Annotated in this window: 43 protein-coding genes and 1 other RNA gene; 16 read left to right on the top strand and 28 right to left on the bottom strand. The window is 47.8% G+C overall.

Annotation, left to right across the window (positions count from 1 at the left end; translation table 11 throughout):
- Positions 1 to 475 (top strand): ferritin-like domain-containing protein (locus ACTHMC_RS12175; RefSeq protein ID WP_440413398.1); only part of this gene is annotated, 475 nt, incomplete at its 5' end.
- Between the two features lie 43 nt (positions 476 to 518).
- On the opposite strand, the gene ACTHMC_RS12180 is transcribed toward ACTHMC_RS12175, so the two are convergent.
- From ACTHMC_RS12180 to ACTHMC_RS12200, 5 genes are all read right to left on the bottom strand, one after another.
- On the bottom strand, positions 519 to 2,048 hold the full coding sequence (locus tag ACTHMC_RS12180; protein ID WP_440413399.1) for an MFS transporter: 1,530 nt from the start codon (positions 2,046 to 2,048) through the stop codon (positions 519 to 521).
- 26 nt (positions 2,049 to 2,074) lie between these two features.
- A complete protein-coding gene (locus ACTHMC_RS12185; protein WP_440413400.1) occupies positions 2,075 to 3,121 on the bottom strand; it encodes a glycosyltransferase family 9 protein in 1,047 nt (348 codons plus the stop codon).
- A gap of 66 nt (positions 3,122 to 3,187) precedes the next feature.
- On the bottom strand, positions 3,188 to 3,742 hold the full coding sequence (locus ACTHMC_RS12190) for a D-glycero-alpha-D-manno-heptose-1,7-bisphosphate 7-phosphatase (RefSeq protein ID WP_440413401.1): 555 nt from the start codon (positions 3,740 to 3,742) through the stop codon (positions 3,188 to 3,190).
- Positions 3,678 to 5,003, bottom strand: coding sequence for a glycosyltransferase family 4 protein (locus tag ACTHMC_RS12195; RefSeq protein WP_440413402.1), 1,326 nt, complete (start codon positions 5,001 to 5,003; stop codon positions 3,678 to 3,680). The genes ACTHMC_RS12190 and ACTHMC_RS12195 overlap by 65 nt, the downstream gene beginning before the upstream one ends.
- The gene (locus ACTHMC_RS12200; RefSeq protein ID WP_440413403.1) at positions 4,978 to 5,979 is read right to left on the bottom strand and encodes a glycosyltransferase family 4 protein; all 1,002 of its coding nucleotides are present in this window, start codon (positions 5,977 to 5,979) and stop codon (positions 4,978 to 4,980) included. The genes ACTHMC_RS12195 and ACTHMC_RS12200 overlap by 26 nt, the downstream gene beginning before the upstream one ends.
- A gap of 185 nt (positions 5,980 to 6,164) precedes the next feature.
- Here ACTHMC_RS12200 and ACTHMC_RS12205 point away from each other — a divergent pair, with 185 nt between their 5' ends.
- Genes ACTHMC_RS12205 through ACTHMC_RS12215 form a run of 3 tightly spaced genes read left to right on the top strand, consistent with a single transcriptional unit; the run spans position 6,165 to position 9,816 of the window.
- On the top strand, positions 6,165 to 7,850 hold the full coding sequence (locus ACTHMC_RS12205; RefSeq protein WP_440413404.1) for a carbamoyltransferase family protein: 1,686 nt from the start codon (positions 6,165 to 6,167) through the stop codon (positions 7,848 to 7,850).
- The gene (locus ACTHMC_RS12210) at positions 7,847 to 8,827 is read left to right on the top strand and encodes a glycosyltransferase family 2 protein (RefSeq protein WP_440413405.1); all 981 of its coding nucleotides are present in this window, start codon (positions 7,847 to 7,849) and stop codon (positions 8,825 to 8,827) included. Before ACTHMC_RS12205 ends, ACTHMC_RS12210 begins: the two co-directional genes overlap by 4 nt.
- The gene (locus ACTHMC_RS12215; protein ID WP_440413406.1) at positions 8,824 to 9,816 is read left to right on the top strand and encodes a glycosyltransferase family 9 protein; all 993 of its coding nucleotides are present in this window, start codon (positions 8,824 to 8,826) and stop codon (positions 9,814 to 9,816) included. Before ACTHMC_RS12210 ends, ACTHMC_RS12215 begins: the two co-directional genes overlap by 4 nt.
- Here ACTHMC_RS12215 and ACTHMC_RS12220 read toward each other — a convergent pair.
- From ACTHMC_RS12220 to ACTHMC_RS12245, 6 genes are all read right to left on the bottom strand, one after another.
- Complete coding sequence (locus ACTHMC_RS12220; RefSeq protein WP_440413407.1) at positions 9,811 to 10,281, bottom strand: hypothetical protein; 471 nt, start codon at positions 10,279 to 10,281, stop codon at positions 9,811 to 9,813. The two genes, ACTHMC_RS12215 and ACTHMC_RS12220, sit on opposite strands and share 6 nt — an antisense overlap.
- A gap of 155 nt (positions 10,282 to 10,436) precedes the next feature.
- Entirely contained in the window at positions 10,437 to 11,024 is a 588-nt protein-coding gene (locus tag ACTHMC_RS12225; RefSeq protein ID WP_440413408.1) for a diheme cytochrome c-553, read from the bottom strand.
- Positions 11,025 to 11,057: 33 nt separating this feature from the next.
- The gene (locus tag ACTHMC_RS12230) at positions 11,058 to 11,207 is read right to left on the bottom strand and encodes a hypothetical protein (protein ID WP_440413409.1); all 150 of its coding nucleotides are present in this window, start codon (positions 11,205 to 11,207) and stop codon (positions 11,058 to 11,060) included.
- A gap of 151 nt (positions 11,208 to 11,358) precedes the next feature.
- Complete coding sequence (locus ACTHMC_RS12235) at positions 11,359 to 12,384, bottom strand: PmoA family protein (protein WP_440413410.1); 1,026 nt, start codon at positions 12,382 to 12,384, stop codon at positions 11,359 to 11,361.
- A 17-nt stretch (positions 12,385 to 12,401) separates the two neighbouring features.
- Entirely contained in the window at positions 12,402 to 13,757 is a 1,356-nt protein-coding gene (locus tag ACTHMC_RS12240; RefSeq protein ID WP_440413411.1) for a Gfo/Idh/MocA family protein, read from the bottom strand.
- Positions 13,758 to 14,370: 613 nt separating this feature from the next.
- Positions 14,371 to 14,496, bottom strand: a complete 126-nt coding sequence (locus tag ACTHMC_RS12245) for a hypothetical protein (protein ID WP_440413412.1) — start codon at positions 14,494 to 14,496, stop codon at positions 14,371 to 14,373.
- A 44-nt stretch (positions 14,497 to 14,540) separates the two neighbouring features.
- Between ACTHMC_RS12245 and ACTHMC_RS12250 the strand changes: the two genes are divergently transcribed.
- Complete coding sequence (locus ACTHMC_RS12250) at positions 14,541 to 15,008, top strand: helix-turn-helix domain-containing protein (protein ID WP_440413413.1); 468 nt, start codon at positions 14,541 to 14,543, stop codon at positions 15,006 to 15,008.
- Between the two features lie 439 nt (positions 15,009 to 15,447).
- On the opposite strand, the gene ACTHMC_RS12255 is transcribed toward ACTHMC_RS12250, so the two are convergent.
- Positions 15,448 to 16,785 (bottom strand): OmpA family protein, encoded by a 1,338-nt coding sequence (locus tag ACTHMC_RS12255; protein WP_440413414.1) that lies wholly within the window; start codon positions 16,783 to 16,785, stop codon positions 15,448 to 15,450.
- A 705-nt stretch (positions 16,786 to 17,490) separates the two neighbouring features.
- On the opposite strand from ACTHMC_RS12255, the gene ACTHMC_RS12260 reads away from it, so the two are divergent.
- Positions 17,491 to 18,132, top strand: a complete 642-nt coding sequence (locus ACTHMC_RS12260; RefSeq protein WP_440413415.1) for a response regulator — start codon at positions 17,491 to 17,493, stop codon at positions 18,130 to 18,132.
- A 4-nt stretch (positions 18,133 to 18,136) separates the two neighbouring features.
- Here ACTHMC_RS12260 and ACTHMC_RS12265 read toward each other — a convergent pair whose 3' ends face one another.
- A complete protein-coding gene (locus ACTHMC_RS12265) occupies positions 18,137 to 21,199 on the bottom strand; it encodes a sensor histidine kinase (protein WP_440413416.1) in 3,063 nt (1,020 codons plus the stop codon).
- 178 nt (positions 21,200 to 21,377) lie between these two features.
- Between ACTHMC_RS12265 and ACTHMC_RS12270 the strand changes: the two genes are divergently transcribed.
- A complete protein-coding gene (locus ACTHMC_RS12270; RefSeq protein WP_440413417.1) occupies positions 21,378 to 22,271 on the top strand; it encodes a serine hydrolase in 894 nt (297 codons plus the stop codon).
- Here ACTHMC_RS12270 and ACTHMC_RS12275 read toward each other — a convergent pair.
- Entirely contained in the window at positions 22,253 to 22,636 is a 384-nt protein-coding gene (locus tag ACTHMC_RS12275) for a hypothetical protein (RefSeq protein ID WP_440413418.1), read from the bottom strand. The genes ACTHMC_RS12270 and ACTHMC_RS12275 overlap by 19 nt on opposite strands.
- Before the next feature lie 198 nt (positions 22,637 to 22,834).
- Here ACTHMC_RS12275 and ACTHMC_RS12280 point away from each other — a divergent pair, with 198 nt between their 5' ends.
- The 3 genes from ACTHMC_RS12280 to ACTHMC_RS12290 all read left to right on the top strand — a co-directional run bounded on the left by ACTHMC_RS12280 (position 22,835) and on the right by ACTHMC_RS12290 (position 27,806).
- Positions 22,835 to 23,710: an AraC family transcriptional regulator gene (locus ACTHMC_RS12280; RefSeq protein ID WP_440413419.1), complete on the top strand. Its 876-nt coding sequence runs from the start codon at positions 22,835 to 22,837 to the stop codon at positions 23,708 to 23,710.
- Positions 23,711 to 23,906: 196 nt separating this feature from the next.
- Positions 23,907 to 26,930: a hypothetical protein gene (locus ACTHMC_RS12285; RefSeq protein WP_440413420.1), complete on the top strand. Its 3,024-nt coding sequence runs from the start codon at positions 23,907 to 23,909 to the stop codon at positions 26,928 to 26,930.
- Positions 26,931 to 27,101: 171 nt separating this feature from the next.
- Complete coding sequence (locus tag ACTHMC_RS12290; protein WP_440413421.1) at positions 27,102 to 27,806, top strand: hypothetical protein; 705 nt, start codon at positions 27,102 to 27,104, stop codon at positions 27,804 to 27,806.
- Positions 27,807 to 27,893: 87 nt separating this feature from the next.
- Here ACTHMC_RS12290 and ACTHMC_RS12295 read toward each other — a convergent pair whose 3' ends face one another.
- The 8 genes from ACTHMC_RS12295 to ACTHMC_RS12330 all read right to left on the bottom strand — a co-directional run bounded on the left by ACTHMC_RS12295 (position 27,894) and on the right by ACTHMC_RS12330 (position 44,994).
- On the bottom strand, positions 27,894 to 29,444 hold the full coding sequence (locus ACTHMC_RS12295) for a hypothetical protein (RefSeq protein ID WP_440413422.1): 1,551 nt from the start codon (positions 29,442 to 29,444) through the stop codon (positions 27,894 to 27,896).
- Positions 29,445 to 29,601: 157 nt separating this feature from the next.
- Positions 29,602 to 33,039 carry an FAD-dependent oxidoreductase gene (locus ACTHMC_RS12300; protein WP_440413423.1) on the bottom strand — a complete coding sequence of 1,146 codons (3,438 nt, stop codon included), beginning with the start codon at positions 33,037 to 33,039 and terminating at the stop codon, positions 29,602 to 29,604.
- 10 nt (positions 33,040 to 33,049) lie between these two features.
- Positions 33,050 to 35,203 carry an alpha/beta hydrolase family protein gene (locus ACTHMC_RS12305; protein ID WP_440413424.1) on the bottom strand — a complete coding sequence of 718 codons (2,154 nt, stop codon included), beginning with the start codon at positions 35,201 to 35,203 and terminating at the stop codon, positions 33,050 to 33,052.
- 6 nt (positions 35,204 to 35,209) lie between these two features.
- Complete coding sequence (locus tag ACTHMC_RS12310) at positions 35,210 to 37,609, bottom strand: DUF4838 domain-containing protein (RefSeq protein ID WP_440413425.1); 2,400 nt, start codon at positions 37,607 to 37,609, stop codon at positions 35,210 to 35,212.
- Positions 37,610 to 37,624: 15 nt separating this feature from the next.
- Positions 37,625 to 39,616, bottom strand: a complete 1,992-nt coding sequence (locus tag ACTHMC_RS12315; protein ID WP_440413426.1) for a RagB/SusD family nutrient uptake outer membrane protein — start codon at positions 39,614 to 39,616, stop codon at positions 37,625 to 37,627.
- 10 nt (positions 39,617 to 39,626) lie between these two features.
- Positions 39,627 to 42,992, bottom strand: a complete 3,366-nt coding sequence (locus tag ACTHMC_RS12320; protein ID WP_440413427.1) for a SusC/RagA family TonB-linked outer membrane protein — start codon at positions 42,990 to 42,992, stop codon at positions 39,627 to 39,629.
- Between the two features lie 260 nt (positions 42,993 to 43,252).
- The gene (locus ACTHMC_RS12325) at positions 43,253 to 44,317 is read right to left on the bottom strand and encodes a FecR family protein (RefSeq protein WP_440413428.1); all 1,065 of its coding nucleotides are present in this window, start codon (positions 44,315 to 44,317) and stop codon (positions 43,253 to 43,255) included.
- A gap of 134 nt (positions 44,318 to 44,451) precedes the next feature.
- Entirely contained in the window at positions 44,452 to 44,994 is a 543-nt protein-coding gene (locus tag ACTHMC_RS12330) for an RNA polymerase sigma-70 factor (RefSeq protein WP_440413429.1), read from the bottom strand.
- 168 nt (positions 44,995 to 45,162) lie between these two features.
- On the opposite strand from ACTHMC_RS12330, the gene ACTHMC_RS12335 reads away from it, so the two are divergent.
- From ACTHMC_RS12335 to ACTHMC_RS12360, 6 genes are all read left to right on the top strand, one after another.
- Positions 45,163 to 48,474, top strand: coding sequence for a DUF4838 domain-containing protein (locus tag ACTHMC_RS12335; protein WP_440413430.1), 3,312 nt, complete (start codon positions 45,163 to 45,165; stop codon positions 48,472 to 48,474).
- 187 nt (positions 48,475 to 48,661) lie between these two features.
- Positions 48,662 to 49,060: a transfer-messenger RNA gene (gene ssrA, locus ACTHMC_RS12340) on the top strand.
- A 149-nt stretch (positions 49,061 to 49,209) separates the two neighbouring features.
- Positions 49,210 to 50,445, top strand: a complete 1,236-nt coding sequence (locus ACTHMC_RS12345) for a tyrosine-type recombinase/integrase (protein WP_440413431.1) — start codon at positions 49,210 to 49,212, stop codon at positions 50,443 to 50,445.
- Positions 50,446 to 50,457: 12 nt separating this feature from the next.
- A complete protein-coding gene (locus ACTHMC_RS12350; protein WP_440413432.1) occupies positions 50,458 to 50,754 on the top strand; it encodes a hypothetical protein in 297 nt (98 codons plus the stop codon).
- A 340-nt stretch (positions 50,755 to 51,094) separates the two neighbouring features.
- The gene (locus tag ACTHMC_RS12355; protein WP_440413433.1) at positions 51,095 to 51,334 is read left to right on the top strand and encodes a helix-turn-helix domain-containing protein; all 240 of its coding nucleotides are present in this window, start codon (positions 51,095 to 51,097) and stop codon (positions 51,332 to 51,334) included.
- Between the two features lie 368 nt (positions 51,335 to 51,702).
- A complete protein-coding gene (locus tag ACTHMC_RS12360) occupies positions 51,703 to 52,479 on the top strand; it encodes a BRO-N domain-containing protein (RefSeq protein WP_440413434.1) in 777 nt (258 codons plus the stop codon).
- Between the two features lie 90 nt (positions 52,480 to 52,569).
- Here ACTHMC_RS12360 and ACTHMC_RS12365 read toward each other — a convergent pair whose 3' ends face one another.
- From ACTHMC_RS12365 to ACTHMC_RS12390, 6 genes are all read right to left on the bottom strand, one after another.
- Positions 52,570 to 52,824, bottom strand: a complete 255-nt coding sequence (locus ACTHMC_RS12365) for a hypothetical protein (RefSeq protein WP_440413435.1) — start codon at positions 52,822 to 52,824, stop codon at positions 52,570 to 52,572.
- Between the two features lie 90 nt (positions 52,825 to 52,914).
- On the bottom strand, positions 52,915 to 53,508 hold the full coding sequence (locus tag ACTHMC_RS12370) for a glycoside hydrolase family 19 protein (protein ID WP_440413436.1): 594 nt from the start codon (positions 53,506 to 53,508) through the stop codon (positions 52,915 to 52,917).
- A gap of 28 nt (positions 53,509 to 53,536) precedes the next feature.
- Positions 53,537 to 54,166, bottom strand: coding sequence for a hypothetical protein (locus tag ACTHMC_RS12375; RefSeq protein ID WP_440413437.1), 630 nt, complete (start codon positions 54,164 to 54,166; stop codon positions 53,537 to 53,539).
- 2 nt (positions 54,167 to 54,168) lie between these two features.
- Positions 54,169 to 54,570, bottom strand: a complete 402-nt coding sequence (locus ACTHMC_RS12380) for a hypothetical protein (RefSeq protein WP_440413438.1) — start codon at positions 54,568 to 54,570, stop codon at positions 54,169 to 54,171.
- The gene (locus ACTHMC_RS12385) at positions 54,567 to 54,818 is read right to left on the bottom strand and encodes a hypothetical protein (RefSeq protein ID WP_440413439.1); all 252 of its coding nucleotides are present in this window, start codon (positions 54,816 to 54,818) and stop codon (positions 54,567 to 54,569) included. The genes ACTHMC_RS12380 and ACTHMC_RS12385 overlap by 4 nt, the downstream gene beginning before the upstream one ends.
- A gap of 82 nt (positions 54,819 to 54,900) precedes the next feature.
- Positions 54,901 to 56,052 (bottom strand): hypothetical protein (locus ACTHMC_RS12390; protein ID WP_440413440.1); only part of this gene is annotated, 1,152 nt, incomplete at its 5' end.

The raw sequence follows: 56,052 nt of genomic DNA on the forward strand, positions 1-56,052 counted from the left end.
GAAAGGACTTGAGCTGATGAAAAAATCATCCACAACAGAAGAGTTGGAGGATGCTTTTGAACAACACCGGAAACAAACGGAGCGGCATATAACCCGCCTGGAGAAAGTCTTCCGCGTGATCGGCAAAAATCCGGAAGGCAAAAAATGTGAAGCCATGGAAGGATTGCTCAAAGAAGCCAAAAGCATCATCGAGGAAACAACCGAAGGTTCCCTCACCCGTGATGCTGCGCTCATCATTGCCGCCCAGAAAATAGAACACTATGAAATAGCCACCTATGGCGGACTTGTTCAGCTGGCCATTACCATGGACCTCGACAGAGCCGCCAGCATCCTGGAAAAAACACTGAACGAAGAGGAGGAAACAGATCAGTTACTCACTGATATTGCAGAATCCTACGTTAATGTGAATGCAGAACAGGAAGGTGGGTACTCATGGGAAAAGGAAACCAGTTTATCCATTGGAAATTCCTTCTGATACATGTTCTGCAATAATCATTGATCCGCCGGGTATCATTTCATTAGGAATTATCCGGCGGATCATTATTTTCAACAACAGTGGCAGCCCTTTTTTTCCTGTTATTCTTTTCAGGATACAGCGTTTTTCTGAATACACCCCATAGCTGCTCCTGCCAGCCGATCAACTGACCAATAAGGAAATAGTCTTTCAGGTTATTCCGGATACTGCTCCGCATCACTCGCATCACCTCATCCTTCTCCACTTCGCCTGTTTCCTTCACCCGAACCAAAAACTCAAGGGAAATGAATGCCAGCACAGCTCCGATCAAAAAAAGGAAATTCCATTCGTGGAGACTGACCAGGTGCAATACCTTGTTCAGCTTTGGTCCGGAATATTCAATATTGATCACAATTTTTCTGCTGGTAAAATAATCAGCCAGCAACCCGCCCACCAGTGGCGCCAGGGACGAGAATACAGAAGTAATGATATTCTTGGCAGAAAGGTATACGATGGATTCATTACGCGAAGCCAGCTTTAACCCGATATTGGTGAGAGAAAGATTGATACCTGCATTGGCAATTCCACTTGCTATATGAATAACCATCAGCAGGGCCAGATTGGCATAAAAGCGGGAGTAGATACCTACAAAACACCAGCCGATCAGTACCAGGATATATAAGGGCACACAAATAGCCAGGATGGTTTTATTACTGTACCTGTCTGAAAAAACGCCCCACATCCGAACTGTAAGGATACTGCTCAACTGACTGAGAATAGTGAGCCCGATGATCCACGACAGGGAAAGCCCAATCGTTTTCATCATAAACACATTGAAGAAAGGAGTAGCAAGATTGAATGCGAAGATCCATGCAGAGTTGAAGAGCAGCAGCTTTCTGAAATTTGCGTCTTTCAAAGGCTTGGCCAGCAAGCGGAAAATATTTTCGTTGGTAAGGGTAGACATGGGTTCAGGCGCTTTGGAAAGAACAATGGCTCCAATCAGCCCGGCAGTTCCTGCAGCAACGAACATTACCGAATATGCATTCAGTTCATAAGCGGGAAAATGATCTTTCACATAATCGATGAGCAAAGCCAGGGTCAGGCTCAGTAACACATTCAGCAATTGCATATTCCTTGCCCTTCTTGCGAAGTACGATCCTAACAGGTTTTCAGGCACCAGGTCTTTCATCCAGGCATTCCAGCTGGGACCTGCGATGGAACCAAAGAGATAATAAAAGAAGAGGAAAAAGATGACAGGTTCTATACTGGTATTGTTGCTGAAAAAAGGAAGGCAGCCTATCACTATCAGCGGTGTTCTTGCCAGGAATGAACAGATCACACTGATGGCCCTCCGGTTATTGTACCGGCGAACCAGCCAGATGGAAATCAGCTGAAAAACATTCACCAGGGTTGGAAGTGCTGCCAGCAACCCGATCTCAAAGTTGTTGGCGCCGAGCAGCAAAGCAAACGCCACCATGAAAGCGCCTCCCGTAAGTGTGGTCATCGCCTCCGTTGCCAATCCATCCCCTATCACATACTTCAACCCTGCCTTTACTTCCTGTTCTGTTAATGTTGCCTGTGGTCTCAGCCTCATAACAATATTTTACTGTTTCAGCTTTATTAACAATGTTCGTGCCTGTTAACAGGCTCTCTGTCAAATAGCTCATAAACCATTGTTACAACCTCTGAAGCATCCGGAAAAGGTACAAAATCCCGGTATAACAGCTTATCTACCCACACAATTATTTCATTTTTACTTTTGCTGTTTTCCGGCACGGAGAAGGGCAGCACCCTGCAGGGCACCCTCCAGGGAGTATGCTGGGGATTGGTATTGGCATACAGAACTACCACAGGTGTCTGACAGGCCGCAGCAATATGCACGGTTCCTGTATTCACACTTACTGCCAGGGCAGCCATTTCAACCAGGGCAATGAATTCACCAAGAGAAAACTGTCCTGCCATATCGATAGCATCGATGCCGATCCCCCGGGCTATCCCCTTCGTAAGCGCCTGTTCTCCGGCAGTGCCGGTTACCAGTATCCGGGAACCTTTTTCTGCCACAACTTTTTTTCCGGCTGCAATCCAGTAAGAGGAAGGATACATTCTTTTTGCTTCGCTCACACCCGGATGAAAAATGAGGAAGGGCCGGGCCAGGTCGATTCCCGCATTGCGGAGTTTTAACATCACAGCACGCTTGTCCTCATTACGAACCTGCAGGAACAACTGTTCCTGATCCGTAGTTGCGCCGATGCTGCCGACAAGCTGGAGATCGCGTAACACCTGGTGCTGAATAGTATGATAGGGCTCCCTGTCCGGTACCCAATGGGTAAGTAAGCTGTATGGATTTTCGCGGCTGAATGCAAGTCTGTGCGGAATTCCTGCCATCAGGCAGAGCAATGCTGCGGGCAGGCTGCTCTGGCTGTATACTGAAAAAATAATCACACCGTCGAAATTCCGTTGCCTGATCTCATTGACCAGTTGCTGAAGCACCTGTTCATCATAAAGATCCGTTTTGATCCAGGGAAGATCTGCAACCATCACTTCATCTATTACAGGCAAAAAAGGCGTCACCGGTTTACCCATTGAAGAGGTAAGTACGGTTATGCGGCAACTGAAACTTTCTTTCAATGCGCGGAGGGCTGGTCCGGTCATAATGAGATCGCCCATATTATCGGCACGGATGCAAAGCAGGTTGCTGCATCGGGGCCAAGACTGTTTTTCCTGCATACAATGTCAGCAATTTGAAGAAATGAATTGCGCAACGCCGGACCAGTGATGGCAGATATGTAAAGGCTCCCGTTTTTTACCGGGCAGCCATTCTGTTTCATTGCCCTGGTCCAGCAGAATGGTACGGCACCCGGCTTTGTTGCCTGCCTCCGTATCGTTAAGGATATCGCCTACCATCCAGCTTTGCCGGAGGTTAATATTCCAATCTGCGGCGGCTCTGATAAGCATACCGGGAGAGGGTTTGCGGCACAGGCAGAAGCTGCCGTAGATACCGGTACCAAGGGGATGATGCGGACAATAATACATCCCGTTCAGTGTGACCTGCTGTTTACGCAGCAGCCTGCTAAGGTGAAGGTACTGGTTATGTAATGCTACCTCGCAGGTCAGCCCCAATGCAATGCCCGGCTGATTGGTAATAACCAGCAGAAGGTATCCGCACCGCTGCAATATATTGAGCGCATTTGCCGCTCCATCCAATAGTGTAGTTAAACGCGGATCAGCGTTGAAAGGAATATTCCTGATCAGCGTTCCGTCTTTGTCTATAAACACTGCTTTCTTCATATATACCGCCTGAAGGGTCAGACGTTACCTGCCTGTTGGCCACCTTCTCATAAACTGTATGAATGGATTCCGCCACCTTACTCCAGGTAAACATCTTATTCACCCGTTGAATACCATTTTTACGCATGTAATTATGCATGAATCTATCTTCCAGCAATTGCCATATCATGCGGGCGGTATTCACCGGGTCTTTAGGCTGTACCAGAAAGCCTGTAAGCCTGTCCACCACACTATACTTGATCCCACCTACATTGGAGCCAACCACTGGGGTGCCGCAGGCCATTGCTTCGAGCGGTGTAATGCCGAATGGCTCATACCAGGGAACGGAGACAAACACATCGGCTGCAGAATAATAATACTTGAGTATGTCTCTGTCTTTCCTGCCTGCAAACTGCACGCATTGTTCCGTTCTGCATTCTTTTGATACCTGCATCAGCCTGCGGATCTCCGGGGTTGCTGCCGGATCAGGCAGATCGGCCTCTCCACCTACTATTATAAGCTTCAGTTTTTTAACCTGTCCCTGTAAAGCTCCCACAGCACGTATCACATCATCCACCCCTTTCCGGGGCACCATTCTTCCCAATTGCAAAACCACTTTCTCCGATCTCCTCAAACCCAGGCGTTCTCTTGCTTCCTGCTTATCCACCGGATAGAATTCCGTGGGATTGAAGCCGCAGGGCACCACATGGATCTTTTCTATAGCCGCCCTGTAATGAGTGATGAGATCCTGCCTGTCTTGCGGACATTCAGCAACAATCGCATCAGCATCCCGAACAAGGAATGATTCCACCGGAATTCTCTCCGCAGGAAACCTGTCAGCCTCCTGCTGATGCAGGCGCCTCACCTTACCCAGCGCATGAAAGGTAACCAGGTAAGGTATCTGTAACTCTTTTTTAAGTTCGGCAGCTACCATGGCTGACATAAAGAAATGTGCGTGGATCAGCTTATACAGTATCTTATTGCTTTTTATGAACTGCTTCATCCTGTCGGCAAACTGACCCATATAATCCATCAACTGCTCCTTGGGAATATACAGCGTTGGACCGGCAGCAATATGGATCACCCGGATACCAGGTTTCCAGTTGATGATCTCCGGGAGGTCTTCCCTGTCTTTCCTGGTGAAAATATCTATTTCGTAACCCATCGATGACAGCTGCGTGCTCAATTCTGCAACATATACATTCTGTCCTCCGTTATCTACCCCTCCCAGCGTTGCAAGTGGTGATGCATGTTCACTAATGAATGCTACTCTCTGTTTCATGCGTTTGGATTTGAAAGCTGGCAACAGACCGGATAAGATGCTCCCAGTCCTTTGCAAACCTTGTTATATTGTATTTGTGTTTTGCGGTGCGTTGTGCATGCCTGCCCATTACTGCGGCCAGGTCCCTGTTCTCCAGCAGCAACTGCATGCCTTCGATCAGTTCGGAAATATTCGTATGTACAAAACCGGTATACCCGTTCCTGATAACGGTGGCATATTCCGTTGTAGCCAGCGCCACAACAGGAAGCCCACCCATCATGGCTTCCAGGAAAGACAGGCCCAGGCTGGTATGCCTTATAGGGTTCAGAAAGAACCTGTACCTGCTGAGGAATTGCGGAAGCTGTGGATGCAGAATCTCTCCCAGCCCGCCATATATCTCTGTTCCCATGCCAGCCAGGTCCAGCGGTATTACCTCTTTCAACTGCTCATAAATATCCCATCCGGTATCCCTGCCCCGCTCCCTGATATGATTGATCACAACAATTCCTTTTTCCAGTTCTCCTGTGTAGGGCCAGGGAGACTCGATAATACCATGTTCTATCACTCTTACATCAGGGACAGTCTGATCCCACATCAGCTTGTTATAATGTGTAACATGAACCAGTGTGACGAAGGGATCATTCATGGGATGAACAGAAGAAGCTGCAGCACCATTAGGTGCGTTGTGCTCCAGATAGATCTTTGGAATTGCACGCTGCGCTTCTGACAATATTTCATATTGATCCCGGAGAAAGTTATGGGGCGACTGAAACAGGATGCAATCGAAATCAAGTTCCTTCACCTGTTCAACAGGCACCTCCTTTACATTGCTACCGAATGGGAATGTTTGTCCCCTGCCATAATAACCCTCCCGCACAGGATGAGCCAATGGTACATAGATATCGATGTCTGCCTGCGAAAGATAATAGAGGTAACTTCCGTGGATATGCCAGGTGAATACTGCCGGTCGTTTTTCTGTTGATTGCGATGCTTGCATATTATCAGGAGTGAGCTAATTGAGGAATCGTAAAAAATTGTACATATAATTTTCTACTAATCCGATGCCGTTCGCTTTTGAGCAACAGAATGCCCGCAGGAAGCGCTTCTGAAATTCAAAAACCCGGCAGATGATGCAACACATCTACACTTCCCACTGGGCATGTGTTTGTTGCAAGCTGGTGCATGTATACACTCGGCATCAACTCAGCATTTCATGATTCAGCAGCAGCACTGGTGAAGAACGGTCAACTGATAGCAGCAGCAGAGGAAGAAAGGTTCACACATATAAAACATGGAAAGCGCCCCATTCCTTTCGCTGCCTGGGAGCTTCCCTTTCATGCAATAGATTACTGCCTGAAAGAGGCCGGTATATCGCTCAACCAGGTTGACCATATCGCTTATTCCTTCGATCCCCAGTTGTTCAATAATATACCGGAAGGCGGCAAAGGCCCGGAAAAGTTCTATGCAGACTGGGACCCCTTGTTTCATACTTACCTCAACAGCGCACCGGAGCAACTGAAAGATGGTTATCCTCATCACCTTCAGCACCGCCTCGCAAACGCCGGCGACCTCCGTTCTAAATGGCATTATGTTGAACATCATGCGGCCCACGCCGCAAGTGCCTTTTATCCATCTCCTTTCAGGGAGGCAGCTGTTATGACCATCGATGGCAGAGGAGAAAATGCCACAACAAGCTATTTCAAGGGAGATGGTAACGCACTCGAAAAGATAGGAGAAGTATGTATGCCCCATTCACTGGGCATGCTGTATGAGATCATCACAACGCACCTTGGCTTTTTACACTCTTCGGATGAATATAAGGTAATGGCGCTGGCTTCTTACGGTCAACCAAAGTACCTGGAGCAATTCCGTTCCCTGATCCATGTGAAAGAAAATGGCGGGTATACGATCGATGCTTTCGATCCTGAAATGCTCTTTGGCCCCAGGCGTAGTAAGGGAGCTCTTCTCCTCCAACAACATTTTGACATAGCCCATTCATTACAGAAAGTACTGGAAGAAACAGTGTTAAGCCTCGCCTGGTGGCTGCATGAACAAACGGGTAAGGATAATTGCTGCCTGGCAGGAGGTGTTGCACTCAACTGTGTGCTCAATGCCGGGCTGAGAGATAAAGGTCCCTTCAGCAATATCTGGGTACAACCTGCTGCCGGTGATGCCGGCACAGCACCCGGAGCGGCATGGTATGTAGACAGGCAGTTCAATGCCTATTATCCTGTACCTCCCATGAACAATGTTTACCTGGGCCCGGGATATACCGATGAAGAGGTGGAGCAGTTGTTGAAATGGATGAAACTTCCTTACCGGAAGCTGGATAATGTAGCGGCGGAGACCGCCCGGATCCTTGCTTCAGGAAAGATCATCGGCTGGTTCCAGGGAAGGATGGAATTCGGTCCCCGTGCGCTGGGCAGCCGCTCTATTCTTGCATCACCCTTAGAAGCCGAAATGCAGCAAAAACTCAATGAAATAAAGGACAGGGAAGACTTCCGTCCTGTTGCTCCAGTAGTACTGGAAGAAGAAGCGGCACAATGGTTTGAAAATGCCTCCACCTCCCCTTTCATGCTTTTTGTTTATCCGGTAAAGAAAGAGGCTGAGCAAAGGATCCCTGCTGTTACCCATGTGGATGGTACAGCACGCATCCAAACCATCAACAGGCAGCAGCATCCGCTGTATTATGACCTGCTCCAGGAATTCTATACTATCACTGGTGTTCCCGTGCTGATCAATACTTCCTTCAATACAAGAGGTGAGCCGATAGTCTGTTCACCCAAAGATGCCATCAGTTGTTTTTATACCTCGCCTTTTGATGCATTGGTGATCAATTCATTCCTCGTAGAAAAACAATCCTCATGAGCATCGTTGCCTCCATTGTAATTCCCACTTTCAAAAGGCCGGGCCTGCTGATAAAATGCCTGCAGGCATTGGTGGATCAGTCCGTCAGTCATAAAGCATATGAGATCATAGTGATCACTGACGGACCTGATGCAGAAACCTTCAGTTCTGTAAACAAGCTGAAAATGGCATACAGCCACACTCCGCAAATCACAGTATTGACGCTCCCTGAGCACAGGGGGCCAGCAGCAGCACGCAATGCAGGCTGGAAAGCGGCGGAAGGGAGGCTGGTGATCTTCACGGATGACGACTGTCATCCTTCTCATGGTTTTGTGGAAGCCTACCTGAAATATTTCAGGCAGCAGGCAAGGGAACATATTGCATTCACCGGGAAACTGCTGGTGCCTGTTCCGCAACAGCCTACCGATTATCAGAAAAATATTGCACAACTGCAGCAGGCTAGTTTTGTTACCGCCAACTGTGCCATCAGCAGGTCTGCACTGGAGAAGACAGGAGGCTTTGATGAAGATTTCACAATGGCCTGGCGGGAAGACAGCGCCATGGAGTTCGAACTGTTGAAACAGGCTATCCCGGTGCGCTATGTACCGGAAGCGCTGGTAGTGCATCCTGTAAGGAAAGTGTCATGGGGCGTTAGCCTGAAGATAGAAAAGAAAAATATGTTCAATGCATTACTGTATCGTAAGCATTGCACCATGTACAAAGAGAAAATCAGATCGAGACCTCCGCTGATCTATTACTGCAGCCTTATTTCGGCCTCCGGTCTGCTGGCAGCCGCGGCTTTGCCAGCCTCGCTTTTTTATGCAAGCCTGTTCATGTGGACCGGCACTACAGGCATACTGGCGGGCAAAAGGCTGCGAGGCACCTCCAAAAAACCGTCACATGTATTTGAAATGATCATCACTTCCATGTTCATACCGGCTTTATCGGTATTCTGGAATACGTATGGTTGTATACGTTATAAACGATTACTGTTATGATCCCACTGATAAATCCGCATCCAAGGATTGCCATTCTCCGTGCACTTCAGCTTGGAGACCTTCTTTGTTCCATCCCTGCCATCCGCGCATTGCGGCAGGCATATCCTTATGCAGAGATCACGCTGCTTGGACTGCCCTGGTCGGCTTCCCTGCTGAAGCGTTTTCCAAAATACTTTGACAGGCATATCCATTTTCCGGGTTATCCCGGTCTTCCCGAGCAGCCGTTCAATGAATTTGAATGGAATGATTTTGTATCGGCTATGCAGCAACAATCTTTCGATCTGATCATTCAGATGCAAGGCAACGGTTCCATAGTAAATGAACTGCTGCCTGAACTGGGAGCCAGCAATATAGCAGGTTTTAAACAACCCGGATTACCTTCTCCCTGGCCACATTTCATGAATTATCCAACACAGCTGAATGAAGTGCTTCGCCATATGGCCCTGATGAACTTCCTGGATATTCCGGCCAATGATCCTGCAATGGAATTTCCTGTAACAGAAAAGGAAAAGATACAACTGAAAGAAGTTTTTCCTTTCACCGGCAAGCCTTATGTATGTGTTCATCCGGGATCACGTGCAGGATGGAGACAATGGCCTCCCGCGCATTTTGCCATGCTGGGTGATTTCTGTGCAGATGCAGGCTACCAGGTAGTGTTCACGGGAACGAAAGAAGAACAGCCCATTATTGCAGAAGTACAGAAATGGATGAAGCAGAACAGTATTGACCTTTCAGGGAAAACAGATCTGGGAACAGTAGCTGCGCTGATAGATGATGCAGCATTGCTGATTGCCAACTGTACCGGTGTATCACATATTGCTGCGGCCACTCATACGCCCAGCCTGATAATAAGTATGGATGGGGAGCCCAACCGATGGGGACCGTTAGACCGGAACCGGCATACCGTGATCGATTGGCTCACACATCCATCGCTCAGAACTGTATACGAAACATTGATCAACAAACTGGAACCGGTAACAGCATTATAAGCTGTCGCGGTTATTTCTTCTCTGACTTCCCTGCGATTTCATATAATCGCTGTAAGACTTTTCCGTTTTCAGTTTCCTGTTTCCATCGATGATGAAAAGTCCGTTATCGCTGACACGGATGCGGGTGGTGTCCACTCCCCACACGCCTGAATTATCACGCGTCATATAACTGTTCAGGATGTACTGGCCACGGCCGAAAACCGTATCGCCTGTGGTATGGTTGATATACATATTCACTGGTTCGCCGGTAGCTGAATTGTAAGTCATTTTCTTTTGGCGGTCGTACCGCAGATTGATGTTTTGTCCAGTGCGGATATCCCTGTACTCGTATTGCTGCGCCTGGTGTGGTTGTGACTGTGTACGGTTGTTTCTGCGCATGGTACTGTCCTGCGCGCTGCTATGCAAAGAAATAATTGTAAGTCCGGCCAGCAGCAATGCCGGCAGGAAGAAGGATTGTTTTTTCATGGCTGTACTTTTACTAACCGGCACAATTATCATACCCTCTGTACAGTGATCAGCCTTAAACATTCAGTGTAGAAGATAAGCCCCCTGCGGGTTTCAGGTATGGGCAAAAAAAATCCCCTGTGCATGCACATGGGATTTCAAATATTTCGGCTGCATTATTTTCCCAGCTCTGTGGGAGGGATTGCTGTAGGCACCACGTTATTAACGGGCTTCGTAGATTTAAGATAGAGATACATGCTCTTCAGATCGAGATCACTTGCATTCACAAAATTCTGCCAGGGCATGGGAGGCAATAAAGGCCTGCTGGTGGCCAGTCCTTTGTATTTACCCTCCTTCATGGCGCGGAAGAACTGTTCTTCGGTCCAGGAACCGATACCAGTGGAATCACCGGTGATGTTTGCCGCAAAGGAAGCGCCCCACGGGCCTACGAAAGCAGTCTGGCTGTGGTTGAACAGAACCCAGTTCTGCAGTTCAGCAGGGTTCACCTTTGGCAGCGGCAGGTTTGCCGGATGGCCGGAAAGAACACGTTCCGGATCGATCATCGGGCCCTGAGGTCCCATCATTTTGGGAGAGTGGCAATCCCCGCACCCCATTACGTTTACGAGGTATTCGCCGCGCTTCACCAGGCTGTCTTTACTGATAGCCGCGTCAGCCAGGGGTTGCTGCGCCTGCTGCTCGCCACAGGCTGCGTAGATGATGGCGCCCATGACCAGTACGCCTCCCAGGAGAAATTTCTTTTTCATAAATAGACTTGTTAATTGAATATGGGTTGATGATTATAGAAGTCCGGGCAACAAATCCAGCAGAGGATGCAATTCTGTAATAGCGGGAAGTTTTTCCTGTTCCGCCGGTATTGGAGCTTCCTGGGCTTCCACCCATAATAGCAGGGTGCAGAGAATGGCTCCGAAATAATGTGGAATGATCATGGCTTGTAGACTTGTTATAAGATGGCAAAACTATAACAAATCAAAAGGCCTCACAGTAACACAAACATGTGATTTTTGGCTACCAATCCCCCTAAAAATCCAACCGCCCGGCATTTACAGCCAGGCGGTTTAATATATATCAAATCCATTTTTATTTTCCGAAAGCAGCGGCTTGCCGGTTCAGTTCCTCAGTACCGGGAGTGCTGCTGCCATTTGTGATGAGCACTCTGTACCGGAAGGTGATCCTGTCCCCAGCTTTCAGGGTCAGGTTCGTGGATGACTTACCGTTAGTGAATACGGCTTCTCCCAGTGGATTGGCTGCAAAGAGACCATAACCACGCGCATGCCACCAGGTGGGGTAATTTACATTTTTGGGATGGTCAAAGATGGTGACACTCACAGAATCATTGTCCATCTTACCAAAGAGCGTACACCAGCCTGCTCTGCTACCCCAGGCGTCATTACCCTTCTTGCCTTCACTGGTGAGGTAATTCCCGTTGGCGATACTGTCAACCGCTCCCTTCACCACAGTTACCACTCCATGTTCATCTTTATATTCTTTGTCTTTCAGCTCCGGGATCTGCAAGGCATGCGCCATTCTGAAACCGAGCATGCCATCCTTCACATCCTTGAACACCACGGCTGTTTTAGCCGTTAGCACGGTGGTACGGTCGATGATACGCTGGCCGTCACTGCCGCTGAACTGCAACGTAGTGGCTTCTTCCAGCAATACATCATTTTCCTGGTTGGTCCAGTTTGAACGGTAACTCAGTGTACTGCCTTTAGTGACCGGTTCCTGAACGGTTCTGATCCATCCGTATTTGGGTTTGCGTGCCGGGGGAATGGCATAGGAATTATTCCAGAAATCAAGCCCGTTCACGCTTTCATAGTTGAACCAAAGCCCGATATGATGCGGGTGATCGGTAGGATCTCCAGGCTGCGGGATAAGGGGAAAGCCTCTGGTCACCATCGTTCCGTTAGCGGTATTGACGGGAAACAACACAGGCTTCTCCAGTGTATCAGGATATAAAAAAGAAGTGAAGAGTTGATTGCCGATCAGCACATCGATCTTTTTATCGGTTTTACTCTTTACAAATTTCACCTGCTGTGCAGAAGCAGTAACAGCTATACCCATGCTGAGCACGGCAGTTCCGGCAAATCTGGTTAAGGTTTTCATACAAGAGATTTTGCGGATCAGTATTTGAAGATTTTTCCACCGGCCATCACTTCCTGTTTCTTTGTATCGAAAGTGGCTTTCTCTCCTGTGCGTGCTGCCGCGGTGGTCATGATGGTTGCGATGCTATGGCTGTAACCCGCTTCCACCGGTGCATTGGGCTGTTTGCGGCTGCGCACGCAGTCCATCCAGTTTCGTACGTGGTTGCTGGTGAGTACATCACCGCCGGTATTGGCGGAAGCAACGGCAGCAACGGAGGCACTGAGACTTTCTTCCGGCAGCAGGTTGGGCTGCATGTTCATGGCCTTTGCATGATTCTCCGTGAGGCCACCTTTGGGAGAAACCTTATTGGTGTTGAGATTGAGTTCACCGCCATTGGAATAATAAATTTCTGTAGGGCGCTCATCGCCGTTATGCATCCTGGAACCGAAGGTCACCTGGAAGCCTTTGCTGAGATCATCCAGCGGACCGTAATCGAAAGCGGCCATCAGGGTATCCCAGTTTTTCCTTCCATCTTTCCATTGATAGATGCCGCCGTTAGCCACCACGCTGCGCGGATGAGGCAGGCCTGTGAACCAGTGTACCGTATCGATCTGATGGCTCATCCACTGGCCGGGCAGTCCGGATGAATAAGGCCAGAACAAACGGTACTCCAGGTATAAACGGGGATCGAAGGCTTCATATGGCCTGTTGAGCAGGTAACGTTTCCAGTCCGTATCCGCTTCCGTGATCTGGTTGAGCAGGGCTGGTCTTCTCCAGCGGCCGGGCTGGTTTACATTCCAGGTAAGTTCCACCATTGTGATGGGACCGAGTTTTCCGCTGCGGATAAAATCATTGGCCGCATGATAATTGGTGCCGCTCCTGCGCTGGGAACCGATCTGTACGATCTTTCCGGTTTCCTTCACGGCTTTGAGGGCAGCGCGGTTGTCTTCCATGGTTTCCGCGAAAGGCTTTTCCACGTATGCATCACAGCCTGCTTTTACAGCTTCGATAGTATGGAGGGCATGCTGAAAATCGGCCGTGCTGATAAACACGGCATCCACCAGTTTCTTTGCATACATTTCATCATTGTTACGGCAGGAGATCACCTCCCTGCCCATTTTTTCCTGCCAGGCTTTGGAGCCTTCCTCTCTTCTTTTGTTCCAGATATCTGACACGGCCACTATTTCAAAATTGAGTTCCTTGTAATGGTTCATGAAACAGGGCATATGGCTTTGCTTGTGGCGGTCGGAATACCCTACCACGCCAACGCGCACGCGATCATTGGCTCCCAGGATGCGGCGGTAATGAAGGGCGCTGATACCGGATTGCGCTGCCAGGAGACCAGCTCCGGCAAGGGTAGTATTCTTGAGAAAAGATCTGCGGGACTTTTTCATATCAGGGACATTTGTGTGAATATAAGGTTGTGAAGCATAGTGATTGTCAGTGATTTTGGCTATCCCCTGCCGTTAATTGGCTTGCGGGAGCAAAAAAATACTAAAAAAACTGGAAAAGTTGGACAGATAAAAAAATTAGCAATTCATCCTTCAGGGAGGTAAAGGCCATTGAAAAATTCACAAAAAAGAAGCTGGGGATAAAAATTCACTATCTTCGGAGAGACATTAAAACCATCCAGGGCCAATTTGCACCAGGCCCTTTGCACCATTCAAGGCCAGCCTACCGGCTGATCTGATTTTTAACTGACATTAAAATTGCGGAGTAAGTCCAGTCACGGCAGCAGTTTCGTGCCTGGCAACAGTATTCATCCTGACCATACGGGCGAAGTACCGGTGTGGTAATGCGTTCGCAGAACTAAAAAAAAGTGATGCGGATAGCAACAGGGTAATCTATGCATTCAACTGAAATTCCGGTTACACGATACCGGTAGTAAACAATATTTCATCACTAAAAGCGGAGGTAATATGACCTGATCAGCAAGTTCCAGGGAGAGTGGCGGAGATACAGACTGATTGCCTTAAGCAATGACCTGTATCTCCAAAGAAACCTGCACTATGCGGAGCTGTTGGCTCCGGTTACCTGGAAAGTAAAAGTGAATGGGTTCTCTCCACCCCCCGGAATGGCATGCATTCCGGGGTTTACATTCTTCAGGATGATCGCGTGGTAAAATTCAACCATTTGATCCAACTGATTAAATTATTCATCAATAAACTCCCAAAAACATGACCTCAGTCAAGTTTCACAAGGATATCAGACTTCCTCTCTGCCCTCCTAACGACATCCCGCATATTGTTCAGATGCTTGCCCAGGTATTGAACCAGCGCGAAATGAATGTGCGCAAATTCGCCATCGCAGAAGGTCTCAGCCCTTCCAAAGTCTACAACTGGTTTTCCGGGAAAGCGCAGCCAAAGAAAGATTCCATTGAAGCCATCATGCGCTTCTTCAAAAAGATCCATTTCAAATACAAACCGGAAATCCCCATTACGGATGAAGGCGTGGTACAGGACATGCCCGCCATTTACAAGGTGAATAAAAAACTGCATTCTCCACAGGCTCTGGACAGCCAGGATATGAAAATAGTGATCAAGGATATCCATCTGGCTTTGAGGATCCAAACGGAACAGCTGGAATTTATCAGGCACCACCTGCTTCGTTTATCCGATAAAGTGAATACTGTAATGCCTAAGTAGAGGTATACTGAATGCAGGTACTATAAATAGAAAAAGGAAATGTAGATACATTTCCTTAGTGACTTAAACGGGGTTGTCACACCAGTTTCCTGCGATTTGAAACCAGATAGACTTCTCGCAGAAAACCAGCTTCAAACTGTACATGAGAAAAAACCAGGTGCCTTGCGACACGGTTTATTCAAAGTAACAGTAACTCTTATATATTTAAGGAGATAGTACACAAAACCCCTTTTTTGCACGGTAAAACGGCATATTTCTAACGCGAACAGCAGAAATACCATATTACCACTTGTTAGTTTTTACATAAAAAAACCACTCTTTCCTGAGCCCCGTGAAAACGGGGCCAGGACAAGAATGGAACCTTTACAAGAAACCCTGGGTGCCGTTTGAATATACCTTGGAACAGCACCCGATTTTGAACCATGATCCAAGAACTATCTTAATAGCTAAGTTTAAGCTCTACACGTCTGTTAAGTGTTCTGCCTTTGGCAGTTTTGTTATCTGCGATGGGCTTGTCGGCTCCAAAGCCAGCAGCATTGATCCTGCTTTCATCGATACCCTTGCTCTTCAGGTAAGCCAGTACGGCCTGTGCGCGTTTTTCGCTGAGGGGCTGGTTAACTTTGGGAGAGCCGGTATTGTCGGTATGCCCTTCCACACTCAGTTTCAGGTCTGCATCCTTCTTCATTTCAGCAACCACCAGATCCAGAGATTTGTTGGATTTGGCCAGCAGTTTGGCAGTGCCGGTGCTGAAGAAGATATTTCCTGCCGCAACATTCACTTTCTTCACCACTTCTTCCTTCACTACAGGGCAGCCATTGTTCTCCTTGGTGCCGGGGAGGTTAGGGCATTTATCTTCTTCATCATTCACGCCATCTTTATCAGTATCGGGGATGGGGCAACCATTGTAGCGGGCTACGCCGGCAACGGTTGGACATTTATCTTCTTCATCATTCACACCGTCTCCGTCTGTATCAGGGATGGGGCAGCCATTGTAACGCTCCAGTCCCTTTACATTGGGACATTTGTCGTCCTTATCAGGAATACCATCACCGTCGGTATCCGGGCAACCCTGAAACTGGGGAAGGCCTTTCACATCAGGACAGGCATCCAGGCTATCCACCACGCCGTCGTTATCAGTGTCTTTAGGCGCTTCGATAACGGGGATGGGCACTACCTTAACGGGTTCCTGCTTTTTGGGCTTGCTGATATTTTCTGTGAAGCCGATTGACCAGAAGAGGTTATCGTCGTGTTTTTTCTGATTCAGGGCCAGGCGGTAATTAGCCTGAACAAAAATGTAAGTGAGACCGGCGAGGTTCACCTGTGCACCGATACCGAGAGGTGCATACGGGCTCCACCTGTTGCCATAATCACCAATGCCCACGCCTGCAGTGAGGAAAGGATTTACGGTGTAATTATCAGGGAACGCACGCGCATGAAGCGATGCTTCAAACTCGTTTGAATAGGTATTCTTCTTGCTTCCATTGAAAGTGTAATCAGTGAAAACACCATTATAACGTCCGCTGAAGTCGATCCTTTTGGTAAGCCCCTGCCAGTACATGAGGGAGAAACCAAGATCCTGTTTGGAGGGATCAGACCAGTCGCCGTGCTTCCAGGTATCTTTGAAACTGGTGGCCTTGATCTGGTTGGGAGTTTTAAAATCGGTAGCATTTACGCTGAACCCAATGAGCTTTCCTTTCTTTTTGGCAACTTCCTGGGCTGTAGCAACATGAGCACACAACACGGCTAATGCCGCGAGGGGTAGTAGTCTTCTTATCATTAATTTAGGTTTAGTCCGGGTAAGCTTTTCACAAAGCAGTGAGAGTCCGGGTGTTGATACTGCAAAAGTACCAGAAGGGCAACATGTAGCGGGTAATAGATTTACGATTGTTTTGTAGTAATAATTCTATACGGATACAATTAATACGGTGTTCAAAAAATAATGGCTCCGGGGAACCGGAGCCATGTGTCATTAGTTATACAGGTCAACTTAGCTTGCTCTTACAAAAAGACCGGAGGCATAGAAATGCCGCCAGGCAAGCACGTGCCTTCCAAACGATAATGGATACAGAGACTGCCGCAATAAAAATTGCGCAGTGGATTTACATAGGGTTGGCGATTGGTATAGAGAATACTATTAAAATCATTAATTAATCGATAACCGGGAACGGCAGGACTGCCGTCAGAAAAAAGTGTAGCTGCTAATCAGAGTGTGTGAACCAGGATGATCAATCCTCCCTCAACCATGATTGATCTGCGTGTGTTGAGAACCGGTATATTACCGATGCTTAAACAAAGATAATTTAACATTTAATATGGAAGTGTAGGTGCAGTTCCAAATGCTTGTAGTAAAACTTCGATTTTGTGGAACGATCATATGTGTAGGAATATTATTGTATCTTGGCTCCGTTTTTATAGCACCTGGTTATAACGGGTAACCCGGTTTGGCAACTCTCCAGTTCTGAAAACCATTGAAAAATACTCTATGCCGAACATTCTGATTGCGGATGATCACGCGATCGTACGCTATGGAACTACCCTTATCATTAAAGACCTTATGCCCGGTGTTCAGGTTTCTGAAGCTGAAAATTTCAGCCAGGTGCTCAAATTACTGAACCAGCAAAGGTTCGATCTCCTCATTCTCGACATCAATATTCCCGGTGGCAACAATCTCCAGATGATAGATGTGGCAAGGCTTCATCAGCCCCAGATACGGATCCTGATCTTCTCCGGATATGATGAACAACTCTTTGCCCTGCGTTACCTCCAGGCCGGCGTTGACGGCTACCTGGTAAAGCATTCCCCCGAGGAAGAGCTCAAAACCGCGATCCGCACCATCCTCAATAACGAGAAGTACATCAGTTCCACCGTCCGACAGCACCTGCTGAACGGCCTCAATACAAAAACAGATATTTCCAAAAACCCATTACAATCACTTTCCAACAGGGAAATGGAAGTGATGCAACTGCTGATCAAAGGATCAAGTGTGGCCGATATCGGCAGCATGCTGAGCCTGCAGATATCTACTGTAAGTACATATAAAGCGAGAATATTCGATAAGCTGGATGTAGCCAATGTGATTGACCTGGCAGAGAAAGTAAGGCTCTACGGCGGGCAGGCATCCTGATCGCTTACTGTTGCTTCCTGAAGATCAGCTCCACCACTGTTCCCCCATCCTCAGCATCGCTGACATGGATACGGCCCTTCATCTGGGTCACCAGGTCCTTTACAATGATGAGGCCCAGGCCCGTCCTGCTGGTGAACCCTTTTTCAGCAGCACCGTAAACATTTTCTTCATTACACCAATGCTGCATTTCCCTGTTCATACCAAATCCGTTATCCTCCATAAGGATACTGAGTTCTGCATCGTTCTCCCTGGCGGAAATAGTGATCACCCCATTAAAAGTAGCTTTCACGGCATTGTCTATGAGATTATGGATCACAATACCGAGCAGGTGCCGGTTACTTCGAATATAGGTTCCCGGTAGTATATTGCTGAGGATCTTTGTATTCTGTTCCGCCGCAATCTCGTTGAAGATCTGCAGCCTGTTCTCCACCAGCTCGTTCAGACAGAAATTATCCATCACGATATCGATACCGGAAGAGTTGAGCTTGATGTACTGCAACAGGTTGTCCGTTAGATGGTACATCCTGTAACCCGATTCGTAGATCAGGTGGGCAGTGCGCTTTCCTTCGTCCCCCCGCTCCCCTTCCGTTTTGTCGTACAGCCTGCGGGCCGCACTGGTCAGGTATTTCAGCGGCGTTTTGATATCATGGGTGATAGCGGTGATCAGTCTCTGCTGCATGCGCGTCTGGCGGCGGAGAATATCCTCGGATTGCTGCAGCTCCGTGAGCGTGGCCTTCAGCGCCTGCGTGCGCTCATCGATCTTTTGCTCCAGCTGCGTATTCTTTTTGCGGATGTACCGGAACTTGATACGCATGTACAGGAAGAAACCGGCAATGATGCAGAAGATCACCAGTGCACGGAACCAGGCCGTTTCATAAAATGCCAGTGGCACCACCACCAGCAGGCTTTTCACCATCCGGTTATTACCCCCGAATCCATTGGCCTTGCGGAAACGGATCTCGTATGTACCCGAGGCCAACGCAGAAAGTTTGATACTGCCATCCGCATCCAGCGGCAGCCAGGTGGCGGCATTGTCATCTTTAATCAGTGCAAAATCAAGCTGCCTGTTGTATGGATTCCCGAAATAGGGCGTGGTGATAAAGATGCGGATGAAGTCGAAACTTTTGTCGAAAAACAAAGTGTCGGCATGCGCCATGGTTTCACCATCCACTTCTATCCTGTCTATGAAAAGGCGCGCATCCGGTACTTCCGGAACAAAATCCAGCGGATTTCCCACCACCAGGCCGTTCAGGGATGGTAAAGAGAAATATCCATTATCCAATTTTACAGCACAGGGCTGGCAGCCGCCATTGAATTCATTGGTGAGAAAGCCGGTGTATTTATCATAATAGAGATAATACGGATTCGGTAGTTTGCCATCGGCATAATCAAGCAGGTCCTGGCGCGATGCCTGGAACAATCCTTTATTGGTGGTGATCCAGAAAAAACCCCGGCCATCTTCCAGTATGCAATGAGAAGATGCCAGGTAATTGCCTTTGTCGAGCGGCAACTTGATAAGCTTTGTTCCGTTGTAGAGGAAGTAGCCATCTTCATGAGTGGTGATCCAGAGCTCATTGTTCTGGCGGAGGTATAAACTGCGTATATATTTGCCTGCTAATCCGGGAATTGAGTCCACTTCTCCGGTACGCTTGTTCACGTTGTACAGTCCTGTGCTGGTGCCGATCCAGAGGTTATCCGGCCCTTCTTCCTGGAAATAACAGATGTCCTTTATCTGCGGAAAAACTTCCACTGGCTTCGCATTTTCATCTTTCAGGTTCAGCTTCCAGGCAGAAAAGGCTTTCATACCGATGAACAGCGTGCCATGCTGATCTTCGTACAACATACTGACATGATAAGGGAAACGGTATTCTTTCAGCAGTTTACGGCCAGTGGAATCGAAGCGATAGAGCATGAACCGGTGCTTCACCCAGATATTTTTCCGGTGGTCCATCAGTATGCTGGACCGGTCCTCTTCCATGCGTTTGCGGAACTCAGGCAGCAGTTCATTCCGCTTATGAAGCCCCATCATTACGCCCTGTGGCGTAAGCACCCTGCCATTGCTCAGTCCCAGCTGTGCATAATAAACATCATCCGCATCATTCTCTCCAGACCTCAGCGTGTGGAAGGCTTTACGGGTAAACACAAACAGGCCGCGCGTATGGCTGCCCATAAAAAGGCGACGGTTGCGTGTATCATAGAATACGGAAAGGATCCGGTTCGATTCAAAATCAAAGCCCTTCAGCAACAGTTCAGTGGTAAGACCATTCCTGGCGCCGGGCTTAAGCAGGTACAGCCAGTCGCCCACCAGCAAAAAGGCCTGTCCTGCACTGGCATTCCAGAATATTTTCGGTTGTACCTTTCTGTTAACCACGCCCGCCTGCCACCGGATACTTCCCTGTACTTCGCCAGTAGCCTGGGCCTTTCCGTTTTCAATCAATGTCACCTTCAGATCACGCAGCTGGTAGAGCCGGTTACCCAACATGAAATAATTGGAATAATCCTCCGACCTGAAAGCCATCCCGATAGATATTAAGCCATCTTTATAATAGTTGATGGAATCCTTGCTGAGAATATAATAACTATCACCACCGGCATTGATCTTATACTTATCGATGGTGATCAGGGAGGCATAAATATTGGGAAGTCCCAAGGCATTATAGAGTTGATAATATCCGGCCTGCGTGCCGAAATTCATGGTGCCAAGCGGGGGGGCGCCGTGGTCAGACATATATGCCTGGCCGTTCTGCATGCAGATCACCTGGTCTTTTTCCGTAACGCCATAGAGATTACCTGTATTGAAATCGGAGATCAGCCAGCTCATGCGGCTGCTGGTAAGCGGGAGCACATTCTTGTTGAAGGAACGGAAATTCTGTCCATCGAACCGCACCACGCCGTTCTCTGTGATCATCCAGAGAAAGCCACTACGGTCGAATGCGATGGATTTGACACTGTTCTGTGGCAGGCCATTCTCATCCGTATACTGCCTGACCGTGTATTGCAGGGTATCGTGAGCAATAAGGTGAATGGGAACTACAAATATAAACGCAACGAGTACGGCTATTTTCATAAGAGTACAGCTACCCGCTATACGGGTTAATCCATAAATAATGAGAGGGAGTGTTGCCGGTCGTTAACTGTGTAACGCAAGGATAAGGTTCAGAAAATGAGCAGCAAACATACAATTATTATCCTGCCTGAAATTAAAAATTGATTATTTTCAAACCATTACTTTTAAACCGATCATCATGGTTAGGAATTCAACCTTATTTATTTTTATCCTCCTGATTATGACCAGCGCCTGCAATAATATCGATACTCCCGCGCTACTGAAAGAGCAAATATTAACGGAACTGTCCAGCCATCCCGGCCAGTATGCTGTAGCATTCAAAGACCTTGCATCCGGTGAAGAAGTACTGATTAACGAAAAGGCAGTTTTTCATGCGGCAAGCACCATGAAAACACCCGTGATGATTGAAGTACTCAAGCAAGCCGGACAGGGCCGCTTTCTGCTCACCGATTCATTTATTGTGAAGAATGAATTCAAAAGCATTGTGGATAGCAGCAGCTATCAGCTTGACTCCACTGAGGACAGCGACAAAGACATTTACAAACAACTCGGCCAGAGTGTTCCACTGGATCAACTGGTGCGCAACATGATCATCAAAAGCAGCAACCTCTCCACCAATATGGTGATAGAACTGGTGGGTGCCAGCAATGTGAACAATACCATGCGGGAACTGGGCGCAAAAGATATCCTGGTGTTGCGCGGCGTGGAAGACAGTAAAGCATTTGATAAAGGTCTCAACAACACAACAACTGCCAGGGACCTGATGATCATTTTTGAAAAGATAGCGAAAGACCAGGTGGTCAGCAAGCAGGCCTGCCAACTGATGCGCGGGATCCTGCTTGACCAGCATTTCAATGCCATCTTACCGGCAAAATTACCCAAAGACGTACAGGTTGCCCATAAAACCGGCAATATCACCGGTGTGGAACACGATGGAGGGATCGTATATATGAAAAATGGAAAAAGTTATGTGCTTGTCCTGCTGAGCAAAGGCTTCCAGGATGAAGCCGGCAATAAAGAAATGCTGGCAGGCATTTCAAAGATGGTCTACGACTACGAAAGCAGGAAATAATACAGGGGTGATTGAGACAACACATTCATCACAAATACCACCGGGGTCAGCTTTCGTAAAGGATAATCCCTGCGGCAGACGCGCAGTATCAGTAATTCTGCTGCAATAGAAACTGAATAAAAAACGGCCATCATCATCCAGGGCGCAGGCATGGCCGGGCGGTTCCAGGTAAGCGCCATCAGGCTGAGTACCGTCACAACCACAGCCACCAGGTTAGCCAGCGTTGAGTAAGCCAGTGACGGCAGCAGCTTCTGGTAGCCTGCCTTATACAGGATCAGCCCCTCGATGATAACGGTCAGCAGGAGCTGCAAGAGGAACAACGGGATCAGGTGCAGCGAATGAGCAAATTCGAAAACTCTGAACATATCTACAGTATTAGGGGTGCTTATTTAGACGCTGCCGTCCGCAATTTCCTGCACTCCCCGGCCGGCTGACCTTCCATCCACCCCGCAAACGGTTGCGTGACCAGAACAAACAAATATTGCTTACCCTGATTAGCACATGATAAACAAAAATTATCCCGTATTTGGCAAATATCTATAAAAATTGATAATATTGGTTTAATGAAAGTGCTGCAATTTACGGTCCCGATTGTACAGAAAGGCTCCCTGGCAGTGCAGGAAGACATCCTGCCCTATTTCTACAATTATTATCACCGCCATGCAGAAGCCCAGATAACGCTGATCATTAAAGGCGAGGGCACGTTTATTGCCGGAAACTATACCCAGCCCTTCAAACCGGGGGAGGTATATATCCTGGGCGCCAACCAGCCGCATATCTTCAAAGCAGATTCCCGCTATTTTGAGAACCAGCAGGAAAACAATATCCACGCTATCCATATCTATTTTGATCAGGATGCTTTGCTGAAAGGCATTCTCAATCTGCAGGAACTGGAAAGCATCCGCAGGTTCATGCTCAGCTCAGGCAATGGTTACCAGCTGCCCGACCAGTACTGCGGCATGGCATCACTCATGATCAAGCGCATCAACAGCACTGAAAGAGCCGAACGCCTGTTTGAATTCTTCCGGTTGATGCAATTCTTTGCCAATGATGTGAAAGACTGGAAGTCTTTATCCAACGGCTTCTCAAAGTACTCCTTTACTGACAGTGAAGGACTGCGCATGAACGATATCTATCAGTATACCGTTGAGCATTATGCGGAGGACATTTCTTTGAAACGCGTTTCAGAAGTGGCGCATATTACCCCCCATGCTTTCTGCAAATACTTCAAGAAACATACGAGAAAAACGTATATGAGCTTCCTGAACGAGATCCGGATCAACGAAGCCTGCAAACGCATCATCAATGGTGATTTCGATTCCATTTCAAGCATCGCCTACTCCATCGGATTCAACAATACCATCACTTTCAACAGGGTATTCAAAAAAGTGACAGGTATGACTCCTACCAGTTATATCTCCGGCTACAAGCGTAAATGATACAGCTTCCCCAAGGCAGGATCACTAGCAGTTCATTCTAATTATCCTCCATTCAGTGCCGCACTAAAAAAATATAAGAAAAACAGAGACCGCGTCTGGTAACTTCTCTTCTCCCGATTGTATTACCTGCGAAGAAGTGTGCGTAGCCCTTCTGAATCCAACATTCCATAAGAGGTAAACCATAACCCGATATACCATGACCCGTAAGTTTACGTGCTTATTTGTATTTGTATTCCTGTGTAATTTCCTCATCCACGCTCAGAGCGGTCAGCCCGATCCTTCCTTTGGAGTCAATGGATTCCACCAGGTCAATTACGGACAGGGGAAACTGAAGGCCACGGAAGCGTTCATGCATTCCAGTGGAAGTATCATTGCTGGCGGCAGCCAGTATCTTTCCAATGCAAATGACAATGCTGTCTTTTCCTTCCATCAGAATGGCATGTTGAATACTTCCTTCGGAAACAATGGAGTTGCCATTGTGAGAACATCCTCCGATAATGATTCTGTAGTACAGCTACAGGAGATGCCTAACCACAATATTCTTGTATTGTCGGCAAGCAGAGCCATCTCATCCGGTATCGAATCAGTGCTCTTTCAGTTACTGCCAAACGGCAGCCTCGATATGAGCTTTGGGGTTAACGGAATCGCCACCTGGAGCCGGAACACCAGTTCCCTTATGCATACCTACCCCCAACAGGTGGCGGTATTGCCTGATGGCAGTTTCCTGATCCTTTATCTTGCCATGGCCGACAACTATTATCCGGCCATTGTGAAGCTGCTGCCTGATGGAAGTAAAGACAATAGTTTTGGCGTGAACGGCGTATTCGTTTCATCGCATACGGCTAATGCATACCTCAACCCCGTATCGAAGGCGCGCATGCATGTGAATCCAGACAACTCCTTACTCATGTATTGGATGCATGAGCAGGGCATCGGCTCACCGGGAAACGACAGCCTGCATATGGAAAAACTGCTGCCTGCCGGCTTCAGGGACCTGAGCTTCGGCGTGAATGGAGATGGAGTAATGAGACGTGAACTGATCAGCTCCCGTTACTCCATGACGGATGGCGCCACCATGACGGACGGTTCGATCCTGATCGGCTTCAATCAACCAGTGACATCCGAATACACCAATATCTTTTATTACAGGATACTTCCCGACGGCGCTCCTTTCACCACCTTCGGAACGAATGGCCTGGTCCATCCAACCGGGCTGTCTGGCCTGAATGCCATGCGCCGCATCACGCCATTACCCAATGGTGGCGCCATGGTGGCAGGTTTGGTTCAATATGGCTCAATAGCGTATATGGAACCCTTTTTCCAGGCTATCAAATTTGACAAAGAGGGCCAGGACCATTCATATGGCTATGGAGGTTTTGTATATTATGGAGGCGATGGAGTGCAAAAGATTGGAGGCCAGTTGGTACAGAACAGTGATAACAGCAGCTGGCTGGTGGGTTATTCCGGTGAATACCCGGTTGATGAACCCAACTGGGCAATCAGCCTGACCCACCTCGATGAAAGCGGGAATATTGGTGAATACGGATATGATAACCAGGTCAACAATACCAGGCATAACACTGAAGCACAATCGCTGGCCACGCAACCAGACGGGAAGATACTGATTGGCGGATATTCTTTCCGCAGTTCAAGGAGAGGCCTGCTCCTCACACGCACCCTTGCCAATGGCAGTACAGATGCAAGCTTCGGGAACAATGGATTTGTTCACCGGGAGATCGGAAGACAGGAGGATGTACAGGCCATCAAAGTACTGCCTGATGGAAAGATCCTACTGGCAGGAAATACATTCAGTAATTCATTTGTACAGGGAATTTATCTCGCAAGGTTCAATGATGATGGCAGCGTAGATAACAGCTTCGGTTCAGGAGGCATTTCCCTTTCTGCATCAACTACCAATGCCAGCACCAGGAGCGTGATCTTCCAACCGGATGGCAAGGTTCTGGTCGGCGCCAATGTGCTGGGCCAGATGCGTGTGTTCCGCTTCCTCGAAGACGGTAGCCCGGACAACACCTTCGGTAGCAGCGGCATCAGTTCCTGTACATTCGGGCTCGATAATAGTATGCTGGAAGGCCTCACCATTCAGCCGGATGGTCATATCCTGGTAACAGGCACAGCGCGCCAGGGAATCAATTCATTCTTTGGCATCCTTCGTCTCTTGCCCGATGGCAGCATCGATGTTTCTTTCAATTCAACCGGTACGCAGACCATCGCTCCATATGGCTCCACCAATACGGCCAGGTTCTCCCTTGTTCAACCGGATAACAAGATCGTGGTGGGCGGCTATTCCAATACCCCGGCAGGGCAACAGTTCACAGTAACAAGACTGAATGCGGACGGCAGTATCGACCTGGGCTTTGGAAGTTCCGGCAGCAATTATATCAGCAACGGAACATTGAGCCAGCCTAATAAAGGATTGCTGTTACCGGATGGAAAAATTGTAATGGCAGGCCTTTCATTGAATGGCTCCAGCACCTCCTTTATGTTAGCCAGCTTCAACGCTGACGGAAGCATCAATACTGGTTTCGGCACAGGTGGGGTCTATGCCAATGTAAATGGTGGCGATGCGAAGGCCATTCTTTTTCAACCTGCCGGCAACAGGTTGCTGGCAGCAGGAAGAACCACCAGCAACAGTGTTACAGACCTGTTACTGGTGAGGTTCATGTATACTCCAGGCACACTCCCGATCACCTGGGGAAGCTTCACAGCTGAAAAGATGAACAGATCCGTTCAGTTGAAATGGACAACCCTGCAGGAGATCAATACTGTTGATTTTCTGCTGCAGCACAGCAATAATGGGCAGCAATGGACTAATATAGCAACTGTAACTGCTGCCGGGCATTCAGGTTCTGCCAGGATCTATAATTTCGTGCATCATCACCCTGCCAGTGGCAATAACCAGTACAGGATCCTGCAGCGGGATATTGATGGCGCTTCCACGTACAGCCAGATCAGGCAGATTCAAATGGGAGCGGCACAGGAAGGATTGCAGGTTTTCGGAAATATCGTAAGCGAAGGAACACTTCGGGTGCAGGCCCCTGCCGGTTCAGTGCTGATTCAACTGATCAGCAGCTCCGGCCAGATAATACAAAAGATAAAAGCCAGTGGCAGGCTGGAACAGATAGATGTAAGCCGCTGCATCAACGGTTTTTATTTTGTGGTGTACGGAAAAGAGGTGAAAAAGATAGTGATCCGGAATTAAGAGTCTCTATAGCGATATCGATCCTCCTGCCTTTGTAATTGGGCAGGAGGATTTCTTTACCGGCACAGCGCCACATATGCAGGTGGTTGTAATGTTAAATATTCTCGATTGTCCTCCGGCACTTGCAGATGTCTCCGGCAAACGATACATTTGTTGCACATATCTTTTTACATGAAAAGTCTTTACCTGATCGTCCTTACCGCTTCGGTTACAGCTATGTCCGCCTGTTCCAAAAGTAATTCCGCCATGAACGGAGAATATGTGGCAGACTACGGTGTAACCGCTTCTGTGAAGATGTTTGCCGCCAGTGGCGAAGTGAAGGACCAGGGAGTGATCCGGCAATACATCAGTGCGCGTAAGCTGACGGACCGGTATTTCCCGCAGCAACGGGTTGCGGTAGATGAATCGCAATTCTCCCTGACCGTTTCAGGCGATAAGCTCACTATCAAAAGGCCGGGATTGATCAACGGCGAACAATCCAGCAGAATGATCGGCGCAATCCGCCATCTTGTGACCTGGAAAGGACAGGTAAGAGTGATGATACCTGACGGCGTGATCAATGTAAATTCAAAATGTGCAGACCTGAGCCTGAACCTGCTTCAGTATCCGGTACAGCAATTGGATTATCAGCTGACGCCGGGTATCACAGGCTTCAAGGCTTCCTATATTCCCGGCGTGGAATACGCGATAGACCTTAAACCCGGCGCAGTAACAATTCCGTTTCTTGCATTCACGGCCTCCCATGATGAAGTCACACAAAGCTGTATGGCTTCAGACGCCACTTTCAATGTACTGAAGGAAGCCGGTGCAGCAGGGCTTCAGAGCGGAGACACCATCCTCATTCAGGAAAGCACCCTGCACCTGAAGAAAAAATGATCAGCGTAACCAGTCACTCATCTGTAATACCTATGTAACCACTACATTCACAGGCTTGGGAGCAACCGCCTTCACCACAGCTTCTATTTATGACAGTTTGACAAGCGCATTAAAGATGAAAAAGAGGCAAATTAAACCTACCAGGTATTGAATAAAGAACAAATAGATATGAGCCCTCTTTTCATATTTCAACTTACCAAGATCGATCCTGAGAGAAAAGAAAACAAGGACGGTATACACAATAACGTACTCAACTTTATTCCAGCCAATAAAATTGTCTGGCATTATCGGATAAGCAGGCTGAACATGATTCCATTGGTAATAATTAATGATTACGAATACTGAAATAAAAATAAAGGACCAGATAAGGATAAGCCATTTCTTATACCCGTAATACCACCATATTTTATTCAGGAACAATCCAGCTTTCCCAAAAACATTCGCTTTGCTGAATTTCCATTTATAAAAATCCAGATCGACATTCTCCAGGCTTTGCATCTTCCCTTCTCTTCTGAACTTTTCTATCAGCATTTGAAAGGTGCTACTGGTCAGATCATCATTCATTATTCCATTGCGATAGGAATATTCATTGGCTGTATCGAAAATCAGCCTTGTATAATTATTATAGACAAACCTCACATCCTGGAAATCTGTATTCTTAATCATTAAGCTCAATGGTCTACCAGTCGGCAGCACATCAATATTGAGGGATTTGGGTAATAATCCACAATCAACAAATATCAGCGTATCACAACTGAATCCCGACAGATTTAGATCCGGAGCGAAATCAACTTTGTAAAATACCAGTTTATTAAAATGCAACCCTGCCCAGGACCAAAATCTGCTTTTAAAATAAGAATCGATCACTTCTAATTTTGGAATCAATTTCTTTTCCCCAATCTCCCCGGATATGATGCATTCACCCATTATTGAATCCTTTTCCAACACAATATCCAGGGATGTAACCTTATCCAACACCAATTTATTGAAACGGGACTGCCGGATAGCTATTCTTCTGCGATAAGCATTTGAATCCGGGCAGATATTGGCAAGACGGATATCATCAATCCTGCTACCTTCGATAACCAGCCCGCTATTTACGCTATCTATATCCAGGTCATCAACTTTTAATCCACGTATCTCCAAATCATCGGATTCAATATTCCTCATTGACATTTTTGAGTTATACCGGCCCTGGATTTTAATATTATGAAACCCAAGCAGCCCCTGAGTACGGATATTCCTGACCTTCAGCTCATCTATCAGATGGATCGTATAACCATTATAGTCTGAATTCGCACCAGGAAGGATTTTAAATCCGGGCCTGTAAACCTGTCCTTCTATATCAGAAAGTTCTACTGCATATGGAAGAGTAAATGTCAGTGTATTATTGTTGAAATACTTTTTTGCCGGTTTGATTGAGGTTAATATTTCACCTATAACACTCCTGTCAAAATTAGCTACCAGGATATTCTTAAACATAAGGTTTCTGGAATCTGGCCTGTCAGTCCATCTGCCGTGGTCACTGAATTTCAGCTGAAATGGACGGGCGAAATCCCAGGTTGAATAAATAGTATCCTGGGCAGGAAGCAATTTTGGGAAAAAGGCAAGAATGTATACAATCAAAAAACGTAACATGAGATGTCATTATCCCTTTAAAATAGTCTTTTTTAATAATAAATCATATCGCTACACCTCAAAGGAAAAATGAGATCGTTTCCGTAGCAGTAATGAAAATGCAAAAGGCAACCCATTGCCGGATTGCCTTTTTGCGTGGAATAGCCTTCAGTATTGCTCATTTACTGGCAGCCTTAAGCAATACGGCATCTGCCGCCACTGCTCCTTTTCCACCGCCGCCTGAGATCTGGATATAAGGAGTTCTCCTGCTCGAGAACACAAAGGAGCCAAGCCATATCCATTCTCCTGTTGTTTGTCCTGCTACCTTTACTTCCTGCGGCCGTATCTTCTTATGATGCGTTTGTTTGCCATCATAGATCCCGATCTCAATTTCATGGGCCATATACGGCAGTTTGGGCAGATAGGTGTACACGGCATACTGCCCTGCCTTTTTGATCTCCGGGAGAAAACGGACTGTAGCTTTTTCCACAGTGCCTGAATCGCTCACCAGCATGGAAGGCCCGTAACTTCTTCTGGTTTGTTTTTTCCAGACACCACTGATTGTAATGCGGGAAGAATCTGCATCATCCACCAGAATATCGGGCGCACTGCCATCCAACAATGGATCATCCTGCAATACTTTCCGGATCTCAGCAACATTCACCTGCTGAACGGTGTTTTGCTTGTCAAGAGCAAGACTGGCAGCAATCCCGGAAGCCTGTGCAAGCGCCATGAACACGGGCTCCATGCGGATAGACCCGTATGCAATATGGCTGGCCGATAAACATACCGGCACCAGCAGATTGCTGCATTCAGCAGCTTTGGGAGTTAAAGACCTGTAAGCAATGGGATATGGGCCGAATCCACCGACCTCCACATTGCCTTCATTCTTCACCATCTTAACGCCATTCTTTTCAACTACGATACGCTGGCAATTATGAGAGTCCATCGTGTAAGCAGCCATGGCTATACCGTCGGCAACCCGCTCGCGTGCTTCGCAGTTTGCCTGCGTCATCACATAAGCGCCACTCATTCGCCGGGCTTCCCGTACATAGAGCTGCGGTGTCCAGTTTCCATTATCGGTGTATTCGTCTTTCGGGTACCCCCATTCCAGCATCTGGTTACGCAGGTGCGTTGGTACACGGGGATCATGACCTATAAAATAGAGGAGTCCTTTTGTATAAACTTCATGTTCCGTGCGGATCTGTTCCCTGTCTGCATAACCCGCTTCGGGATAGTGATGGTTCATACCAATCATATCCGTGGAGAACGGACCTTTGTTATTGATATCCGTTTTTTGATTGGGCATGATATCAATCTTTAAAAATGGTTTCAGATCTGCCGGTTTTACCTGTTGAATAAAACGAAGCAGCAATTCATATTTCGTGGAGTCATATCCAGCCGGTCTTGTAATATCTATACGGTTTAAAGGATTATTGGTGAGGCAGATTCGGAAATTGTAAGCCTGCACCATCCGGTCTCCAGATCCCTGTGCTGAAACTGAATTATCTGAAATCCCCCAAAGGAGCCCGCTGCGGGCATCTCCGGGGATTTTGTAGGGATCGATATTATCAGGGAACTGATGCCCTTCCATCAGTTGAACTCCGTTATAGGTTTCACCGTAAGTGCTGTTGCTTTCTCTGCCCACGGTATAGGAAATACCGGCCTTTGCCATCAGATCACCCTCATAGCTGCAATCGATGAACATCTTTGCATGGATCAATTCATCAGCTGCTGGTTTCTGTGATGGTTCAATAGTTATTCCTGTTATGGTATTACCATTTTTTTGTACACCCTTCAGGCGATATCCGGATTGTACAGGCACATCCGCTGATTTCAGATATTCCCATAAAATATTTTCTGCTACAGATGGCTCAAAGATCCAGTTCTCAAAATTGCCATAATGCTTCCCCAGCCTTCGATAGAAGTCAAGTGCAAGTCCACTGATCGCGAACTTGTTTCCGATATCAGTGTAACCAAGACCGCCGGTAGTGAGCCCGCCTATATGTTTGCCAGGCTCTATCAGCAAAACGGACTTTCCCATTTTCTTTGCGCTGTAGGCAGCCATTACTCCCGCAGCATTGCCACCATACACAACTACATCAAATTTTTTTGTAACAGGGACTGGCAGGTCAGTTACTTTTTTGGACCAGCCGGGTGGAGTATCTACTGCAATATTGTTTACCTCTACACCCTTGAAGAACACGGGCGCAGTCAGGTTCTGTAACCCGCTGACAGCGCGCACCTGCAGCCCATCCACATCTCCCGCAATGACCGGTATGCGCGGATCTGGGGCAGTAGCATTCAGCATCAGTCCGTTTACCTGTACATTCTTTGCATGCCTGATGAACAATCCGGAAGCAGGCAGTTCTTTCCAGGCAGTGGGTTGTGGATATCCTTTTTCGTCTTCTTCAACTTTGGAAAGATCGCTGAGATATTGTCCGGATTTCAACCCTCCGCGGTGTGTGATCTGAATATTGGACAAAGAAATATTCTCCACGTTATGTCCGGGAATACCCGTGATAGAAGAACAATAATTGCCTGTATTATAAGCCACGATATTATTGATGACAACATTGCGCAGACTCCCAACACCCGGCTCAGGCGCTGCCGCTGTATGTTTCCTGGCCCTGTTGCCCAACCTGACAAACAACGGGCAATCATTTCCTTCAATGGAAATATTACTGATACTCACGCCGTCCATTATTCCTCCATCTACAATTTCCAGGGAGAGTGCGGCAATACCCCGGGCTGTACCGTAGATGGGCGGATGAAGATTGGTGCTTGGTTTGATCACACAATTGGAGATGGAAATATTTTTGAATCCACCCGTTGATTCAGTGCCGGCCTTGATAGCATTACAAAAACTGGAAACGATGCAATTGGTGATCACAACGTTTTCACAACCGGCAGCACCAGTGCTTTTCAGCACAATGGCATCATCATCAGTGTCAAAGATTGAGTTAGAGAGAATGAAATTGCGGCAACCATCGATATCTATTCCATCATTATTCCGGTTGGCATGATTGTATACATTGATGCCATCCACAAACACATCATCGCAATCCAGGTAATGCTGGTTCCAGATTCCCGCATTCCGCATGCTGATATGCTGCACCCTGATCTTTTTGCAGGAAATGAACAACACATTTCTTGGTCTGCCATCCATATCGCTTTTATACGCGGAAGCGGGATCAGGTTGTTGTGCTGCGCCATTGCCATCGATGGTACCGGTTCCGGTGATAGCGATATCAGAAACCTCATTCGCATAAATAAGTGCCCGCCATCCGCCCGGATCTTTCTGTGAGCGGTAACTGGGTTGGGGTTGTACCGGAAAGTCATTCAGACTGGTACTTGCCAGCAGCACGGCGCCTGCTTCCAGATGCAACTCAACATGGGTTTTCATCAGCAGGGTGCCTGTCCTGAAAACTCCAGATGGCACAATAACCCGGCCGCCACCTGCTTTATGGCAGGCCTCGATGGCCTTATTGATACTAATGGTATTCAGGAACCGGGCTCCGGGCCTGGCGCCGTAAGCGGTGATGGGAAAATCTTTCGCCAATGCTGTTCCAGCAAAGGCTACGATCAACAGAAAAAATAAAACACTCGTTCTCATATAGGATCAATTAATGGCCGAGCCAGGCTTTCAGCTGGCCGGCTAACTGTTCAAAAGAATTGGTTGCAGTGCTGCGCAACTGTCCACGGTATGCGTTGCTGATCACAGAAAGATCTGATTGGATCTCGGAAATATTGCCCGCATTTCCGTTTGCATCCGTCATACCTGCGATAAATAATTCTCTGGGAAACAAGGATGCAGCAAGGTCTGGCAGATCATAGATGCCTGCTGAACCGGCAACCGTACTGTGCAGGAATGCAGGTTTGTATTTTGGATTACCGGCAAGGGAGCGATAAGAATTATATGGCTGGATCAGCGCCACTTTACTGATACCTGTATCAAATGCTGCGGCATGCAAGAGCACCGGACCCATTTGTTGATGCGCCAGTCCATAAACTTCCCGGATACCAGTTGTTTGTTGTAGTTGCAGGAGTAACCTGATCACATCCCCTGCCTGTATACCGGTAATACTCCTGCCCGTAAGCAGGCCGGCAAACCAGCAGTTATAGGAAACGCTATCGATATAGGAATCGCCACGGAACTCTCCGGGACCCAACTCTCCGATACCTGGCAGGTCAGACGCCAGTACAAGAACCCCCTGTTTTACGAACCATTCGATTTCGCCGCCAGCTGCGGCTTCCGCCGATTTACCCGAAGGATGCAAATAAATAATCGCCTTGCCTGAAGAGGAGTCTGGCTTCCATAAAGTATAGGGCAAGATATAATCACCTTCTCCATGTAGCAGGAACTTCTCAATACTATACCCCGGCCTTTGTGCCCTTCCAACAAAAAGAGGAGAACGTGATTTTGCAGGCTGCTGAAAACCGGATATTTTTTTCGCTTCGCGAAGCATTGCAGGAATACCCGCTGGATATGATGACCGCTTTCTATTCAGCACGGCCTGCTTTATTGCTGCTTCTTTAACATTCAAACCAAATACTGTTTCGCTATGTAATGCTGTGCTCACCTGCCCTGTTGTTGTCACCTGCAGTTCTTCAGCCGTCAGCGGCTTGTACTGAATATCCGTTGAGTCTCCGGTCAACTCAAAGCAACGTTGAAAGAAAGCGTACATCGCTTCCCTGTTCTTTTTAGTGGAAGCATGTGGCGCATCATCAGTTATCATCCGGCAATTGCCGGCAGCGTTGTATGATTTATAGATCCGTGCAAGTTCTGCTGCTGTTTCCATAGTACCCTGGATTGGGAACATATCCTGCGTGGTAGCAATAATAAGCACTGGTTTGGGGGCATGCACCATCAGCAGGTCTGCCATATCAAGGCCTTGCTGAATGCCATTCAGGAAGCATTGCTCTGCATCCTGCGGCCCCATCGATTGAAATAACCGGTTGTAATTTGTGATATAATTTTCTGTTGCCACGGCCCTGATGCGACTGTCAAATGCAGCAGTATAAGCACTTTGAGTGCCACCTCCGGAACGCCCTGTAATACCGATCCTGGCCGTATCCACTTCTTTTCTTGTTACTAAATAATCCACTGCACGGATACAATCCCAGGTAAAATAACGGGCCAGCGTATTGCCCGTGATAAAAAGTTGTGCACCCGCATAGGAATGCTCGAAGGCAGGCCACTGGAATTCTGATTTACCAGAAGCAGGATTATAATACTGCAACCGCTCTCCCTGCCCCACCGGATCGAATGCAAGAACGATAAACCCTTTGTGTACCAGGTTCAGTAAAATATTCTGATAAGACCGGTAGCCCGTATTGGAGTGGCCGCTGCAATAGATGATGGCTGGCGCCTTTCCTTTTATTTTGCGCGGGATGAACAATGATGCCGTTACATAATAACCAGGCATCGATTCGTAAATTATATGCTCGATGGTATAATCGTCTTTCTGAATAGTTCTTGTCACTCTGGCATTCAAGGGTGTTTTGGCTGGAAACTCACCAACCACCTCCCTCAGTTTTTTGCTGACCCATTGCTGCCTTTGTTTCCACTCAGACAGGGTTTGTATTTTTTGTATGCCTGCTTCCCGTTTTTCCAGATACCTGAAAGCCTGCGATGCAAGATGATGATATAAAGAATTGGGGGCGTCACTGAACCCGATCCAGTTATGTGTTCCCCGCAACCCATCGAATTCCTGTTGGGCTTTCAAACCGGAATTGATCAGATACAGGAATACGGTTATCAATAAAATGCGTCTCATACTTTCTTATTTATCTGCCTGCAGGTTTTCAATCAGCTTCACCATATTCATGGCATTGCGGGCGCTGAACAATTCAAATCCTCCACCAAATCCCATCGGAACGGAGCTGAGCAACAGCCATCCTTTGCCTAAACGTTTTCTCAGCAGATATGGCGCATCCCTCCCACTACTCATAGGTACAGTCGCCATCGTCTGCCATCCAGGCTCCAATGGCCTGTAGCCCTGTTTAGGAGGCAACCCCTTTGCCAACATATGCACCATATCATTCGGGCTGCTCTGCCAGCTTCCGGGTTGCAGGAAATTCGTTTTCCTGAATTGCACGGGTTCAGTGCCTGTCCATTTTACGGCCGGTACTTCCGCAAACCAGTCCGACACAGGAATTTCGCCATCAGCCACCAATAAAACCAGACCGCCTTTCTGTATAAAGGATTGTACATCCTTTTGCAAAAACTTATTGGACAATCCTTTCTTAACCCAATTTTCCTTTGAATACCTGATCAGCAAAACAGATGCATTGCTATTCAGATATGGCCGTAGTTTGGCTTCATCCGATCCTTCTACGGCCACATCCCAACCTGCCCTGTTCAGCTCTATCAACAAAGGGCTGCTCTCAGCACCACCATCATAGATCAGGATCCCCTTTCTTGTGGTATCCATAGTAGCCTGACTCGCCCTGGTATGCTTAAGTGAATAGATCGTTTTCCAGTTTTCCAGCATTGTTCTTTCCAGCGCCAGCTGGGTTTCAACCCTCGTTCGTGTGGATTGATCCCTTAACGATGCTGTTTGTTTTGCAGCTGCTTCAAAATGTAAATCCAGTTTTTTAAAGACCTCCGGACCCAGGAAATCATCAACATGCAATACAGGAGAATTTAGAAAGAGGGTGATCTTCTCACTGCTCCCATACCATGCCGCTGCTATTTCTTTGTAATACTGCAGCATTTCATTTGCAGCAGTGCCATAAATGGTAGCGCACCAATCCTTCATCAGTGAATCGACCGAAATATCAGTATCCCACATCGCCCTGGTGGCGGCATACAGCGCCATCCTGTTAGTGGCCCAATAAGTATTAGCTTCCGGAACATTCCGTGGCATACCGTAGGCGGGCAACTCAGACATATAGGCGGTCAGTTTTTTCTGATGCATCCAGCGCATCTGGTCCACCACCCATTCGGTCATGGGCACAAATACCGGGTCTTTGAAAATGATGTATTCATATCCCCTTATTCCCATGTTCACACCTTTCTGCAACCAGCCATCCACTTCAGCAATACTCTCTTTATTGAATGCATTGCCGGAAGACAGAAGATGCCGGTAGCTCACATCATACAACGCATACGGTATCAGCTCAAATGGTGCAGGTTTAGTCCCGGGAACTTTTTTGTATTCCAGGTAAGCGTAAGTCCAGTAGCGTTTTCCCGGCATTCGCTTCTCCAGCTTATCGATCACGATACCGGAGAATTGCTGCCATCTTGTACTGATATCACCCATCGCTTTGCAATCATCACAGGTGCAGTACAAAGTCTGATCGGCCGGATAAAAATGAATGATATCCGGCTCAGGGCTTTTGTTCCACCAGCCTGCGATCATCTTCGCCACTTCTTCCTGCACGGCAGAATTACTCCAGCAGAGATGTGATGCATTGCGTGGATGGAACTGCCGCTTCCCGCCAATCAATGCGAGATATTCCGGATGCGCTTTCAACATCTCTTCCGGCAACACTACATTATGGCCTGCAATGCGGATCAAAAATCCCTTTTCTCTTCTGGCAGGGATAATTGTACCGGAAGAGTCTCCTCCTGATTTGGAGGAGACGAGGTTCAGCCTGTTCCTTGCCATCCAGGTATCAGTATCGGGATCGCCATTGGGTACTCCGGTAATGGCAAGAGATCTTATTTTCAAATCAGGACTATCAGAAATTTTCAACGCACCGATGGTGAGGGTTTTTCGCTCCGGCACATACTCACCGGTAGGTCCCGGCCAGTACCAGCGAACGCCCAGCACATCCGTGAGCAAGGCATATGTGGCGTACAATGCAGCTCCTGGCGTATTACCAGCCAGGAACAAACTGTTGCCGATCCGATGTACAGCGATCTGCTCATCACCAGCTCCCTGCAATTGCAATTCCTTTGACATGGCAGCAATACCTGCCTGCGAGGCCGGAGTACCAATGATGATCTGACCTTCTGCCGCTTTATCCGTAATTTTCAATTGCATACCGCTCATCAACTGAATGGCGCGCTGCAATTCACGGGCTGCATATTTTTCAACTGCTGATGCTTTCCCGCTAACGAAAATCTCAGCACGCTCATAGCCTTTCACAATAATGAAATCATTCGACCTGCCTGTCATGGCAATAACCAGGCACAGGAATGCCAGCAGCATTTCCTTTCTATAGCTACTTTTCATGTCAACAAACCTGGTTTATTTCCACAATGTATTTTGGTCCATCAGATTATTGAGCGACAATTCAGAGCTCGGTATCGGCTGCAACAGGTGTTTCTCTCCTACATTCGTATAGGCACGGGTGGTATATTGCAGATTGGCAGGAGCATTCTGTTTGATATCCGCTTCCATCATTTTCATCTGGCTCAGGAACTTTCCCCAGCGGATGAGATCACCTTTTCTCAACGCTTCAAAACTCAGTTCCCTGGCTCTCTCATTCATGATCTGCTGTTGAAAATCTTCTTTATTTAAACCGGCAGGCAGATCAACTGCATAACTTGCGATGGTAGCAGTTGCCGTGGCCCTCAGGCCTGCATAGGTGAAAACAGCTCCTGTAATGGCGCCGTCAGAGGAACCACTGTTCTGTGTTGGAGGCGTAACGGTGGATGTTCCTGCACTGCTGACAGTATACAGGAAATTCCCATTGTACACCTGCGTGCCTGCCGCATACAAGGTATTGGCCGTCCAGGCGGTGCCGATACTCACATCAGGAGCACTGGTATAATTCAAGCCAGGCTTAGAAACTGCCACGGATGTGATCTTTCCGGTAGTAGCGGAAACGGTTGCAATACCTGCTGCGCCAGAACCTCCGCCGCCTGAAATACTGATCGGGATGGTCAGCACGGTATTGGTGTATCCTGTATTGCCGGCCGCGGCCAGTGTCAGACCGCTCAATACAGAGACAGAAGTTACAGGTTGAGAAACCGGGAAGCCATATGCTCTTCTTCTTACCTGGTTGAATGCATTATAAGCACTGGCAGTAGCTCCATTCAGATAATTCTCCGCTTCGGCATACATCAGCAATACATCGGAAAATCTGATCACAGGGAAATTGGTTGGACCATAGTCCGTATTGCGAGGCAGTACCGTTTCGTATTTTCTTCTCCATTTGCCAATGCCTCTCGAATATATATCGGTGGGCGCTTTCATCACTTCTTCAACACTGTTATTACTTCTGAAACTGTAAGGGGCAATGGACCAGTCGCGACGCAGATCGGCCACATCATACAGTTTGTACAAATAACCTGAAGCACCTATTCTTCCGTATCCGATGCCTGCATCTTTATTATTATTGGTAACAGCCGCATAGTTCACAAACCTGCCTCCAAGTTCCAGTGCGCCTACATTATTGCCGTAGAATTCTATTTCCCATAACACTTCACGGCTGGTGTTATCATAGAGGTCTGCCGATTCATTGATGAAGATCTGCTGATAACTGGTGTTCAGCGAATGAATGCCCGATGTGATCACACTGTCCGCCCATGCCCTGGCCTCTTCATATTTCGAAACATCCTTCAATGGCTCACCGGCCATTTTCAGGCAAACCCTTGCCATCATGGCCTGGATAGCGGTTTTTGAAATGTGGACGGGATTGCCATTGACTGTATACCCATTCACCAGCGAGCTGGCTTCTTTCATATCGGCAAGCACTCTGTCATACACCTGTCTGGCGGGCGTTTTGGGATTGTTCACCTTCCGGCTGTCTACCGTTGGCTCCAGGAAAAGCGGCACATCGCCCCAGTTGCTTACCAGTTGGAAATACATGAAGGCGCGCAGGAAGAGCGCTTCTCCTTTGATCACATTTCTTTTCTGTTCGTCCATCGCCGGCTTGCTGATATTCGCCAGCAGGTAATTGGCCCTGTTGATCCCGGTATAGAGGTCGCGCCAGGTTTGCTCTATGTAGGAATCAGCAGGGTTGTGATCATATGCCATGGCATTGGCAGTGGCAGAAGTATTCTTGTAAACACCTTCATCGGTTCCATTCTGCAGGAAGAGCGAGAGGTATAAACCATAGGTTGAAGTTGTGGTTAATGAAGCATATACCCCGGCCAGTGCATCGTTGAGCTGGCCTTCGGTATTGTAATATTGTTCAGGCACCGAAAAGTCTATCGGTTTCGTATCTAAGAATTTCTTACAGCTGGTAGTCATCAGTAAACCCAGCGCTGTAATTACAATCGTAATTCGTTTCATGGACGTTGCTTTAGAATGAAATATTAGCGCCAATAATGACCGTTCTGGAACGGGGATACACGGAGTAATCAAAACCAGGCATCAGCGCAGAATTGCCGTAAGCAGACACTTCCGGATCAAAGCCGCTGTAGTTGGTGAATGTATACAGGTTCTGTCCTGACACATACACGCGCACCGATCTGATCTTTGCTCTGGAAGTGACCCTTGCCGGAATGGTATAACCCAGGGCCACAGTCTTGATCCTGGCATAACTCGCATCCTCCACAACCCTTGTTGAATACTGGAAATCCACCGGTCCCCTTCCATTGGTGCGATAATACTTGTTGCTCTGGTTCTCCGGCGTCCAGCGTTCGAGGTAGCTGGCATACATATTCTGGTTCACCCTGCCGCCTCCCTCGAAGATGATCCGGTTGGCATTCATCACATCATTGCCGTAGGAGAATTCCACAAAAACATTCAGATCGAAATTCTTCCAGGTGAGGTCATTGGAAAAACCACCCGTGAATTTCGGATTGGGGTTGCCGATGATGGTCCTGTCTTCCGCGTTAACAATACCATCGCCTGTTCTGTCTTTATACTTTATATCCCCGGGTTTGGTAAGCGACCTGTCTTTGTTATAACTGGCCACTTTTGATTTCAATGTATATACACCGGGGGCTGTTTCATCAAAATCACTGAGCTGGTAATTGCCTTCCCATTCATAGCCGTAGAACCTGGCAACGGGTTGCCCCACTTCCGCGATGTACAATGGCACTGTGCGCAGATCGATATTCCAGTTTGCCAGCGTGTACAGGGTGGACTGGTTTTCAGCCAGCGCCAGTACTTTATTTCTGTTGAAGCTGATATTGAAATTAGAGTTCCAGGTGAAATCCTGCTTCTTGATGTTGATAGTATTAAGAGTAAGCTCCAGTCCTTTATTTTCCACCTTACCGATATTCTTCACGGCGTCTGTAAATCCGATGGAATTGGGTGTTTTAGCATTGAGGAGAAGATCGGAAGTCACTTTTCTGTATACATCCGCCACAAAGGAAATGCGGTCATTGAACAGGCCAAGATCGAGGCCCAGGTTCACTTGCCTGGTGCTCTCCCATTTAAGGTTCACATTGCCCAGTTCCGAGAGGATGGCCGCATTCACTGGCAGGTTATTATAGCTGTACCCTATATTGGATGGGAGATCGATGCGGGAGAGATAAGCAAAATCAGGCACCCGGTTATTGCCGGTAACACCATAGCTCACGCGGACCTTTGCATCGGATACAAAATCAAGAGGCTGCATGAAGGCTTCTCTGTCTATACGCCAGGCAAGCGCTGCTGAAGGGAAATAGCCCCATTTGTTCTCTTCCGAAAATTTGGAAGAACCATCTGCGCGGATTGACGCCGTTAGCAGGTATTTTGATCTGTAAGAATAATTCACCCTTCCCAGGAACGAAGCAAGTGTATACACAGATGCAGAAGAGTTAACGTCCACCGGCTGGCCTTCATCGATACCACCGATTCCGAGTGATTCATTGGGAATATGATTGGCCGCAGCACCGTAGGAAGAAGTAGTGGTCTTCTGTGCAGTGAAACCTCCCACAACATCCAGTGTATGTGTACGGTTGAATGTTTTATTGTAGCTGAGCGTGTTTTCATTCAGCAGGCTGTTCAGTTCATTATAGATCACAGAACCGTTGATGCCATTGTTTTGTCCACTGGTGGTCAGCGGGCTGCCCAGCCGTGTTTTGGAATTATTGAAAGATTCCCTTTTGATCTTCGATCTGGTCAATCCACCACTCACCCTCAGTTTGAGGTTTTTGGTGAGGGTGTATTCCCCATATGCATTTACCGTTAGCAGGTCAGTTCTGTTGACGCGCAATTCATTTTCTACGGTCTGTACCGGATTGAACCCCTGCAGGCTGAGAAAATCATCATCCTGGTTGTCTACCGGTTCATTGATACTCCGCCCGGTTGCCGGCCTGTATCCCCAAACACTGTAGAGCAGGTTGCCATAAAAGAAACCGGTTGTCTGTTCAGAAGGCACAGTACCAAACCGGTTAGTGACACTGTAGTTGGAATTGATCCCGATCTTGAGTTTATTGCTCACCGTCTGATCGAGGTTCACACGGCCCTGATAGCGATCGTAGCCGCTATTTTTGATCACGCCATCCTGGTTGAGGATAGAACCGGAAACAGCATAACGAGTGCCGCCCTTACCACCACTGACACTGAGGAAATGATTCTGAAAGGGGCTGGTGCGGAAGATATCATCCTGCAGGTCGATAGATGGCTCATTGCGGAAATCCTCTAAAGTTTTTCCGTTGATGAGATAAATATTTGCAGCATTAGTGGAATCCCTTTCCATCTGGTACTGCACAAACTCATATGCGTTCATCAGTTTCATTTTTCGTTTGTTCTGCATGAAACCGAAATAGGGATTATAGTTGACCACCGGCTCTCCGATCTTCCCCTTTTTTGTGGTGATGATCACTACACCATTTGCACCCCGGGCACCATAGATGGCGGTGGAGCTGGCATCTTTCAATACTTCTATGCTTTCTATCTCCGCAGGATTGAGCGTATAGTTATCCGGATTCTCCATGGGAAATCCGTCTATCACATAGAGCGGAGAATTATCCTGTGTCACCGAATTGGTGCCACGGATCACCACGTTAATGGCGGCTCCGGGCTGTCCGTCTGCCGAGGTCACCTTCACACCGGCCATTCTTCCTGCCAGTGCTTCTTCAAAAGAGATCACAGGCGCTTTCTGCAATTCCTGAACTTTCACCTGTCCTACTGAGCCTGTCACATCTCGCTTGCGCACTGCTCCATAACCGATCACTACCAGTTGTTCCAGCTCTGAAGAAGAGGACTTCAGCTTCACTTGTATGGAAGATTGTTTACTTACAGTGATTTCCTGCGCTTCATAGCCAACGAAAGAAACAAGGAGAATTTCACCAGGTTCTGCCTTGATGGAGAACAGACCTTTGGCGTCTGTGGTAACACCCCGCTTCGTTCCTTTGACCTGTACAGACACACCTGTGAGCGGCATGCCCTTATCATCGGTGACTACCCCTTCTATCGTTTGATCGGAAACATTATTTTTGGGCGGTGAGATGATCACGATATTATCTTCCAGGATCTGGTAGGAAAGCCGTTTGTTCAGTATTCTGTCCAGTATATTCACCAGTGTTTCATTTTCCACGGAAATGCTCACCCTGTCCAGCGCGCGCACCTGACCTGAATTATAAAAGAAACGGTAGCTGCTTTCTTTCTGCAGTTGTTTCAATACATCTTCCACGCCTGCATTCTTCATATTCAAGGTGAATACTCCCTGCGAGAAGCCTGTGGCGGAAACATGCAAAGTGCAAATGAGCAAAAGCAGCGCGGTCAGTTTCATAATACGTCCGGTTTTACGCAATAACTGATCATCATGCCACCGGCATGACAATAGCTTTTTCTTCATATATTTGAATTGAAAGATGAAAAAATGGAACAAGTATAACTTGTCAGGTGAGCTTGTTCCGGTGCTTTCATTGTAGAGAAAGAGTTACCGCTCTTTCTCTTTTTTATGTGATCCTGTCAAACTTTCGGACATGGTAAAGCCATTCCCGGATAAACAGTGTTCATCCAGGCCTGTATGCTTCCTTCAATTCAATCTCATTGACGATTCAGAAAAACAGAATCGCCTTCTATCCTGTAGCGGAAGGGAGTGGTCAGTTGCAGCAGGTGCAACGCTTTACGGATATTTTCATTTTCAAAGGTTCCTGTAAGACTTTCATACTTCAAAGTGGAGTCCCTGAAAACCATCACCACATCATATCTTCTTTCTATTTTTTTCGCCAGCTTGTAGAACACTTCATTCTGGAATGAAAGCTTATCCTGCAGCCAGGCCACCTCAGGAACGGCATTCACGGAACCCAGACTGGTAACCGGTTGTACCTGGAAGCTCATTTCACTGGCTTTCTGCTCCGTTGTATTCTTATTGGTTTCCTTATTGATGACGGTCAGTTTTTCATGGGGTGCCAGGATGATCTTCTGATCAGGTTTTTCATTCATGGTCACCTGAACTTTACCACTGATCAGCGTTGTTTCCAGCCTGTTCTCATCCGGATAAGCTGTAACGTTGAACTCGGTGCCCAGTGCTTTTACAGAAATATTTCCGGCATGTACAATGAAGGGATGATCAGGGTCCTGCTTTACCCGGAAATAAGCTTCTCCCTGGAGATAAACATTCCTGGTATTGACGGTACGGTCATCTTCATAACGTACCTGACTGCGTGCATTCAGCCATACTACGGTTCCATCGGGCAGGATCTTCTTTACCGGCTGTCCATCTGCTGCACTCAGCTGCTGCACATTGGTGATATTGCCGGCGCCCTTTTCTCTTTGGTTGTACATCAACCAGGCAGTGCCAGCAATGAGCAGGATCCCTCCCCAAACAGCAGCCCTGCCCATCCATGTTTGCAGGAACCTTCTTTGGGGGATCATTGGGATAGCGCTCTCATTCAACTGTTCCTGCAAGCGGCTCCAGTTATCACTTACCAGCGATTGCTGCTCCCCTTCAGGCATATTGCTTTCAGCCTGCAGGGAATGCAGAAGTGCTGCCAGGTTACGCTGATCAGGATAATGTTTCAACAACTGCTCCAGTTCCTGCAATTCAGCGGTGGTTGCTGATTTGCCCAACTGTTTTGCCAGTAACTCAATTAATCTGTCTGATTTCATAATTATGATACTTCTTTCTGTGGTAAGAAAGCAATCGTTTCACGGTTCCGGTATAAAGGAACAGTGACATATATCATAAAGGAAACATTATCCGGAAGAATTCCCTAAGCGGAATGGAAATATTTTTAAGATTATCAGATGGAGCTGGCATGATGCAGCAGGAGTGCGAGTTTCTTCAGGGCCAGGCATAACTGGGCATCCACCGTTTTAGTGGAAATCCCCAGAATATCGGCTACTTCTTTGTAACTGAGCCCATCCTGTTTTACCAGTTTGAAGATGAGTTTGCAGCGGGACGGGAGCTGTTCGATAGCGAATGCTATCTGCGTCTGCAGTTCCCGGTTGATGAGGGTGGATTCCGGATCGGCAGTGATCTGAAAATGATCGGCATGCAGGTCATCCACAGAAACAGGCACTGGCAGGTTATTCCTGCGCAGGTAATTCAGGGAGGCATTCTTTACAGATACATATAAATACAGGTTGATATTCTGGATAGAATCAAGGCTATCGCGCTTTTGCCAGATATTGAGGAAGACGTCATTCACCAGTTCTTCAGCACTTTCCTTTGATTTCGTATAGGAAAAAGCAAACTGATACAGCTTGAAAAACAGCAGTTGGTAAAGCTCTTTGAAAGCCTTCTGGTCGTTATGGTTTTGAATCCTGTTTAGAAGTGATTGCATGGATGGCGAGCCTTATCCGGATAATTAATTTAGAGCTAAGTAGAATAAGATTTTTGATGTTGTACTAACCAGATGTTCTGCGCGTGACAATGGCAATTTACCATTTTATTTTATTTGTCATAGGGAATACGGTTGCAAAATGTTTCCATTATCTGTAAACCAATTAACATGCTGAAGTACTTTATCCTCTCAGCTGTGATCCCATTGATCACGGCATGGAATTCCCATTGCCAGGCGCAGGACCTTGTTATTGCAAGTCCTTCGCAGCAAGCGGTCATCTATGTAAATGCCGGTTCCGCCTCAGTATCCTGGTACGCGGCGTTGGAGCTGCAACGTACCATTCAGATCATGACCGGTAAAACGTTAGCTATCAACAGCAGCCCGGTTTCCGGTGCGCAGATAGTGATCGGAACACTGGCCAATCCGCTGGTAAGCGCCAATGCCGACTCGCTGCATCTGAGCGGTTCCAATGTCAACGATGAGCAAACGGCAGTGTGGCGAAATGGCAACAATCTTTTCCTCGCAGGCAAAACAGCACGCGCCGCACTGTATGCCACTTACACGTTCCTGCAAGACCATCTCGGTGTACGCTGGCTCTGGCCGGGAGAGACCGGAGAATTCATTCCTAAACAAACCACTGTTTCCATTAACTCTTTAAGGATCTTTCATGCACCACAATTACCTATCCGCACGCTTGCATTAGTGAACTCCAACGCCAGTGATTATGCCATCAACGATACCTGGATGGCCAGGAACAGGATGAATGTGATCAGCATCGCTGAAGGAGAAACAGACACCACCACTATCAAGATCAGGAAGCAGAAAGGCTTCCTGGGCCGCATCGCAGGTCATAATATAAAGCTTCCTGTAGATACATTGACAGCACATCCCAGCTGGGCTGCCCTGCAGGCAGACGGCACCAGGCCTGTCAATGAAACATCCCATCTTTGCTGGGGCAATCCCGATGTGCAGGAAGCAGTTGCCGATATGATCAGGGGCTGGTGGGATGATAATAAGTTTGTGGACATCGTGCACATGTATCCTGTAGACAACCAGCTCTATTGCAGGGATACTGTACTATGCCGTCCGCTCGGCACTTCCGTGAGCACACGCTGGCAGAATTTCATGAAGCTGGTGATTGCAAAAGTAGAAACAACACATCCGGGCAAACGCTACTGGACCTATGCATACCAGGGCTACAAACCTGTACCCGCCACTACTGCAGCACCTTTTGAATTTGTTGGATATGCGTTGTACGAAGCCTGTTACAGGCATCCTTATATGTCGGGCTCCGATGCCACCAACAGTACCCCCAATACAGAGATCACCGGCTGGATGGGAAAGAACGTACACATGGGAATCAGGGGTTATGAATACATCATGTGGACAGACCCCATGTATGTTCCATTGGTAAAATGGGAAGTTGATCAGATGGACTGGATCAGAAATACAGGACTGGTGGGTTATATGTCGGAGCTGCGCCCCTACCGTGTTACAGCAAATCCGGAAACCACCAACTGGAATTGCAACCGTATCAATTTATATGCAGCAGCGCGCGCCATGTGGGAGCCTGTGAATGCAGACAGTATAGTGAATGATTACTACAACAAGATCTATGGCACAGCAGGTGTTCATATGCGGGATTATTACAAAACCTGGGACACCGCCTGGAGGAATGCTTCAGGGGATATCAAGGGATACAACAATTCACCTGCTAACTTCGTGGACTTCCTGAATTTCTCCAAACTTGTAAAACTCAACAATCATCTCCGGATTGCGCGCACCACGCTGGAAAATGATGTCACTGATACAGCGGTGTTCAACAGGTTGTATAAAGAAATAGATCTTGACGGAAAGTTGCTGCTCAACTGGCAAAAGATCTTCAACTACAGGTCGGAGCGCGCGTACAGGTATACAACAGAAATAGTTAATGCAACCGGCACCATCAACTGGGATGACCCATCCATTCCTACACTTGCATCATTTGAGAACAGCAGCGGGCAGGCAGTGAATGCCCTGGAACAAACCGATGTAAAGATGATCTGGAATTCCACCAACCTGGTGATCAGGATCGTGAACCACGACGCGGATGTGGCCAATCGGGTGCAGACAGCAACCGCGAACGATAATGCAAATATTCTTACCGATGACCGTATAGAAATCTATTTGCAGAAAGACCCAAACAGTCCGGCCTACCTGCGTTTTGCAGTGAATGCTAAAAGTGGAACGCCCTGGAGATACGATGCATCCTCCAAAGGCGGCACCAACTTCTTAACTTCATGGGCTCCCGGTACGGCCTGGTCTGCCACCAATACGGTTTCAACGGCTGACAGTACCTGGACAACCACCATCACTATTCCGTTCAGTGCGCTGGACATTACTCCAGCTCTGAACACCACATTTAAAATGATGATCAAAAGAGGCAGGCCCGAAGGGAATTCCGGATGGCCCGATGGATCTTTCTACAATCAGAATAATTTCTCTGAGATCAAACTGGTGAATACCATCACCAATCCTTTGTTCAATAAAATCATTCTGTATGATGAAGGACATGCAAACAGATTCCCCATCTCAGTAGAATTCCAGAAAAGAGGCTGGCAGGTGAGCTCAGGCATCAGTGGCGAGGCGGACCTCAACGAAAAGCTCAACGAAGATGCAGCGGTTCTTGTAGTAAAATCATTGAGCGGCGGGGATGTTGATCTGTCGAACAGTTTCTTCCAGAATGAGATCACGGACTTTGTGAGTAAAGGAAGATTAGTGGTTGTCACCGGCAGCAACCTGCCGATGAACACCTGGTTCACCGGCTTACCTACAGTATCATGGTCGAGCGCAACCTCTGCAACAAGAGCTACTGTATTCCGCGATGGTGGACAATGGCAGACTGTACCCAACAATATCATCAGCATTGTACGGGACGGTATGACACCTTCACAGGCATATACCCCTGCAGCCGGTTGGCGCAAACTGGCAACAGCGAGCTTCGGCACCAATCCGGATCGCCCTTTCCTTTTATCATATCAGATCGGAGATGGATTACTGGTGCTGACATCTTCCTCACTCGGATACAGTGGAGGCTTTGAGATGTTCGGAAGCGCTACGCCGTTGAATACTGTGAAGCTGATCGAGAATCTGCGCGCTTTGCAGGATTCGATCCATAATTATTCTACAGCTGCTGTAGCACCTACTCCTCAGATGGCCAGCCTGACTCCCGTTATACAGCAGGAAGAAAGCAGCAATGGTTTCAAAGTAGCCAGTGCGGGCAACGCTTCTGTATATACGAACATCCAGGCTGCGCAATCAGAGCTGGTATTGATCAATATAGCGGATATCAGTGGCAGAACTGTAGCAACGCGTAGAGTTCAGCTGAATAAAGGAAACAATACGGTACTGATCCCGGCCACCATCACAAATGGAAATGTGTACATAGCCTCTGTGATGTTGCAGGGGAAAATGTATACAGTGAAATTCCTGAAAAAATAGTTTTCGTTTTGGTTGACGAAAAGAAAAGGCCTTCCCGTAATGGGGAGGTCTTTTATATTTCCACTTCTGGCTTTCCGGCGAGACAGGTGGCGCTACCGGCAATTGCGATAGTTCCGGTTCAGGCGGTCCCCTATCCCATATTTTGCCACAACCTGATTTATTCTTATATTTGCAGGCTCACTCAAATGGGGCTGTACTGGTTTCGACAGCATAGATCTTTGAAGGTGTAAGCATGCCGTGCGTTGGATAATTAGCACGATAATCTGAATATTCAAACTTTTATTTGGCAATACTCAGTATGCCATGGCCGCTTAATCAGTGATTAAGTAGTCATTAGGGCCGCGTCCGCAAGGGGTTCTTCGGAACCGAGCAGGTTGATCTGTTACCACGCTCCGCCGCCGACTAACAAACTAAAACAGGTTGCTGCTGCAGGGTTTTGTGACTGCAGCTTAAGACTATCGCAAATAAGGAGCAGATTGGTTTGCCAGTTCCCTGCCTGTTCCCGACAAATAATAATCGGATAAGCATGTAGAAAGCTTTCGGCGAATATGTTTGGACAGGGGTTCGACCCCCCTCAGCTCCACGAACAATTACCCTCGAAACCCGCACCAGATGCGGGTTTTCTTTTCCCAGCCTGCGTTCCATCAGAAATAGTTTTATCCGCGTTTATCCGTTTTTATCTTCTTTTAGTAAATTTATTGATACAAAATTGTTACAGGTTTTGATACAAAAAATATGGCAACAGTTACCCCCCTTCTCGATACTCGAATCCCCCGCAAAAAAGGCGTATACCCCGTAGTAGTTAAAATATCTCACAAAGGCAAGTTGAAGCACCTGCCAACCGGCTTTTCCATTGAAGAGAAATACTGGACCGGCAGCCGTGTTTCTGGCAAACATGCCGAGGCGGAGATCATCAACGCGAAACTATCTGACGTGATCAGTGGCGCTGAGAAATACATTGCCGATTGTAAGCTCCACAACAAACCTATCCACCTGGAGACACTGGGCAGTCGAAGGCATGGCTACTCCTTTACCGGTTACCTTTCTTCCAGGATTGAGCACTATAAACAGAAAAAGCAGCACGTGCAGGCCCGGAAGGTGGAACGATACAAAACGGAGCTTATTGAATGTTTCGGCCGGGAGGTCTTCTTTGAGGATCTGACTAAAGATGCCCTCAGGAAACTGGAAGCCTACATGATCGACAATAAGAATATCGGGAACACCAGGCTGCGCAAATTCGCCCGGCTCCGGCAATTCTACGACAATGCCGCCGAGGAAGGGAAAGTACAGGCGCCGAATCCCTTCAACACTTATCATATCGCCGGTAGCCCTCCGAAAAAGGAAAAGCTGACCGAAGCTGAAGTTGAGGCCATCGAGAAGGTTTATATTCCTGCCGGTCCTATACATGATGCCAGGAACCTGTTTCTCTTCTCATACTACTGCAAAGGCGCCCGGTTCGAGAATTGTGTAATGATGCTCAAGAGCCATGTGAATGCCGGCCGGATCGGTTGGCGGATAAATAAAGGCAAACGATTTCTGAGCGTGAAGATTCACTCGAAGCTGCAGGCGGTGCTGGATCAGTACCAGGATCACGAAGGAGAATTTATCTTCCCGTTCGTTGACAAGATCCGAAACCACGCCACCTACGGACCAGCTATTATCACTTATATTAAGAACGGGGGTGAGATCCTGGAAGGTAAGGATCCGGCCTACATCAAAATGATCGATGTTCTCAATGTGACCGTAGGCCGGTACCTGGATGAAGTTGCCAGACTGGTGGAACTAAATAAGCCACTCAATTTTCATATTGCCCGCCACTCCTTTGCCTTTCATCTGAAAAAGAAGACCGATAGTATATCGGTGATCCAGGATAGTCTCGGTCATAAAGACCAGAGAACAACAGAAATCTACCTGCAGACCCTTGATGACGAAAGACTGGATAGTGAAATGGACAAATTATACGGGGAGTAAACAACTACCATTATGGCCTACCAAGCAATGAGATACCAGGACAGTGTACGTGTGTTAGTTGAGCACGGAGATATTACCTACTTCTCGCAGATCCTGGACCCGAGACTTGCCGGCGTGGCGCCTGTGGCTGCAGCAGCAGGTATGCGCCGGGAGCGCTTCAACCAGATAAGGAAAGCGGGCCTGAACTTCTCCCACGACGAGATCGCCGGCATGGCGGCGCATTTCGGTCTTACTCAAAAGAAGATGCGGGAACTGATCGAGGCGGACCCTGCCAGGGGAAGCCAGTCACATAAAGGAGATAAATCATAAGGAGGATGGCGGCCAGCATTGTCAGAAACAAAAGGAATTCATTCTTTGTTTTCTCATATACCCAAAATCCGGCAGCTGCGCCCAGTACAATTGCCACGGTAATCAGTATAAACAGGAGGATAAACGATAATACCATAGTGAAGATTTAAAGGCACCGGCAGGACTACCGGCGCGTACCGGGTTAAGCCGGTGATGGAAAACCTAAAAGTTGGGGCAGAGCAATTCGGTGGCTACCAATCAGGCCCCTCCATATCCAAGGGGAAGTTACGGAAAAAGCGTCTTATAACACCGGGTCTTATAATCCGTGGTCTTTTAATCTGAAATTCAGGAACTTGCGAAAATGCAAGGAATTGATTTTTCAGATGATGCTTTTATGAAATGGTTTGGTACCCGTTGCGTGTCTCTACGCAAAAAGATTGGATATACTTCTGCGGATAAATTCGCTTACGAAAAAGGATTTGAACGGGCGCAATGGGGGAAGATTGAAAGGGGTAAAACCAATGTACAAATGCTTACATTCATGAGAATTTGCAGAGCTCTGGAAGTAACGCCAGAAAAATTTTTTTCTGAAGGCAAATAGCCCAATTACAGAAATTATCAACGACTTAGATTCTCACCCATATCGTATAACTACGATTTTGACCGTACATCCTGAAACACGAAAATCGCGTGTAATAACTCTTGCAGGTAATTCAAATAAATTTTATAGGTTGTTCGAAAGCAATGTTTTAAATTTGTGACGCTAATAACAATAAGGCCCCAGTAGTTAGCGCTACTGAGGCCTTGAGAAAATTAAGATTTTCCACTAGGGATAAGTCCGAAATGCAAAGTTAGCGCTTTGTAACCTCCCTTCCAAATCTGAATTCTCCCTTCCATTTTATTGGTCTGGTTGTTATTGGCAGTCGCTCCTTAGCGGGCGAATCCCTTTTTCACTAAATACCAGTAATAATGTCCAACCAGATTCTCTTATTTAAGTTTGAGCAGGACGGCCACTTTGAGCGCGTCCGCACCATCAGCATTGATGGAGAAATCCATTTTGTAGCAGCAGATATCACTTCCGCTTTGGGGTATGCAAATGCCAGTAAGGCTATCGCTGACCATTGCAAGGAAAAGGGTATAACGAAACGTTACCCCCTTTCTACTAAAGGTGGTATTCAGCATGTTACGCTGATAAACGAACCTAATCTTTACCGGCTGATTGCTAAATCAAACCTCCCTGCCGCAGAAGAGTTTGAGGAGTGGATCTTTGAGAAGGTAATACCCACAATCCGTAAGAAGGGCTCTTATGGGATTGATCGGGTTGAGACACCAAACTTCATCATTCGCTACATGCAGAACGCAACAAAAATCCCCACTGGACACTTCTCAGTTCTTACTGAATTGTTTGTGAGGCTGTATGCCAGGTTCGAGCATGCCGGCTATGTAATTCCTAACAAAGGTTTCATGGGAAAGGAGATCAGGCCTGATGTAAGTGTTGGCAGGTGTTTTTCTGGCTATCTCAAAGACAACTATCCGTCTGCTCCGGAAGTCTTTGACACCTATCCTCACGAATTTCCAAGCGGAAAGGTTGTGGACGCCAGGGTCTATCCCAATGAACTCCTCCCAGCTTTCATTAAGTATGTGGACGAAGTGTGGATCCCGAACAATGCGGAGCAGTACTTTATAGACCGCGACCGGAAAGCTCTGGACTACTTACCAAAGTTACTGCCGAATTCGGCTGCTTAAAAACTACGATCGATTATGAGAAAACCGGCAGAGCTCAGGCCGGTTTTTCTTTTTTCTGTATATTCATTGCGGCTTTCCACAATTAACTCATCATAGGCCCGCCGAGCGACGCGGGCTTTTTAATGCCCCTATTCTTTGTCCGGTCCTTTCTTCATACTCCTTTATCCAGGTTCGGCTTTCTGCTGTCAACCGCCGCAGGATAGCGTAAAGATTCGTGAGCTCAGCTGCATTCGTTCTATCCACCCGCTCCATCTCCTTTTGCATTGCTTGGTACACCTGCATCAGCTTCTCCGGACTGCCGGCTATGCTGAGTTCCTCCAGTGTGATCGCTTTCCTTCTTTTCATTCTTCAAAGGTAGACTGACGCCAGGATGCAGAGCTACGGGTTTCCGGAAACAATGAGGCCCCAGTATATACCGGGGCCGTGCTCCTATGCTTATTCTGGTATCCATTTCTTACAAAGCGTATAATACATCATGCGATCATCAAGACCGTTGAAGCCTCCATTGATCCGTTTCACGATTGTTCTCATCTCATCGTTGATGGCGAGATCGTTCAGGTCCTTTGCCACAGAGAAGAACCAGCACGCAGCATACATGCTCCACTTCTGACTCGTGCGGATCAGTTCCGCCCACTCCTGCGCAGTACGACGCATGCCGAACCGATCCAGCATGAACCGGGCAAAGGCAGAATACATGCCACGACCGGTCAGTTGAATGGCGCCACCACCGCGGAAGTCCCAGCCGTCATTCCGCTGCTCATTTCCCATTCGGCCGCCGTATACCTTATTTGCCAAGGCTTTCGGGTTATTCGCGAAGGGTGCAGCTGCGGCAATGTTCGGGAACCGATTGGGCCATACCTCAGTAAGTCGCTTGGCAGAGTAATTCAGGTTTTCTTCCAGCCTGGTGAATTCAATTGATTCATGCAGAAGGTTGGGTAGAAACTCATGCAGCACGTCTCTGTTCATCCCGAAGTCTGGGCAGATTAGATTGATGTATCCTGTGATCTCCGTCACCAAAGGTGCCGGCATGCGAGTCGCAATATTTTTGAGTTGTTCTTCAGCGAGTAGCATTGTTCGGTGGTTTGCGGCCTATAAGCCGGTAAAGCGCCCAATTCCAGGCGCCGAGTATTTTGTATCGATATCGGTAAATGAGGGCAAGGAAGGTCATCACAATGAGGCCCCACGCCCACCAGGGAAGGCCGGAACGTTTCACATGCTTTTCGCTGACGGCCACTGCTGCAGAGGTGTCCACTTTATTCAGGTTGGTGACCTGCGCGGCCCGCTGCTGCACCGCCTGCTGTTCTTCTTTCACGGCTGCCTGCTGGGTGGTCTCTTTGACCTTCAGCCCTTTCTCCCGGATGGTCTTTTTTGTTTGCCTGACTACTACAGTTTCGGTAAGACCGGCCGTATCAACTCCTTCGACAAGCTCAACCGCGGCTTTCTTCGGCACTCGGATTTCAAAGGTCTCTTCCTCTATCTCCTTCTCATAGCCAGATTCCTCTTTTTCGATCGCGTGGGAGCTGTCCACCTTCTTCACGAAGCTTTCTACCAAGCTGGTGCCGGCGCTGTCACGGGTGCTCAATTCATGCTTCGCCGTCTCCTGGCGAAAGGAAGATTTATTCTTTCGCATGGTGCCGCAGGAGGCCAGCACGGCTACGAGCAGCAGGCCTATAATGATTTGTTTCATGATTATCGTTTTGGTAAATCAATACCGTCAACTTGGCTACGCTTTTCCAGAATCTTTTCGCTTTTCCCAAAGAGGTAATAGCCAAGATTCTGACAGAGGTACCCAAAGACAACGCTGATCCCGCGCAGAAAGTAGATGAAGTATTTCTTCCATTTAACCACTTCTGTATTTCGCAGATCCTCCCTGGTGATATCCATGTTGATGAAGTCTGGCAGCATGAAAAGAGCAGCGCAGAAGATCAGGAAACCGAATGCAAACGCTGCTGTCTCTTTGGAGAAATACAGCGTAAGGGCATCACGAAATGAGAGATCAGCATTAGCTCTCTGTAAATCCCAGCTCTTTTTTGTCGCATAGATTGCCTGGCCGATGACCCAGCCCACGGCCACTATCATGTAATTATTCATTTCTTTGGCTTTTTACGGTTTACGAAATAGGTCTTCAGCGACCGGTACGCGGTCTGCACAACAAGCTTTCCTACCCATCCAGCGGCACCGCAGATGGCGGCAGTTAGAGCCGCCTCCCACAGCTTCGACCAGAAATCTGTTGGCAGATAAATGTTCGCAAGGGTTGAGTAAATACCCCCCAACATGCCGCAGGCAATGCTCTCTTTGGTGCCGTCGTTGTCCGGAATGTGAAAGCCCATTATTTTCATGATTGAATCCGCTTTATGTGAGTTGGCCGGATTGGGTTAGTAATTTTTTCAATGGATGGAGGAAGGTGCTATCTGTTGCTCGTTACTTTTTGTCCGTGGACCCGTCGCTATATATCACGAGTTCCCAGCCGCCGTAGAAAAATCGGCCGACGATCACTTTTGCAGGCGGTACAGGAGGGTCGGGCTCTGTTGAGGTTGATCCAGTCGAATATGTGACCGTGATATCCTTTGTCGCTGTCTGGCCGGCAGCATCCGCCACGGTCAGCCGGAAGATGTATTTGCCTTCGGCCGGCAGTTGGGTAACCTGGCCCAGACCACAGTCAATGTAGCTGCAGGCGTTGATGTTCCACCGGTTCACGCCGGTAGGCGCGCCGACGCACTCCCATTTCGATTTACTGGCAACATAGTTCCGTGACTGGCTCCCGATCAGGGCGATCTTTCCGGTGGTCGTGCTGAAGTCGCTGGCCACCGCCACCGGTACCACAGGACCAGGAAGAACCGGTACCGCTGCAGGCGTCTCGTTGGTCAGGCTCAGTGCGTACTCGTACAGGTTATTTGGGATCTCGTTACCGGTCCATGGGAATTTATCGGCATCATATACCCGATTGGTGATATCATGGCCGCCTGTTGTGTAAAACACTCCCTTTGCCGGTATCTCAGGATTCAGCACATTGATTGCGGCAAGTCCATTCTTTGAGTAATTCACAGAAGCTGACGGATCATCATTGGCATGGAAATAGACCACTGGCAGTTTGGACTGAACAATATATTTGATGCCCGCAGATTGCAGGCCATTAAGGCCGGCCACTACTACCAGCAAAGAGAACTTATCGGCATTCGCCTGGCTGCTGGTTACATAACGGGTCATTTCGCCGCCGCCCATACTGAAGCATCCGCCGACAAGCCGGGAAGGATCCGCGCCCGGGATGGCCAGCGCTTTCGTGATAGCGTTATCGATCACAGCATTGTTTCCTGCATCGGCGTACTGCGGCGCCACAATAATGAACTTGTATTTCTCAGCTGCTGCCTTCAAGTTCGACGGAATCTGAGTGCTCACAAGCGCGTCGAGGGCGGAGCTGCTGCCATCTCCACGGCCTCCGGCACCATGTACGAATGGCCATACAGGGTATGACTTCGTTGCTGAATAGTCAGACGGCTTCAGGATCACATACCCGAAAGGGTTGGTTGTTGACTTCGGAAACTTCTCAACCAGCTGCGCCTGCAGCAGGAAGGG

Source organism: Pseudobacter sp. (assembly GCF_051955275.1).
Classification (GTDB): domain Bacteria; phylum Bacteroidota; class Bacteroidia; order Chitinophagales; family Chitinophagaceae; genus Pseudobacter.

What these genes read in the sequence shown, in the direction of transcription:
- ACTHMC_RS12355 (WP_440413433.1), top strand. Translation starts at nt 51,095, where the DNA reads ATGCAAGGAATTGATTTTTCAGATGATGCTTTTATGAAATGGTTTGGT.
- ACTHMC_RS12215 (WP_440413406.1), top strand. Translation starts at nt 8,824, where the DNA reads ATGATCCCACTGATAAATCCGCATCCAAGGATTGCCATTCTCCGTGCA.
- ACTHMC_RS12370 (WP_440413436.1), bottom strand. Translation starts at nt 53,508, where the DNA reads ATGCCGGCACCTTTGGTGACGGAGATCACAGGATACATCAATCTAATC.
- ACTHMC_RS12350 (WP_440413432.1), top strand. Translation starts at nt 50,458, where the DNA reads ATGGCCTACCAAGCAATGAGATACCAGGACAGTGTACGTGTGTTAGTT.
- ACTHMC_RS12210 (WP_440413405.1), top strand. Translation starts at nt 7,847, where the DNA reads ATGAGCATCGTTGCCTCCATTGTAATTCCCACTTTCAAAAGGCCGGGC.
- ACTHMC_RS12180 (WP_440413399.1), bottom strand. Translation starts at nt 2,048, where the DNA reads ATGAGGCTGAGACCACAGGCAACATTAACAGAACAGGAAGTAAAGGCA.
- ACTHMC_RS12220 (WP_440413407.1), bottom strand. Translation starts at nt 10,281, where the DNA reads ATGAAAAAACAATCCTTCTTCCTGCCGGCATTGCTGCTGGCCGGACTT.
- ACTHMC_RS12250 (WP_440413413.1), top strand. Translation starts at nt 14,541, where the DNA reads ATGACCTCAGTCAAGTTTCACAAGGATATCAGACTTCCTCTCTGCCCT.
- ACTHMC_RS12360 (WP_440413434.1), top strand. Translation starts at nt 51,703, where the DNA reads ATGTCCAACCAGATTCTCTTATTTAAGTTTGAGCAGGACGGCCACTTT.
- ACTHMC_RS12185 (WP_440413400.1), bottom strand. Translation starts at nt 3,121, where the DNA reads ATGGGCGATCTCATTATGACCGGACCAGCCCTCCGCGCATTGAAAGAA.
- ACTHMC_RS12190 (WP_440413401.1), bottom strand. Translation starts at nt 3,742, where the DNA reads ATGAAGAAAGCAGTGTTTATAGACAAAGACGGAACGCTGATCAGGAAT.
- ACTHMC_RS12380 (WP_440413438.1), bottom strand. Translation starts at nt 54,570, where the DNA reads ATGAATAATTACATGATAGTGGCCGTGGGCTGGGTCATCGGCCAGGCA.
- ACTHMC_RS12200 (WP_440413403.1), bottom strand. Translation starts at nt 5,979, where the DNA reads ATGCAAGCATCGCAATCAACAGAAAAACGACCGGCAGTATTCACCTGG.
- ACTHMC_RS12300 (WP_440413423.1), bottom strand. Translation starts at nt 33,039, where the DNA reads ATGAGAACGAGTGTTTTATTTTTTCTGTTGATCGTAGCCTTTGCTGGA.
- ACTHMC_RS12280 (WP_440413419.1), top strand. Translation starts at nt 22,835, where the DNA reads ATGAAAGTGCTGCAATTTACGGTCCCGATTGTACAGAAAGGCTCCCTG.
- ACTHMC_RS12235 (WP_440413410.1), bottom strand. Translation starts at nt 12,384, where the DNA reads ATGAAAACCTTAACCAGATTTGCCGGAACTGCCGTGCTCAGCATGGGT.
- ACTHMC_RS12275 (WP_440413418.1), bottom strand. Translation starts at nt 22,636, where the DNA reads ATGTTCAGAGTTTTCGAATTTGCTCATTCGCTGCACCTGATCCCGTTG.
- ACTHMC_RS12290 (WP_440413421.1), top strand. Translation starts at nt 27,102, where the DNA reads ATGAAAAGTCTTTACCTGATCGTCCTTACCGCTTCGGTTACAGCTATG.
- ACTHMC_RS12305 (WP_440413424.1), bottom strand. Translation starts at nt 35,203, where the DNA reads ATGAGACGCATTTTATTGATAACCGTATTCCTGTATCTGATCAATTCC.
- ACTHMC_RS12365 (WP_440413435.1), bottom strand. Translation starts at nt 52,824, where the DNA reads ATGAAAAGAAGGAAAGCGATCACACTGGAGGAACTCAGCATAGCCGGC.
- ACTHMC_RS12205 (WP_440413404.1), top strand. Translation starts at nt 6,165, where the DNA reads ATGTATACACTCGGCATCAACTCAGCATTTCATGATTCAGCAGCAGCA.
- ACTHMC_RS12255 (WP_440413414.1), bottom strand. Translation starts at nt 16,785, where the DNA reads ATGATAAGAAGACTACTACCCCTCGCGGCATTAGCCGTGTTGTGTGCT.
- ACTHMC_RS12230 (WP_440413409.1), bottom strand. Translation starts at nt 11,207, where the DNA reads ATGATCATTCCACATTATTTCGGAGCCATTCTCTGCACCCTGCTATTA.
- ACTHMC_RS12295 (WP_440413422.1), bottom strand. Translation starts at nt 29,444, where the DNA reads ATGTTACGTTTTTTGATTGTATACATTCTTGCCTTTTTCCCAAAATTG.
- ACTHMC_RS12260 (WP_440413415.1), top strand. Translation starts at nt 17,491, where the DNA reads ATGCCGAACATTCTGATTGCGGATGATCACGCGATCGTACGCTATGGA.
- ACTHMC_RS12325 (WP_440413428.1), bottom strand. Translation starts at nt 44,317, where the DNA reads ATGAAATCAGACAGATTAATTGAGTTACTGGCAAAACAGTTGGGCAAA.
- ACTHMC_RS12245 (WP_440413412.1), bottom strand. Translation starts at nt 14,496, where the DNA reads ATGGTTGAATTTTACCACGCGATCATCCTGAAGAATGTAAACCCCGGA.
- ACTHMC_RS12315 (WP_440413426.1), bottom strand. Translation starts at nt 39,616, where the DNA reads ATGAAACGAATTACGATTGTAATTACAGCGCTGGGTTTACTGATGACT.
- ACTHMC_RS12285 (WP_440413420.1), top strand. Translation starts at nt 23,907, where the DNA reads ATGACCCGTAAGTTTACGTGCTTATTTGTATTTGTATTCCTGTGTAAT.
- ACTHMC_RS12345 (WP_440413431.1), top strand. Translation starts at nt 49,210, where the DNA reads ATGGCAACAGTTACCCCCCTTCTCGATACTCGAATCCCCCGCAAAAAA.
- ACTHMC_RS12240 (WP_440413411.1), bottom strand. Translation starts at nt 13,757, where the DNA reads ATGAAAAAGTCCCGCAGATCTTTTCTCAAGAATACTACCCTTGCCGGA.
- ACTHMC_RS12270 (WP_440413417.1), top strand. Translation starts at nt 21,378, where the DNA reads ATGGTTAGGAATTCAACCTTATTTATTTTTATCCTCCTGATTATGACC.
- ACTHMC_RS12265 (WP_440413416.1), bottom strand. Translation starts at nt 21,199, where the DNA reads ATGAAAATAGCCGTACTCGTTGCGTTTATATTTGTAGTTCCCATTCAC.
- ACTHMC_RS12195 (WP_440413402.1), bottom strand. Translation starts at nt 5,003, where the DNA reads ATGAAACAGAGAGTAGCATTCATTAGTGAACATGCATCACCACTTGCA.
- ACTHMC_RS12225 (WP_440413408.1), bottom strand. Translation starts at nt 11,024, where the DNA reads ATGAAAAAGAAATTTCTCCTGGGAGGCGTACTGGTCATGGGCGCCATC.
- ACTHMC_RS12385 (WP_440413439.1), bottom strand. Translation starts at nt 54,818, where the DNA reads ATGAAAATAATGGGCTTTCACATTCCGGACAACGACGGCACCAAAGAG.
- ACTHMC_RS12335 (WP_440413430.1), top strand. Translation starts at nt 45,163, where the DNA reads ATGCTGAAGTACTTTATCCTCTCAGCTGTGATCCCATTGATCACGGCA.
- ACTHMC_RS12310 (WP_440413425.1), bottom strand. Translation starts at nt 37,609, where the DNA reads ATGAAAAGTAGCTATAGAAAGGAAATGCTGCTGGCATTCCTGTGCCTG.
- ACTHMC_RS12375 (WP_440413437.1), bottom strand. Translation starts at nt 54,166, where the DNA reads ATGAAACAAATCATTATAGGCCTGCTGCTCGTAGCCGTGCTGGCCTCC.
- ACTHMC_RS12320 (WP_440413427.1), bottom strand. Translation starts at nt 42,992, where the DNA reads ATGAAACTGACCGCGCTGCTTTTGCTCATTTGCACTTTGCATGTTTCC.
- ACTHMC_RS12330 (WP_440413429.1), bottom strand. Translation starts at nt 44,994, where the DNA reads ATGCAATCACTTCTAAACAGGATTCAAAACCATAACGACCAGAAGGCT.